The 56,994-nt window shown below is 70.0% G+C and carries 51 protein-coding genes and 1 pseudogene (1 of these 52 only partly in view); 27 read left to right on the top strand and 25 right to left on the bottom strand.

All coding sequences use genetic code 11. From position 1 onward, the window contains the following. Window positions 1-42 precede the first annotated feature (42 nt). Together ald and ABT061_RS22790 are read right to left on the bottom strand one after the other, a co-directional pair. Window positions 43-1,158, bottom strand: coding sequence for an alanine dehydrogenase (gene ald, locus ABT061_RS22795; RefSeq protein WP_350921106.1), 1,116 nt, complete (start codon window positions 1,156-1,158; stop codon window positions 43-45). A 70-nt stretch (window positions 1,159-1,228) separates the two neighbouring features. Continuing rightward, complete coding sequence (locus ABT061_RS22790) at window positions 1,229-2,623, bottom strand: aspartate aminotransferase family protein (protein ID WP_350921104.1); 1,395 nt, start codon at window positions 2,621-2,623, stop codon at window positions 1,229-1,231. Window positions 2,624-2,919: 296 nt separating this feature from the next. On the opposite strand from ABT061_RS22790, the gene ABT061_RS22785 reads away from it, so the two are divergent. From ABT061_RS22785 to ABT061_RS22750, 8 genes are all read left to right on the top strand, one after another. Then, entirely contained in the window at window positions 2,920-4,266 is a 1,347-nt protein-coding gene (locus ABT061_RS22785; protein WP_350921101.1) for a M20/M25/M40 family metallo-hydrolase, read from the top strand. A gap of 134 nt (window positions 4,267-4,400) precedes the next feature. Next, on the top strand, window positions 4,401-5,177 hold the full coding sequence (locus ABT061_RS22780) for an ATP-binding cassette domain-containing protein (RefSeq protein WP_350921099.1): 777 nt from the start codon (window positions 4,401-4,403) through the stop codon (window positions 5,175-5,177). Further along, window positions 5,174-7,450 carry a YhgE/Pip family protein gene (locus tag ABT061_RS22775; RefSeq protein ID WP_350921096.1) on the top strand — a complete coding sequence of 759 codons (2,277 nt, stop codon included), beginning with the start codon at window positions 5,174-5,176 and terminating at the stop codon, window positions 7,448-7,450. The genes ABT061_RS22780 and ABT061_RS22775 overlap by 4 nt, the downstream gene beginning before the upstream one ends. 13 nt (window positions 7,451-7,463) lie before the next feature. After that, window positions 7,464-8,093, top strand: a complete 630-nt coding sequence (locus ABT061_RS22770; RefSeq protein ID WP_350921094.1) for a TetR/AcrR family transcriptional regulator — start codon at window positions 7,464-7,466, stop codon at window positions 8,091-8,093. Between the two features lie 72 nt (window positions 8,094-8,165). Next, window positions 8,166-9,959, top strand: coding sequence for a substrate-binding and VWA domain-containing protein (locus ABT061_RS22765; protein WP_350921092.1), 1,794 nt, complete (start codon window positions 8,166-8,168; stop codon window positions 9,957-9,959). A 130-nt stretch (window positions 9,960-10,089) separates the two neighbouring features. After that, a complete protein-coding gene (locus ABT061_RS22760; RefSeq protein WP_350921089.1) occupies window positions 10,090-11,913 on the top strand; it encodes a substrate-binding and VWA domain-containing protein in 1,824 nt (607 codons plus the stop codon). Beyond that, the gene (locus ABT061_RS22755; RefSeq protein ID WP_350921087.1) at window positions 11,913-12,644 is read left to right on the top strand and encodes a hypothetical protein; all 732 of its coding nucleotides are present in this window, start codon (window positions 11,913-11,915) and stop codon (window positions 12,642-12,644) included. Before ABT061_RS22760 ends, ABT061_RS22755 begins: the two co-directional genes overlap by 1 nt. Before the next feature lie 10 nt (window positions 12,645-12,654). Continuing rightward, window positions 12,655-13,401, top strand: coding sequence for a PspA/IM30 family protein (locus tag ABT061_RS22750; RefSeq protein ID WP_350921084.1), 747 nt, complete (start codon window positions 12,655-12,657; stop codon window positions 13,399-13,401). A gap of 107 nt (window positions 13,402-13,508) precedes the next feature. On the opposite strand, the gene ABT061_RS22745 is transcribed toward ABT061_RS22750, so the two are convergent. Continuing rightward, on the bottom strand, window positions 13,509-14,033 hold the full coding sequence (locus tag ABT061_RS22745) for a cysteine dioxygenase family protein (RefSeq protein ID WP_350921082.1): 525 nt from the start codon (window positions 14,031-14,033) through the stop codon (window positions 13,509-13,511). 75 nt (window positions 14,034-14,108) lie between these two features. On the opposite strand from ABT061_RS22745, the gene ABT061_RS22740 reads away from it, so the two are divergent. After that, window positions 14,109-14,984: a LysR family transcriptional regulator gene (locus ABT061_RS22740; protein ID WP_350921080.1), complete on the top strand. Its 876-nt coding sequence runs from the start codon at window positions 14,109-14,111 to the stop codon at window positions 14,982-14,984. 93 nt (window positions 14,985-15,077) lie between these two features. Beyond that, window positions 15,078-15,722, top strand: coding sequence for a LysE family translocator (locus ABT061_RS22735; protein ID WP_350921071.1), 645 nt, complete (start codon window positions 15,078-15,080; stop codon window positions 15,720-15,722). A gap of 32 nt (window positions 15,723-15,754) precedes the next feature. On the opposite strand, the gene ABT061_RS22730 is transcribed toward ABT061_RS22735, so the two are convergent. Both ABT061_RS22730 and ABT061_RS22725 read right to left on the bottom strand, forming a co-directional pair. Beyond that, window positions 15,755-16,708 carry an aldose epimerase family protein gene (locus ABT061_RS22730; RefSeq protein WP_350921068.1) on the bottom strand — a complete coding sequence of 318 codons (954 nt, stop codon included), beginning with the start codon at window positions 16,706-16,708 and terminating at the stop codon, window positions 15,755-15,757. Window positions 16,709-16,737: 29 nt separating this feature from the next. Continuing rightward, window positions 16,738-17,721: a LacI family DNA-binding transcriptional regulator gene (locus ABT061_RS22725; RefSeq protein WP_350921066.1), complete on the bottom strand. Its 984-nt coding sequence runs from the start codon at window positions 17,719-17,721 to the stop codon at window positions 16,738-16,740. 257 nt (window positions 17,722-17,978) lie between these two features. Between ABT061_RS22725 and ABT061_RS22720 the strand changes: the two genes are divergently transcribed. The 9 genes from ABT061_RS22720 to ABT061_RS22680 all read left to right on the top strand — a co-directional run bounded on the left by ABT061_RS22720 (window position 17,979) and on the right by ABT061_RS22680 (window position 27,872). Then, window positions 17,979-18,893: a carbohydrate ABC transporter permease gene (locus tag ABT061_RS22720; protein WP_350921063.1), complete on the top strand. Its 915-nt coding sequence runs from the start codon at window positions 17,979-17,981 to the stop codon at window positions 18,891-18,893. Further along, window positions 18,890-19,771 (top strand): carbohydrate ABC transporter permease, encoded by an 882-nt coding sequence (locus tag ABT061_RS22715; protein ID WP_350921061.1) that lies wholly within the window; start codon window positions 18,890-18,892, stop codon window positions 19,769-19,771. The genes ABT061_RS22720 and ABT061_RS22715 overlap by 4 nt, the downstream gene beginning before the upstream one ends. A 48-nt stretch (window positions 19,772-19,819) precedes the next feature. Further along, entirely contained in the window at window positions 19,820-20,704 is an 885-nt protein-coding gene (locus ABT061_RS22710; RefSeq protein WP_350921059.1) for an NAD-dependent epimerase/dehydratase family protein, read from the top strand. After that, window positions 20,704-21,576, top strand: coding sequence for a 5-dehydro-4-deoxyglucarate dehydratase (locus tag ABT061_RS22705; RefSeq protein WP_350921056.1), 873 nt, complete (start codon window positions 20,704-20,706; stop codon window positions 21,574-21,576). The genes ABT061_RS22710 and ABT061_RS22705 overlap by 1 nt, the downstream gene beginning before the upstream one ends. Window positions 21,577-21,583: 7 nt before the next feature. After that, entirely contained in the window at window positions 21,584-22,648 is a 1,065-nt protein-coding gene (locus ABT061_RS22700; RefSeq protein ID WP_350921054.1) for a mandelate racemase/muconate lactonizing enzyme family protein, read from the top strand. Window positions 22,649-22,652: 4 nt separating this feature from the next. Continuing rightward, window positions 22,653-24,599: a DUF6807 family protein gene (locus ABT061_RS22695; protein ID WP_350921052.1), complete on the top strand. Its 1,947-nt coding sequence runs from the start codon at window positions 22,653-22,655 to the stop codon at window positions 24,597-24,599. Window positions 24,600-24,727: 128 nt separating this feature from the next. Continuing rightward, on the top strand, window positions 24,728-26,044 hold the full coding sequence (locus tag ABT061_RS22690) for an ABC transporter substrate-binding protein (RefSeq protein WP_350921050.1): 1,317 nt from the start codon (window positions 24,728-24,730) through the stop codon (window positions 26,042-26,044). Window positions 26,045-26,166: 122 nt separating this feature from the next. Continuing rightward, the gene (locus ABT061_RS22685) at window positions 26,167-27,474 is read left to right on the top strand and encodes a pectate lyase family protein (RefSeq protein WP_350921048.1); all 1,308 of its coding nucleotides are present in this window, start codon (window positions 26,167-26,169) and stop codon (window positions 27,472-27,474) included. Window positions 27,475-27,656: 182 nt separating this feature from the next. Beyond that, window positions 27,657-27,872 (top strand): RNA polymerase sigma factor, encoded by a 216-nt coding sequence (locus ABT061_RS22680; RefSeq protein ID WP_350921045.1) that lies wholly within the window; start codon window positions 27,657-27,659, stop codon window positions 27,870-27,872. A gap of 145 nt (window positions 27,873-28,017) precedes the next feature. On the opposite strand, the gene ABT061_RS22675 is transcribed toward ABT061_RS22680, so the two are convergent. The 3 genes from ABT061_RS22675 to ABT061_RS22665 form a co-directional block, all read right to left on the bottom strand. Beyond that, window positions 28,018-28,326 carry a 4a-hydroxytetrahydrobiopterin dehydratase gene (locus ABT061_RS22675; protein WP_350921042.1) on the bottom strand — a complete coding sequence of 103 codons (309 nt, stop codon included), beginning with the start codon at window positions 28,324-28,326 and terminating at the stop codon, window positions 28,018-28,020. A gap of 102 nt (window positions 28,327-28,428) precedes the next feature. Beyond that, on the bottom strand, window positions 28,429-29,541 hold the full coding sequence (locus ABT061_RS22670; RefSeq protein ID WP_350921040.1) for an RNA-guided endonuclease InsQ/TnpB family protein: 1,113 nt from the start codon (window positions 29,539-29,541) through the stop codon (window positions 28,429-28,431). Window positions 29,542-29,565: 24 nt separating this feature from the next. Continuing rightward, window positions 29,566-29,763 (bottom strand): hypothetical protein, encoded by a 198-nt coding sequence (locus ABT061_RS22665; protein ID WP_350921038.1) that lies wholly within the window; start codon window positions 29,761-29,763, stop codon window positions 29,566-29,568. A gap of 193 nt (window positions 29,764-29,956) precedes the next feature. Here ABT061_RS22665 and ABT061_RS22660 point away from each other — a divergent pair, with 193 nt between their 5' ends. Then, entirely contained in the window at window positions 29,957-31,489 is a 1,533-nt protein-coding gene (locus tag ABT061_RS22660) for an ISL3 family transposase (RefSeq protein ID WP_502991466.1), read from the top strand. 157 nt (window positions 31,490-31,646) lie between these two features. Here ABT061_RS22660 and ABT061_RS22655 read toward each other — a convergent pair whose 3' ends face one another. The 9 genes from ABT061_RS22655 to ABT061_RS22615 all read right to left on the bottom strand — a co-directional run bounded on the left by ABT061_RS22655 (window position 31,647) and on the right by ABT061_RS22615 (window position 41,138). Continuing rightward, on the bottom strand, window positions 31,647-31,898 hold the full coding sequence (locus ABT061_RS22655; protein ID WP_350921035.1) for a hypothetical protein: 252 nt from the start codon (window positions 31,896-31,898) through the stop codon (window positions 31,647-31,649). A 245-nt stretch (window positions 31,899-32,143) separates the two neighbouring features. After that, entirely contained in the window at window positions 32,144-32,314 is a 171-nt protein-coding gene (locus ABT061_RS22650; protein ID WP_350921033.1) for a hypothetical protein, read from the bottom strand. 152 nt (window positions 32,315-32,466) lie between these two features. Then, window positions 32,467-33,924, bottom strand: a complete 1,458-nt coding sequence (locus ABT061_RS22645; protein ID WP_350921031.1) for an aldehyde dehydrogenase (NADP(+)) — start codon at window positions 33,922-33,924, stop codon at window positions 32,467-32,469. A 93-nt stretch (window positions 33,925-34,017) separates the two neighbouring features. Further along, window positions 34,018-34,770 (bottom strand): hypothetical protein, encoded by a 753-nt coding sequence (locus tag ABT061_RS22640; RefSeq protein WP_350921029.1) that lies wholly within the window; start codon window positions 34,768-34,770, stop codon window positions 34,018-34,020. 59 nt (window positions 34,771-34,829) lie between these two features. Continuing rightward, window positions 34,830-36,416 (bottom strand): acyl-CoA synthetase, encoded by a 1,587-nt coding sequence (locus ABT061_RS22635; RefSeq protein ID WP_350921028.1) that lies wholly within the window; start codon window positions 36,414-36,416, stop codon window positions 34,830-34,832. A gap of 17 nt (window positions 36,417-36,433) precedes the next feature. Further along, window positions 36,434-37,585, bottom strand: a complete 1,152-nt coding sequence (locus ABT061_RS22630) for a thiolase family protein (RefSeq protein ID WP_350921026.1) — start codon at window positions 37,583-37,585, stop codon at window positions 36,434-36,436. Between the two features lie 87 nt (window positions 37,586-37,672). Further along, entirely contained in the window at window positions 37,673-38,692 is a 1,020-nt protein-coding gene (locus ABT061_RS22625; RefSeq protein WP_350921023.1) for a thiolase family protein, read from the bottom strand. Next, window positions 38,693-39,598 (bottom strand): Zn-ribbon domain-containing OB-fold protein, encoded by a 906-nt coding sequence (locus tag ABT061_RS22620; RefSeq protein WP_350921021.1) that lies wholly within the window; start codon window positions 39,596-39,598, stop codon window positions 38,693-38,695. After that, window positions 39,588-41,138 carry an acyl-CoA synthetase gene (locus tag ABT061_RS22615; RefSeq protein ID WP_350921019.1) on the bottom strand — a complete coding sequence of 517 codons (1,551 nt, stop codon included), beginning with the start codon at window positions 41,136-41,138 and terminating at the stop codon, window positions 39,588-39,590. The genes ABT061_RS22620 and ABT061_RS22615 overlap by 11 nt, the downstream gene beginning before the upstream one ends. Before the next feature lie 319 nt (window positions 41,139-41,457). On the opposite strand from ABT061_RS22615, the gene ABT061_RS22610 reads away from it, so the two are divergent. Next, window positions 41,458-42,273, top strand: a complete 816-nt coding sequence (locus ABT061_RS22610; protein ID WP_350921016.1) for a crotonase/enoyl-CoA hydratase family protein — start codon at window positions 41,458-41,460, stop codon at window positions 42,271-42,273. Window positions 42,274-42,402: 129 nt separating this feature from the next. Here ABT061_RS22610 and ABT061_RS22605 read toward each other — a convergent pair whose 3' ends face one another. Further along, entirely contained in the window at window positions 42,403-44,142 is a 1,740-nt protein-coding gene (locus tag ABT061_RS22605; protein WP_350921014.1) for an LVIVD repeat-containing protein, read from the bottom strand. A gap of 299 nt (window positions 44,143-44,441) precedes the next feature. On the opposite strand from ABT061_RS22605, the gene ABT061_RS22600 reads away from it, so the two are divergent. Next, on the top strand, window positions 44,442-45,077 hold the full coding sequence (locus ABT061_RS22600) for a DUF305 domain-containing protein (RefSeq protein ID WP_350921011.1): 636 nt from the start codon (window positions 44,442-44,444) through the stop codon (window positions 45,075-45,077). Window positions 45,078-45,141: 64 nt separating this feature from the next. Here the strand turns inward: ABT061_RS22600 and ABT061_RS22595 are convergent, their stop codons facing one another. The 3 genes from ABT061_RS22595 to ABT061_RS22585 all read right to left on the bottom strand — a co-directional run bounded on the left by ABT061_RS22595 (window position 45,142) and on the right by ABT061_RS22585 (window position 47,633). Then, entirely contained in the window at window positions 45,142-45,615 is a 474-nt protein-coding gene (locus tag ABT061_RS22595) for a winged helix-turn-helix transcriptional regulator (RefSeq protein WP_350921009.1), read from the bottom strand. Between the two features lie 102 nt (window positions 45,616-45,717). After that, window positions 45,718-46,512, bottom strand: a complete 795-nt coding sequence (locus ABT061_RS22590; protein ID WP_350921007.1) for a thioesterase family protein — start codon at window positions 46,510-46,512, stop codon at window positions 45,718-45,720. A 317-nt stretch (window positions 46,513-46,829) separates the two neighbouring features. Further along, complete coding sequence (locus tag ABT061_RS22585; protein ID WP_350921005.1) at window positions 46,830-47,633, bottom strand: class I SAM-dependent methyltransferase; 804 nt, start codon at window positions 47,631-47,633, stop codon at window positions 46,830-46,832. Between the two features lie 343 nt (window positions 47,634-47,976). Here ABT061_RS22585 and ABT061_RS22580 point away from each other — a divergent pair, with 343 nt between their 5' ends. The 5 genes and pseudogenes from ABT061_RS22580 to ABT061_RS22560 all read left to right on the top strand — a co-directional run bounded on the left by ABT061_RS22580 (window position 47,977) and on the right by ABT061_RS22560 (window position 53,062). Further along, on the top strand, window positions 47,977-49,185 hold the full coding sequence (locus ABT061_RS22580) for a cysteine desulfurase-like protein (RefSeq protein ID WP_350921003.1): 1,209 nt from the start codon (window positions 47,977-47,979) through the stop codon (window positions 49,183-49,185). 35 nt (window positions 49,186-49,220) lie between these two features. Continuing rightward, a pseudogene (locus ABT061_RS22575) lies at window positions 49,221-49,391 on the top strand (transposase); the annotation flags it as partial. A gap of 406 nt (window positions 49,392-49,797) precedes the next feature. Beyond that, window positions 49,798-50,364 (top strand): DUF1062 domain-containing protein, encoded by a 567-nt coding sequence (locus ABT061_RS22570; protein WP_350921000.1) that lies wholly within the window; start codon window positions 49,798-49,800, stop codon window positions 50,362-50,364. A gap of 430 nt (window positions 50,365-50,794) precedes the next feature. Next, complete coding sequence (locus ABT061_RS22565; RefSeq protein WP_350920998.1) at window positions 50,795-51,181, top strand: VOC family protein; 387 nt, start codon at window positions 50,795-50,797, stop codon at window positions 51,179-51,181. A gap of 741 nt (window positions 51,182-51,922) precedes the next feature. After that, on the top strand, window positions 51,923-53,062 hold the full coding sequence (locus ABT061_RS22560; RefSeq protein ID WP_350920996.1) for a PP2C family protein-serine/threonine phosphatase: 1,140 nt from the start codon (window positions 51,923-51,925) through the stop codon (window positions 53,060-53,062). Between the two features lie 45 nt (window positions 53,063-53,107). Here ABT061_RS22560 and ABT061_RS22555 read toward each other — a convergent pair whose 3' ends face one another. From ABT061_RS22555 to ABT061_RS22540, 4 genes are all read right to left on the bottom strand, one after another. Further along, window positions 53,108-54,220, bottom strand: a complete 1,113-nt coding sequence (locus tag ABT061_RS22555) for an NAD(P)H-dependent flavin oxidoreductase (RefSeq protein ID WP_350920993.1) — start codon at window positions 54,218-54,220, stop codon at window positions 53,108-53,110. A gap of 114 nt (window positions 54,221-54,334) precedes the next feature. Beyond that, window positions 54,335-55,081, bottom strand: coding sequence for a decaprenylphospho-beta-D-erythro-pentofuranosid-2-ulose 2-reductase (gene dprE2, locus ABT061_RS22550; RefSeq protein WP_350920991.1), 747 nt, complete (start codon window positions 55,079-55,081; stop codon window positions 54,335-54,337). Between the two features lie 142 nt (window positions 55,082-55,223). Beyond that, window positions 55,224-56,549 (bottom strand): FAD-binding oxidoreductase, encoded by a 1,326-nt coding sequence (gene dprE1, locus ABT061_RS22545; RefSeq protein WP_350920989.1) that lies wholly within the window; start codon window positions 56,547-56,549, stop codon window positions 55,224-55,226. A 49-nt stretch (window positions 56,550-56,598) separates the two neighbouring features. After that, window positions 56,599-56,994: the final stretch of a decaprenyl-phosphate phosphoribosyltransferase gene (locus ABT061_RS22540; protein WP_502991464.1), read on the bottom strand. The gene runs 555 nt beyond the window's last position; 396 of the gene's 951 nt are visible here — the last part of the coding sequence; its start codon lies beyond the right edge, outside the window; it ends in the stop codon at window positions 56,599-56,601.

The raw sequence follows: 56,994 nt of genomic DNA, 5'->3' as shown, positions 1-56,994 counted from the left end.
CGCCCCCCCCCGGGGGGGCCCGCGGGCCGCGCGGCATCCGGCTCAGGCGGCGATGACCTCGGAGACCGGCACGTAGGGCAGGCCGAGGGCGATGGCGACCTGCTCGTTGGTGAGCCGCCCCGCGTGGGTGTTGAGGCCCAGCGCGAGGGGGGCGTCCTGCTTGAGCGCGTCCTTCCAGCCGAGGCCGGCCAGCTTGACCGCGTAGGGCAACGTGGCGTTGGTCAGCGCGTAGGTGGAGGTGTTGGCGACCGAGCCCGGCATGTTGGCCACACAGTAGAAGACCGAGTCGTGGACCCGGTAGGTCGGCTCGGCGTGCGTGGTCGGCCGGGAGTCCTCGAAGCAGCCGCCCTGGTCGATGGCGATGTCGACGAGCACGGAGCCCGGCCTCATGGAGGAGACCAGCTCGTTGGAAACGAGGGTCGGGGCCTTGGCACCGGGGATCAGCACGGCCCCGATGACCAGGTCGGCCGCCAGGACCTCCTTCTCGATCGCGTACGAGGTCGAGACGAGGGTCTTGAGGCGGCCCTGGTAGATGGCGTCGACGAAGCGCAGGCGGTCGATGTTGAGGTCGAGGACCGTGACGTCCGCCCCCATGCCGACCGCGATCTGCGCGGCGTTGAGCCCGGCCACGCCGGCGCCGATGACGACGACCTTGGCGGGTGCCACGCCCGGCACACCACCGGGCAGCACGCCGCGCCCGCCGTTGAACCGCATCAGGTTGTAGGCGCCGACCTGCGGGGCCAGGCGGCCCGCGACCTCGGACATCGGGGCGAGCAGCGGCAGGGTGTTGCCGACCTGGACCGTCTCGTACGCGATGGCGGTGACCTGCCGCTCCAGCAGGGCGTCGGCGCACTCGCGGCCGGCCGCGAGGTGCAGGTAGGTGAAGAGCACCTGGCCGGGGCGCATGCGGTGGTACTCCTCCGCGATGGGCTCCTTCACCTTGAGGATCATCTCCGCCTGACCCCACACCTCGTCGGCGGTGTCCAGGATCTTGGCTCCGGCGGAGCGGTACTCCTCGTCACCGAGGTGCGAGCCGACACCCGCGCCACGCTGAACGTAGACGTCGTGACCGTGCCGGACAAGCTCGTACACACCTGCCGGGGTCGCGGCGACACGGTACTCATGGTTCTTGACCTCGGCAGGTACGCCGATCCTCATGGGAGCTCCTTTCGGGGTTTCAACGGGATGTCACGGTGAGCCTCGGTGAACCATGCGCGGCCGCTCGCGCTCAGAGCCGGCTCCACGCCTCCGTCAGCACCGAGCGGAGGATGGACTCGATCTCGTCGAACTCCTTGGGGCCGCAGATGAGCGGCGGGGCGAGCTGGATGACCGGGTCGCCCCGGTCGTCGGCGCGGCAATAAAGGCCCGCCTCGTACAGGGCGCCGGAGAGGAAGCCCCTGATGAGACGTTCCGACTCCTCGGTGTTGAAGGTCTCCTTGGTGGTCTTGTCCTTGACGAGCTCGACGCCCCAGAAGTAGCCGGAGCCGCGCACGTCGCCGACGATCGGCAGGTCGCGGAGGCGCTCCAGGGTGGAGCGGAAGACCGGCTCGTTGCGAGTGACATGACCGAGCAGGTCCTCCCGCTCGAACAGGTCGAGGTTGGCCAGCGCGACGGCCGAGGAGACCGGGTGGCCGCCGAAGGTGTAGCCGTGGGCGAACATCTCGGTGCCGTTCTTGAACGGCTCGAAGAGGCGATCGGAGGCGATCATGGCGCCGATCGGCGAGTAGCCGCTGGTCATGCCCTTGGCACAGGTGATGATGTCGGGGACGTAGTCGAACTTCTGCCCGCCGAACATGGTGCCGAGCCGGCCGAAGGCACAGATGACCTCGTCCGAGACAAGCAGGACGTCGTACTCGTCGCAGATCTCACGGAGGCGCTGGAAGTATCCGGGCGGCGGCGGGAAGCAGCCGCCGGCGTTCTGCACCGGCTCGACGAAGACGGCGGCCACGGTGTCGGGGCCCTCCATCTCGATGGCGCGGGCGACGCGCTCGGCGGCCCAGTAGCCGTACTGCTCCGGTGTCATGCCGGGCACGCCGGTGATCTCGTCGGCGCGGTAGTGGTTGGTGTTGGGCACCCGGACCGAGCCGGGGACCAGCGGCTCGAACATCTGCTTGAAGGCGGGGATGCCGGTGATCGACAGGGCGCCCTGCGGGGTGCCGTGATAGGCGATCTGGCGGCTGATGACCTTGTGCTTGAGCGGCTTGCCGGTCAGCTTGAAGTACTGCTTGGCGAGCTTCCACGCGCTCTCGACGGCCTCGCCGCCGCCGGTGGTGAAGAAGACCCGGTTGAGGTCACCGGGGGTCTCGGCGGCGAGGCGCTGGGCCAGCTCGACCGCCTTGGGGTGCGCGTACGACCAGAGCGGGAAGAACGCCAGCTCCTGGGCCTGCTTGGCGGCGGCCTCGGCCAGCTCGCTGCGGCCGTGTCCCGCCTGGACCACGAAGAGCCCGGCGAGGCCGTCGAGGTAGCGCTTGCCGTGCACGTCGTAGATGTAGGAGCCCTCACCCCTCACGATCATCGGCACCTCGGCGCCCTCATACGAGCTGTGCCGGGTGAAGTGCATCCACAGGTTGTCCTGCGCGGCCTTCATGAGTGAGGTCACGTCGGTGTTTTCAGGGTGCTTCATCACGATCTTCCCTCGTTTAGCTGAGCTCTCAACAGTCTGCCTGCCAGAACCGCTCTTGCCAAGTGAAAACGTGGTATTGAAGTGTTTGGAGCGTCGAAATCCGCAAAACATATATGCAACAACGACGAAATCCGTCATCGGGCGATGGTGGCTGACAACGGCGCCCGAATCTTACCCAACCCCCTGTTCCACTTGGCGGAACCCTGGCGCGCCGACGCCACGTGCGAGCGCCTCCGCGTCGGCGGCTGTGATCCAATAGGTAGGACGGACCAGATATTCAGATGCGAGGGAAAGTCGTGACTCCTGACGAGATCGAGAACGCCGTCACCGCCGGCCTGCCCCAGGCGATCGCGGACCTCAAGAGGCTCGTCGCCATCCCCTCCGTGGCCTTCCCCGGCCACCCGGAGGAGCCCGTGCACGCGGCCGCCGCGCTGACCGAGGAACTACTGCGGAGCACCGGCCTGCCCCGCGTCCAGCAGATCCCCGTCGAGGGGAGCTTCCCCGCCGTCTACGCCGAGGCCCCCGCTCCGCCCGGCGCGCCGACCGTCCTGTTGTACGCGCACTACGACGTGCAGCCCACGGGTGACCTCGCGCTCTGGCGCACCCCGCCCTTCGAGCCGACGGAGATCGATGGCGCGATCCACGGTCGCGGCGCGGCCGATGACAAGTCGGGGGTCATCTCCCATGTCGCGGCGCTCCGCACCTTCCAGGGCCGCTTCCCGGTCGGCGTCAAGGTCATCATCGAGGGCCAGGAGGAGTACGCCGGCGAGCGCCTGGAGTCCTTCGTCGAGCGCAACCCCGAACTGTTCCGCGCCGACGCGATCGTGGTCGCCGACACCGGTAACCCCCGGGTGGGCGATCCGTCGGTGACGACCTCGCTGCGCGGTATGGGCGCCTTCACCATCGAGGTGCGCACCCTCAAGGAGTCGTTGCACAGCGGCTCGTTCGGCGGCGCCGCCCCGGATGCCCTCGCGGCGCTGATCCGGATGCTCGCCGCCCTGCACGACGACCACGGCGACATCCGCGTCCCCGGCCTGCCACGCGGCAGCTTCCTCGGCTCCGGCCCGTCGGAGGAGGACTTCCGGTCCACCGCGGGCGTGCTCGACGGTGTCTCCACCATCGGCTCGGGCTCGCTGGCCGACCGCCTGTGGGCCTCGTACGCGATCACGGTCACCGGCCTGGACGTGCCGCCGGTCTCCGGCGCCGTCAACGCGGTCCAGGCTGTCGCCAGGGCCCGGGTGACGGTACGGGTGCCCCCAGCCGGCGACCCGAAGACGACGATCGAGGCGGTCGTCGACTTCCTGCGGCAGGTCGCGCCCTGGGGCGTTCAGGTGGACGTCGGCGACTACACCATGGGCTCCGGCTACCTCGCCGACACCGGTGGCGCGGCCCGCTCCGCACTGAACCGGGCCATGGAACGCGCCTTCGGCCGCCCGCCGCGCGACGTCGGCGCCGGTGGCTCGATCCCGCTCGTCTCCACCTTCGCCAGGCAGTTCCCCGCCGCCGCGATCCTGCTCTTCGGCGCCGAGGACGACGACGCGGCGATCCACGCCCCCAACGAGCGGGTGAACATCGAGGAACTCCGCCGCACCGCCACCGCCGAGGCGCTCTTCCTCCAGGAGTACGGCTCCGCGACGGCCTGATCGCCCGAAGACCCCGGCACGGCGCCCACGGGTGCGTGCCGGGGTGACACCCGGGCCCCTTCCCCGCCGGTCGGCGGCGGCGTTTCGCGTGATAGTTTTTGCACTGACCAGTCAGTTTAAAGAACGGCGGAACGGTGTTCGACGGTGTCGGGGTGCGCGCGGCGGGGCTCTCCCTGCGGGGCGAGCGCGGATGGGTCTATCGCGACGTCGGCATCGAGGCCGAGCCCGGCAGCCTCACCGCCGTCGCCGGGCAGGCCGGCAGCGGACGGACGAGCCTGCTGCTCACCCTCGCGGGCCGGATGAGACCCGGTTCGGGGACGCTCACCGTGGGCCGGTACACCACCCCGAGGGCGATCCGGAGCGTCGCCGCACTCGGCCTGTTCGACGGGGTGAACGACCTGGACGGGGCGCTGTCCGTGCGCGAGCACGTGCGGGAGCGGGTGCCCCGCCTCCCGCGGAGCCGCGGCCGGCGGGAGTGGGCCGCCGACGCGCTGGCCCTGGCCGGGCTGGAGCCGGATCCACGCGACCGGACCCTCATCCGCGACCTGGGCCGGGAGCGGCGGATCCGGCTCGGGATCGCGCTCGCGCTGCTCGACAGACCCGGGCTGCTGGTCCTCGACGACGTCGACGCCGGCCTCGCCCTCGATGGGCGCGAGAACCTCTGGGCCACCCTGCGCGACCTCGCCGAGCGGGGGCTGACCGTCGTCGCCTCGTGCACCGAGAGCGACCTGCCCCTGACGGTGCGCCTGCCCTGCCCCGGTGCGGCGACCGGCCCCGACACGACGACCGGCGTCGGCGCGACGGGCATCGCCGACACACGGGCCCTACCCGGCGGAGACCGGCGGGTCGAGAGGGAACAACCGCGGACCGTACCCGGTGGGGAGCGGAAGGACGGGGAGCAGGAGCGATGAGGTCGTTGCGGGCGGGACGGTTGGAACTGCGGCGGTTCACCCGATCGCGGCTGACCCGGGCAGCGCTGGCCGCGGTGGTGGTGCTGCCGCTGCTCTACGCCGGGCTGTACCTGTGGTCCTTCTGGGATCCGCAGAGCAATCTCGGGAACATCCCGGTGGCGCTGGTCGTGGAGGACCGGCCCGCGACCGTCGACGGCAGGACCGTCGACGCGGGCCGGGAGCTGGCGGAGGAACTGCGTGAGCGAAGGGTCCTCGGCTGGCGTACCGTCGACGCGCGTGCGGCGGCCGACGGCGTGAACGACGGCAGCTTCTACCTGTCCCTCACCATCCCGGCCGACTTCAGCGCCCGCCTCGCCTCACCCTCCGGGGAGGGCACCCCCGTGCCCGCCGAGCTGGGCGTGCGGGTGGACACCGGCCGCAGCTACCTCATGAAGACCATCTCCGACGCGGTGTTCACCGAGGTCAGGGCGGCGGCGGCCCGTACGGCGCTGAAGGACTACTGGGACAGCGTCTTCGTCTCCTTCGGCGAGCTGCACGACGCCACCAGGAAGGCGGCGGACGGCGCGGACGAGCTCCACGACGGTACGGCGAAGGCGCACGAGGGCGCGTCCGCGCTGCGCACCGGCCTCGGCCAGACCAGAGACGGCACTCGCCGGCTCGCCGCGGGCCTGAGCGGAGCCGACACCGCCGCGGGCAGGCTGGCGGCGGGGGCGGACAGGCTGGCCGGCGGCCTGAGCGAGGCCGAGAGCGGCTCGCGCGAGCTGGGCCGGGGGCTGAGCGAACTCACCGGCGGCGCCGAGCAGGTCGCGAAGGGCAACGCGCAGGCGTACCAGCAGATCCACGCCCAGGTACCGAGGATCAACAAGGTGGCCGACGAGGTCGTCCCGATGCTTGAGGAGAACGGCGAGCGGCTGCGGGCGCTGGCCCAGGCCGTCGAGCGGGGGGCCGACCTGGTCGCCGACGGCGCCGCGGCACCGTCCGGCGGGGCCGCGCAGGGCGCCGACCGGGCGCTGCGACAGGCGCGGGAGCTGCGGGAGGCGCTGGCGGGCAGCGCGGACGCCGACCCTCGGCTGCGCGCGATCGCCGACCGGCTCACCCAGTCCACCGAGGAGGTGGCCGCCGCGCTGCGGAGCCCCACCGGCGGTGGCGACGCGGTGGCCGGGCTACAGCGGGACGCCCGGAGGATCTCGGAGATCGCGAGCCGCACGGCGGAGGCCGCACCGGCCGCCGGGCAACGGCTCGACCAGGCCAGAGACAAGATCAACCAGCTGGACGAGGGGCTCGGCAAGCTCGCCGAGGGCTCGGCGAAGGTGAGCGCGGGCCTCGGTCGGGCGTCGGCGGCCAACAAGAAGATCACTTCTGGGATCTCGCAGCTCGGCGACGGCGCCACCCGCCTCGGCAGCGGGCTGTCCGAGCTCGGCGGCGGGATCGTCAAGCTGAGCGACGGCGCGGCCCGGGTGGACACCGGGATCGGCCGCCTGCGTGACGGCGCCGGAGAGCTGACCACCGGTATCGGCGAGCTCGCCGACGGGTCGGGGCAGCTGAGCGAGAAGCTCGGGGACGGCGCCGAGCAGATCCCCGACTACGGCGCGGACGAGCGCGCCGGCCGCGGTGACATGATGAGCGATCCGGTCAGGCTGGCCGGCCAGGTGGTCAACGAGGTGCCCGACTACGGCACCGGATTCGCCCCGTTCTTCGTCCCGCTCGCGCTCTGGGTCGGCGCGATGGTGACCTACATGGTGTTGCGCCCGCTCAACCCGCGTCTTCTCGCCGGTACGGCCCCCGCCTGGCGGATCGCGACGGCCGGATGGGTTCCGGCGCTGGTCCTGGGCTCGGCGCAGCTGGGCGTGCTACTGGCGGTGATCAGGTTCGGGCTCGGCATGGAGGCCGCGCACTGGGCGGGGGTCGCGGGATTCCTGCTGCTCACCGTGGCGGCGTTCACCGCGATCGTGCAGGCGGTCAACGCCCTGCTGGGCGCGCCCGGGCGGATCGCGGTGCTGGCGCTGCTGATGCTGCAGCTCACCTCGGCCGCGGGAACCTACCCGATCGAGACCTCGCCCGGCTTCTTCCAGACGATCTCCCCGTGGCTCCCGATGAGCTGGGTGGTCGGCGCGCTGCGGCGGCTGATCAGCGGCGGCGATCTCACCGTGGTCTGGCAGGGCTGCGGCGTGCTGACCGCGTTCACCGCGCTGGGCCTGGCCCTGAGCGTCCACGCGGCGCACCGGGGCCGCACCTGGTCGATACGCCGCCTCCACCCGGAGCTCGCGCTGTGACTACGGTTGCCCCATGACGGAGCAGCGGAGCCGGCCGGCGGCGAGAAGCGCGAGTCCGCGCGGAGGAGACGGGCGACGGGCCGAGACACGGCTCAAGCTCTTCGCCGCCGCGGTGGAGGTGATCGCCGAGCAGGGGTACACGGCGGCCACGGTCGACGCGATCGCCGAACGCGCCGGGGTGGCCAAGGGCACCGTCTTCTACAACTTCGGCAGCAAGGAGGCGCTCTTCGGCGCGCTGCTCGAACACGGGATCCAGCAGCTGGCGGACGCGCTGGCCGGAGCCGCCGGAGTGGCCCGGACCCCGCTGGAAGCGCTGGACGCGGTGGTCATGGCGCAACTGCGGTTCCTGGAGGAGTACGGCGCGTTCGCCAGGGTGCTGCTCGCCGAGATCTGGCGTACCGCCTGGCAGGAGGCGGTGGCGGTGCTGCGCGGGCGGGTGCTGGGCGTCTATGTGGACGTGCTGCGCCGGGCGGTGAGCGAGGGGGTGCTCCGCGAGGATCTGGACGTGGACACCGCGGCGACCGCCGTGTTCGGCATGGTGCTGACCGTCTCGATCGAACGCCGGGCGCTGCATCCGGACCGGCCGGTCGAGCAGGTCCACGCCACCCTCGTCGACCTCCTGCACGGCCGGCTGTCCGGCTGAATCCCGTCTTCTCCGGCTTTCCGAGGGCGCTACCGTCCGGCGAAAAATCGCCATTGGTCGTACGATCACCTCGTGGTCTACTCCCCCGCAAGGCCCCGCCGGCGTGTCCTGCCGTACCTGCTCGCCGTGGTGCTCGCCATCGCTCTGATCGCCGGGCTGCGCTGGTACTTCAGCGGTGGCCCGGGGGACGAGCCGAACGGGCCCAGCGCCTGTTCCGGCGAGTCGACGCAGATCAGAGTGGCGTCCTCACAGGACAAGATCTGGATCTTGCGCGAGGTCGCGAAGGACTACAGCGGCCGTACCGTGGCCGGGCGCTGCGCCGACGTGGTCATCGACGAGGCCAACTCCGGCACCGCGATGCGGGCGCTGGCCAAGGGGTGGGACGAGAAGACCGACGGCAGCCGACCGGACGTCTGGTCCCCCGCCGCGTCGGCGTGGGTGACGCTGCTGCGCCAGCAGGCCTCCAACACCGACGGCACCGTACCCGTCGCCGACGGCAAACCAAGCCCGATCGTCACCGCGCCCCTGGTCTTCGCGATGCCCAAGCCGATGGCCCAGGCGCTGGGCTGGCCCGGCAAGGCGATCGGCTGGTCGGAGCTGGCCGAGCTGGCGGCCGCCCCGCAGGGGTGGGCGAAGTACGGCCATCCCGAGTGGGGCCGGTTCAAGCTGGGCAAGACCAACCCCAACTTCTCCACCAGCGGCCTGAACGCCACCATCGGCGCCTACTTCGCCGCCACCGGCACCACCTCGGACCTGACGGCCCGTGACGTGGCCGACCCGAAGACCCGGCGCTTCGTCCAGGGGGTGGAGCAGTCGATCGTGCACTACGGCGACATCTCCATGACGTTCCTGGGCAACCTGCTGCGCGCGGACGACCGGGGCGAGTCGATGGCCTACATCTCCGCGATCACCGTCGAGGAGAACTCGGTCACCGACTACAACCGGGGCAACCCCTCGGGCAACCCGGCCACCCTGGGCCGGCACGCCCCGCCGCGCACCCCGCTGGTAGCGGTCAACCCCAAGGAGGGCACGCTCTACTCCGACCACCCCTACGTGCCGCTGACCTGGATGGACGCGGCCAAGAAGGCGGTCGCCGACGACTTTTTGACCTACCTGCACAGCCCCGAGGCGCAGGCGAGATTCCAGGCGTACGGCTACCGCTCCTTCGAGGGCAAGCCCGGCCCGCAGGCCACCGAGCAGAACGGCGTCATCCCCGACGCCAAGATCACCATGCTGAGCCCACCCACCCCTGTCGTCCTGGACAAGGTCCTGCAGAGCTGGTCGGAGCTGCGCAAGAGGGCCAACGTGCTGATCGTGGTGGACAAGTCCGGCTCGATGGAGGAGGAGGCGTCCGGCACCGGCGAGACCCGCCTGGAACTGGCCAAGAAGGCGGCGATCAACGCGCTGCCCCAGTTCCGGGGGGATGACAAGGTCGGCCTGTGGGCCTTCTCCACCGCGCAGGACGGCGAGAAGGACTATCTGGAACTGGTTCCGATCGACAGGGTGTCGAGGATCGGTGGCGCTCTCCGCGACCAGTTGAACGGGCTGACCGCCGGGGGTGGAACCGGGCTGTACGACACCACGCTGGCGGCCGTCGAACGGATGCGCGGCGCCAAGGACGAGGGGGCGATCAACGCGGTGGTCTTCCTCACCGACGGCAAGAACGAGAAGAACGGCGGCAGTGATCTGGACAACCTGCTCGGCAGGCTCAACCCGGAGGTGCGGCTGTTCACCATCGGATACGGCGAGGGCGCGGACCAGGGGGTGCTCAAGCGGATCGCCGAGGCCACCGACGGGGCCGCCTACGACTCGTCCCGGGCGGACACCATCGACCAGGTCTTCACCAGCGTGATCTCCAACTTCTGACCGCTACGACTTCTCGAAGACCTCTGAGCGTGGAGACCTCTGGGCGTGCAGAACAAAGACTTTTGACCGTGGAGAACTCCGAAGGCGGTTCATTCGTCGGACAAGTACCGACATCCCCCGGGAGGCAGGGTTGTACCAGCAGCCGCAGCGACGGCGTAGGAACTTCGCCCCGTTCATCGTCGCGATCATTCTCGCCGGGGCTCTGATCGTCGCCCTGCGGATCTTCGTCGGCGCTGACGAACCCGGAGGGTCGGGCGCGTCGGAGGCCGGCGAGCGGCCCAAGGCGTGCGACGACGGCGTCACCCTGACCGTCGCCGCCTCGTCGGAGAAGGCCGAGCTGCTCAGGAAGATCGCCTCCGGCTACAGCGGCAGGACCGTGGAAGGGCGCTGCGCCGACGTCGTCATCGAGACCAAGGCGAGCGGCGGCGCGCTGCAGGCCCTGGCCAGGGGCTGGGACGAGCGGACCGACGGCCCCCGCCCCGACGTGTGGTCACCCGCCAGCAGCGGCTGGGTCACCCTGCTCCAGCAGCGCGTCGCGGGTAAGGACGCCGGCTCCCTGGTCGCCGCCGAGAACCCGTCGATCGCCAAGACGCCCCTGGTCGTGGCGATGCCCATGCCGATGGCCCAGGCGCTGGGCTGGCCGGACAAGAAGCTCGGCTGGTCGGACCTGCTCGCCGTGTCGGCCGGGTCGTGGGCGAAGTACGGCCACCCCGAGTGGGGCCGGTTCAAGCTGGGCAAGACCAACCCCAACTTCTCCACCAGCGGCCTGAACGCCACGGTCGGTGCCTACTTCGCGGCGACCGGCCTGTCCGGCGACCTGTCGGAGAAGAACGTGGCCGACGCCAAGACCAGGGACTTCGTACGGGACGTGGAGCGTTCGATCGTGCACTACGGCGACACGACGCTGACGTTCCTGTCCAACCTCCAGCGGGCCGACGACGCGGGTGCGGGCCTGAGCTACATCTCCGCGGTGGCGGTGGAGGAGAAGTCGGTCTGGGACTACAACCAGGGCAACCCGACCGGTGACCCCGCGACGCTGGGCAAGCACGCCAAGCCCAAGGTGCCGCTGGTGGCGATCTATCCCAAGGAGGGCACGCTCTACTCCGACAACCCGTACGCGGTGCTGACCGCCTCGTGGGTCGACGACGCCAAGCGGGCGGTGGCGGCCGACTTCCTGGCGCACCTGCAGGCCCCCGAGCAGCAGGCGCGGTTCGCCGAGTTCGCCTTCCGCTCCTACGACGGCAAGGCGGGCAAGCTGATCACCCAGGCGAACGGGCTGCTGCCCGCCGAGCCGAAGACGACCCTCAGCCCGCCCGCGCCGAACGTGCTCGACAAGGTGCTCGCCAGCTGGGCCGACCTGCGCAAGCCCGCGAACGTCCTCATGGTCATCGACGTCTCCGGCTCGATGGGCGCCACCGTGCCCGGCACCGGCAAGAGCAAGCTCGACCTGGCCAAGCAGGCCGCGATCAACGCGCTGCCCCAGTTCGCCTCGCACGACAAGGTCGGGCTGTGGATGTTCTCCACCAAGCGTGACGGCGACAAGGACCACCTGGAGCTGGCCTCGCTCTCCGCCGTCGACGACGCCCAGCGCAAGAAGCTGCGCGCCAGGCTTGAGGGCCTGACCCCCGACGGCGGCACCGGCCTGTACGACACCGCCCTCGCCGCCCACGAGCAGGTACGGAAGCTGCGGAGCGGTGACGCGATCAACGCGGTGGTCTTCCTGACCGACGGCAAGAACGAGGACCCCGACAGCCTCTCCCTGGAGAACCTGCTGCCTGAACTGCGCACCGAACCCGGCCAGGAGACGGTACGGATGTTCACCATCGCCTACGGCCAGGACGCCGACCTCGACGTGCTGCGCAAGATCTCCGAGGCGACCAGCGCCGCCGCGTACGACTCTCGCAAACCTGGAAGTATCGACCAGGTGTTCACCGCAGTGGTATCCAACTTCTGATGGCACGCTTCGTCGACGAACTCAAGGACCCATGGGGCCTGCTGCTGGCCGCGACCGCCGGCGGCGCCGCGTGGGCCGTCAGCGTGCACCCGGTCGCCGCCGGGTTCGTCGGCGTCGTCGTCTGGCTGGCCAAGGCCGGGATCTCGGCGTTACCGGAGCGCGGGAGCCGCGACCGGCCCGCCGTCACCCCCGGCAGCCAGGAGGAGTACTGGCTGAGACGGGCGGGATCCGCCGCCTACGGCTTCGCCGAGCTGAGCGCCTCGATGGGGCAGGGCCCGCTGGCCGAGCGGATCGCGCTGATGCGCCCCCAGGTGGACGACTCGACGGCCACCCTGGAGCGGCTGGCCGAGCAGGCCTCGCTCACCGGCACCGCGCTGGCCAGGTTCGACCTCGACAAGCTCGGCCACGAGCAGGCCCGGCTGACCCGAGCCCGCGCGGAGGCCAGGAAGGACCTGGTCGCGGACCTCGACCGCGCCCTCGCCTCGCTGGCCTCCCAGCGGGCCGTGGTCGACCGGCTCGCCTCGGCCCGCGAGCAGGTACTCGCCCGGATGGAGTCGAGCGCCATCAGCATCGAGGAGCTCCTCGCCCGCGTGGTGGAGCTGTCGGCGGTGTCGGCGAACGGCCGGCTGGAGCCGACCCGGGTGCTGGACGAGCTCGCCGACGCCCTCGAAGGAGTCCGCCAGGGCCTCCACGAAACCGAGCAGATCACGCGCGACGCGCTGGATCGATAAGGAGCCCCCCATGTTCAAGGTCATCCGTAGGGCCTGGCGTTACCTGGTCTTCGCCCTCTCCGGACGGCTGGACGAGCTGTCCGACCCCCGCGTCCAGATCGAGCAGGCCATCGCGGAGGCCAAGGAGCAGCACCAGCGGCTGAGCCAGCAGGCCGCCGCGGTCATCGGCAACGAGCGCGAGATGGAGATGAAGCTCGCCCGCTCGATGGAGGAGACCGGGAAGCTCCAGGCCAACGCCCGCCAGGCCCTCCTGCTGGCCGAACAGGCGCGGGCCGCGGGCGACGAGCGCAAGGCCCTGTCATACGAGGACTCGGCCCGCGCCTTCGCCTCCCGCCTGGTGGCGGCCGAGGCCGCGCAGCAGGAGTCGCAGCTGACCTACGAGCGGGCCAGGCAGTTCTCCGCCCAGGCGCGCGCCGCGGTCGAGAACAACGCGATGGCCCTGCAGAAGAAGATCGCCGAGCGGATGCGGCTGCTCTCCCAGCTCGACCAGGCCAAGGTCCAGGAGGAGCTCAACAAGGCCATGGGCGATCTGTCCGGGCTCACCCCCGCCGGTGAGACGCCCACCCTGGACCAGGTCCGCGACAAGATCGAGAAGCGCTACGCCCGCGCACTCGGCGAGGCCGAGCTGACCTCAGGCTCCGTCGAGGCCCGCATGATCGAGGTCGAGCGCGCCGCCATCGACGTCGAGGGCGCGGCCCGCCTGGAGGCCATCAGGGAGAGCCTGAACACCGACAGGAAGCCCGAGATCGGGAAGTAGGCGACACTTTGACGGCTCTCGCCGGACCGGCCTCGCGACGAACGTACGATCAGGGCGGGGGCGCCCGCTCGACGGAGTCACGATCGCGGACCTGCTCCCGGCGTGGTTCAGCGAACGGGCAGGTCGTAGACGCGCCGCACGCTGGTGGGGGCGGCGCTGAGGTCGGCCCCGTAGATGTGCAGCGAGATGGCCGTCTCGTCCCCCGTGTTGTGCACGCGGTGGATGTCGCCGGGCGGGGCGAAGCCGCTGACCTCTCCGGTCCGGTTGGCGGTCCTGCCGATCTCGGTCAGGTGGTCGCCGTGGTCGCGGTAGAGGGTCTCGTACTCGACACCTCGCAGCACGCCGAACACGCACCAGGCGATGTGGTCGTGGATCGCGGTCTGCTGACCGGGCCGCCAGACCACGGCCACGATCGAGAAGCTCTCCTCGGCGTGGAGGGTGTGGCCGACGTAGCCGTCGGGGTCGCCGAGACGCTCCTCCTCGGTGAGGATCTCGGGCGACGGCAGCCGTTCACGCAGCAGGTCGGCCACCGCGAAGGCGGTCGCCCGGGGGTCGGCGGACGGATCGACGAGTGCCCTGACCCCCTCGACGATCTCGGCCAGGCCCGGACGGGTGCGCGTCAACGTCTTCATGGCCCCAGGATGCGCTCGGGGGATACATAACGTCTAATGCCCATTTTCCCGTTCATTCATCGATAAAGTTAATACATGCTCGATATCGTGCGGCTTCGTGTCCTCGCCGCGGTGGCCCGGCACGGCTCGGTGACCGCGGCGGCCAGGGAACTGCACTACTCCCAGCCCTCGGTCAGCCACCACCTCGCGAAGCTCGAAGCCGAGACCGGGGCCAAGCTGATCCAGCGGGTCGGCCGGGGCATCCGGCTGACCGAGGCGGGCCGTCTGCTGGCCGAACGGGCCACCGAGATCATCGGCCGCCTCGACTCCGCGGCCGCCGAGTTGTCGGCGCACGTGGGCCTGCGCGCCGGGCGGGTCAGGCTGGCCGCCTTCCCCTCCGCCCTGGGCACGTTCGTGCCGCAGGCCGCCGCCGCCCTCGCCAGGGAGCACCCCGGCCTGGAGCTGCGACTGACCGAGACCGAACCTCCTGACGCGCTGCGCATGCTCCGGGCGGGCTACGTGGACGTGGCGGTCATCTTCCGCTTCGAAGGCACCGACCCCGAGGAGGACGGGATCCGCCTGCTGCACCTGCTGGACGACACCAGCTACCTGGTCACCTCCGGCCAGAGCGACGGCAGTGGCGATCTGGCCTCGCACCGCGACTCCCGGTGGATCGGCGGCTGCGACCGGTGCCGCAGCCACCTGCTGGAACTGTGCGCCAGGGCGGGCTTCGAGCCGGAGATCGCCTTCACGACCGACGACGCCGTCGCGGTCCAGGCCCTGGTCGCCGCCGGGATCGGGGTGACCGCCCTGCCGAGGCTCGCCCTGCAGGCCCATCGGCACCCGGGGGTCACCGTGATCGAACTGCCCGGCTCGACCCGCCGCGTCTACGCCGCCACCTACGGCGAGCCCCCCGACCCGCCGGCCACCGCCGCCCTGCTGGCCACCCTGACCTCGGTGACCCGCCCGTAGGGAAAACGACCTGATGGGGGCCCGGCTCCGCAGCATCGGCACCCGGCGGAAACCCGTTGGCCACCGGGCATCGGGCGAGCCTAGGATCTCGACATGCCCGATCTGACAATGGTCTCCCTCTTTGTGGCGGCCACCCTCGCCCTGCTGCTCGTGCCGGGGCCCGCGGTGCTCTATATCGTGACCCGCAGCGTCGCCCAGGGCCGGAGCGCCGGGCTGGTGTCGGTGCTGGGGATCCACCTCGGTTCCCTGGTCCATGTGGCCGCCGCGGCCCTGGGCATCAGCGCCCTGCTGGCCGCCTCGGCGACCGCGTTCGCGGTGGTCAAGTATCTGGGCGCGGCCTACCTGGTCTGGCTGGGCGTCCGCAAGCTGATGACCCGTCCCGACCCGGACGGGGTGGCCGAGCCGCCGGTCGCGACGAGAAGCAGGATCTTCTGGGAGGGCTTCGTGATCAACGTGCTCAACCCGAAGACCGCGATCTTCTTCCTCGCCTTCCTCCCCCAGTTCACCGATCCGGCCGCCGGCCCGATCGCCCCGCAGATCGTGCTCCTCGGCCTGATCTGGATCGCCCTCGGCATGGCCAGTGACGGCGCCTACGCCCTGCTCTCCTCGGCCATGGCCGGTCGCCTGCGCCGCTCGGCCCGCGCCCGCCGCCGCCTCGACGTCACCAGCGGCCTGGTCTACCTCGGCCTGGGCGCCGTGGCCGCGTTCACCGGCGAGAGCGCCGCGGCAAAGGCCTGAGCCCTCGTCCCGCCCTCCAGGGGGTGGGAGACTCAGCGGAAGCGGTAGGTCGTGGTGGAGGTGAACTCCTCGCCGGGGCGCAGGACCGTGGAGGGGAAGTGGTCCTGGTTGGGCGAGTCGGGGAAGTGCTGGGTCTCCAGGCAGAGGCCGGCGTGCCTGCCGTACGCGGTGGCGATGCCGTCCAGCATGTTGCCGGAGTAGAACTGCACGCCGGGCTCGGTGGTGGAGACCTCCATGACGCGCCCGCTGACCGGTTCGCCGACCTCGATGCCGCCGCGCAGCACGTAGCAGTGGTCGTAGCCGCCCCCCAGCAGCGGATCGTCGATCCTGTCGCCGATCTCCCGCGGGGTCGTGAAGTCGAACGGGGTGCCCGCCACCGGGGCCAGCTCACCGGTCGGAATCTTGGTGGAGTCGACGGGGAGATAGCGGTCGGCGTCGATCCGGATCACGTGCTTGAGGATGTCGCCGCCCCCGGCGAGGTTGAAGTAGGAGTGGTTGGTCAGGTTCAGCACCGTCGGCGCGTCGGTGAACGCGCGGTAGTCCAGCCTTAGCGCGTCCTCGGTCAGCGTGTAGGTGAGCGAGACGGTCAGCATGCCCGGATAGCCCTCCTCGCCGTTGAGGCTGACATATTCCAGCGTGATGGCCGAGGTGGAGACCTCGGTCACCCGCCACACCCGGTTGGCGAAGCCGCCGGGGCCGCCGTGCAGGCTGTTGGGGTCGTTGTTGACCGGCAGTTCGTGGTCACGGCCGTCGAGGGTGAAGCGCCCGTTCGCGATGCGGTTTCCGTACCGGCCGACCACGGCGCCGAAGTAGCGGCTGCGCGTCAGGTAGTCGTCGAGACCGGTGTAGCCGAGGACCACGTCGACGCCGTGGACCTCCAGCGACTGCAGAATCGCCCCGTAGCTGAGGATCGAGGCGCGCATCGGCCCGTTCGACAGCACGTGCCGCTCGACGTGCTCCCCCGTCGGGGTGATTCCGAAGTTCATCAAAACCTCCAGCGTGGAGACCCGGGGCCTCAGCCCCGGGGGAAAAGCGCGGCACGGTCGGTGGATTCGCGGACGACCAGGTGGGTGTCGAGAGTCGCCAGGGTGGGGGTGGCGCCCTCGTCGAAGGACTGCAGCAGCAGGTCCACCGCCATCCGCCCGGCGGCGGCCGTGGGCATGGCCACGCTGGTCAGCTTGGGCCGGTTCAGCCGCCCGGCCACTATGTCGTCGACGCCGACCACGCTGATGTCATCGGGGACGCGCACGCCCCGTTCGTACAGCCCCTCGATGAGCCCGATGGCCACCAGGTCGTTGTAGGCGAGCACGCCGGTCACGCCCGAGGCGATCACCTCCTCGGCGACGGCGAGGCCGCCCTGCTCGGTGGGCGCGTTCGGGCCGAGGATCACCAGCTCGACGCCGTCCATCGCGGTCGCCGCGGCACGCATCTCACCGCTGGTCCACGAGCCGCTCGGCCCGGACAGCAGGGCGATCCTGCGGTGGCCGAGCCCGGTCAGGTGCTCGATGGCGAGACGGGCGCCCTGGCCCACGTCCATCAGTATCGTCGGCATGCCCTTCACCCTCCGGTTGACCACCACGAACGGCACCTCGGCGTGGAGACGCTCTATGACCCGGTTGGAGAGCCGCGGGCTGCAGAGCAGGACCCCGTCCACCTGCTTGGCGAGGGTCTGGATCAGCTCCTCCTCGACCTGCGGATCCTCATCGGTGTCGGCGACGAACACGTGGTAGTCGCGGGCTCTGGCCTGCGCCTGGGCGGCCTTGATCAGCGGCGGGAAGAACGGGTTGGAGATGTCTGCGACGATGAGGCCGATGTTGTGGGTCCTGCCGGTGGTGAGTGCCCGCGCGGCGCGGTTGGGCCGGTAGCCGAGGTCCTCGGCGACGGCGAGCACGCGGTTGCGGGTCTCGGCGTTCACCAGGTGCGGCGCCGAGAAAGTGCGGGACACCGTCGAGACGTGCACTCCCGACGCCCGCGCCACATCTCTGATCGTCGCTGCCACCGCACTCCTCCGTCATGGCCCTTCACCGCCCCTTGAGCACATTAGTGCAAGCGGTTGCGTAACTGTCAACGCCGGAACCGGACCGGGATCGAGCCCCGCAGCAGGGCACGCGGGGCCATGAAAGTTGCAAATAACGAAAAATCCGCAGATAAGCGGTGATTTACAAAATTGGGCCCTTGACGTTGCTGGGACATGTCCGCCATGTTTCATGCAACCGGTTGCAGCCCCTGACGCCGACTCGGAAGGAGTTGCCGGCGATGGCAATCACCACGGCGAATCCCCGGATACGCCGCCGCCTGGGCCGCGCGGCCAGGACCCCCTACCTGCTGATCGCCCCCGCGGTGATCGCGATGCTCGGCTTCCTCGTCTACCCGATGGCCAGCGTCGTCTACTACAGCCTGCAGACCTACAACGTCACCAAACCCTGGGACAACGGCTTCGCCGGCCTCGACAACTTCCGCAGGCTGCTGTTCGAGGACCCGCTGTTCTGGCAGAGCCTCGGCTTCAGCCTCAAGTGGGTCGGCGTCGAGGTGTTCCTGCAACTGGTGTTCGGGCTGGTCCTGGCGCTGATCGTGAACGAGACCTTCGTCGGCCGCGGCCTGGCCCGGGCGACCGTGTTCTCCCCGTGGGCGGTCTCCGGGGTGCTGACCACCGGCATCTGGATCCTGCTCTACAACCCGACGACCGGCGTCTCCCGCTACCTCGCCGACCTCGGCCTCATGCAGTACGGCGCCGCGCCGCTGGCCAACCCCGACACCGTCTTCTGGGCGGCCGTGCTCGCCGAGCTCTGGCGCGGGGTGCCGTTCTTCGCGATCCTGCTCCTGGCCGACCTGCAGAGCATCTCCAAAGAGCTCTACGAGGCGGCCTCGGTGGACGGCGCCTCGCGGGTGCGGCGGTTCGTCCACATCACGCTGCCGCACCTCAAGGACGCGATCATCCTGTCCACGCTGCTGCGCTGCGTGTGGGAGTTCAACAACGTCGACCTGCTCTACACGCTGACCGGCGGCGGCCCGGCGCACGCGACCACCACACTGCCGCTGTACGTGGCGGCCAAGGCCGTGCAGTCCCACGACTTCGGGTACGGCTCGGCGCTGACCACCGCCGCCTTCCTGATCCTGACCTTCTTCTCGATCGCCTACCTGCGGCTGAGCAGGTTCGGAGCGAAGTCATGACACTCCAGACGGCCGAACGGCCGCGCCTGGCCCCGTCCGCGCTCGCGCCGCGTACCGGCCGCAAGGAGAAGGGGAAGGCCGGCCGGTGGGAGATCTGGGTCCCCCTCGGGCTCTACCTGCTGTTCACACTGGTCCCCTTCTACTGGATGCTGGTCTTCGCGTTCCGGCCCAGGGGATCGACCTCGCTGCTGCCCTGGCCGATCACGTTCGACAACTTCGCGACGGTCTGGAACGACCTGAGCTTCGCGGTCTTCTTCAAGAACAGCCTGATGGTGGGCATCGCCTCCCTGGTCATGACGACCGTGGTCGCGCTGGCCGGCGGCTACGCCCTGGCCAGGTACGAGTTCCGCGGCCGGAAGCTGTTCATGGTCGGGATGCTCTGCACCCAGTTCATCCCCGGCGCGATGATGCTGATCCCGCTCTTCGAGATCTTCCGGGTCCTCGGCCTGGTCAACTCGCTCTGGAGCCTGGTGATCGCCGAGACGGTCTTCCAGCTGCCGCTCTCCCTCATCCTGATCAGCGGCTTCATCAGGAACGTCCCGGTGGAACTGGAGCAGGCCGCCTGGGTGGACGGCTGCGGCCGGCTGCGCGGCTTCTTCGCCGTGGTGCTGCCGCTGCTGCGTCCCGCCCTGGTCGCGGTCGGCTCGTTCGCCTTCATCCACAGCTGGAACAACTTCCTGTTCGCGCTGATGTTCGTCAGCGAGCAGGAGAAGTTCACGGTGCCCGTCGGCCTCGCGTACACCCTGGGCGAGTTCAGCGTGGACTTCGGCGCCCTGGCCGCGGGCGGCGTCGTCGCCGCCGTACCGGTGGTGCTGGTCTTCGCGGTGATCCAGCGCTACCTGGTACAGGGCATGTCCGCCGGGGCGGTGAAGGGATGAGTCCCCTGGCGGCGAATCCCCTGTCGACTAAGGAACGGTGAGCGACCAATGACACGAACCCTCGTCACCGGGAGCGCCGGGCGGCTGGGCCGGAGCGTGGTCACCGCGCTGGCCGACGCCGGGCACGAGGTGATCGGCGTGGACACCGCGCCGGGCACCCCCTCGGCGGCCGCCACGGTGCTCCCCGCCGACCTGACGGACCTGGGTGAGTCCTTCGAGGTGATGGCCAGGTTCCGGCCGGACGCCGTGGTGCACCTGGCCGCGATCGCCACCCCGTTCAGCAGGACCGACGCCTTCACCTACCGGGTCAACACCCAGCTGGCGTTCAACGTCTGCGAGGCGGCCGCCGGGGTCGGGGTCGAGCGGATCGTGGTCGCCAGCAGCCCCACGGTCATCGGGTACGGCACGGACCGCTGGGTGCCCTCCTACCTGCCGCTCGACGAGGACCATCCGGTCGCGCCGTGGAACGCCTACAGCCTGTCCAAGCTGGTCGCCGAGCAGGTGATGGCCACGTTCGCGCGCAGTTCGAGGGCGAGGTTCGCGGCCGTGCGGCCCTGCTTCGTCGTCGCCCCGGAGGAGTGGGCGGGCGCGCCCACCCAGTCGGGGCACACGATCGCCGAACGGCTGGACCGGCCGGAGATCGCGGGGACGTCGCTGTTCAACTACATCGACGCCCGTGACGCCTCCGACATGGTGCTGACCCTGCTGGACAAGCTGCCCGAACTGCCGAGCGGCGAGGTGTTCTTCGCGGGCGCGGCCGACGCGCTGGCCCGCGAGCCGCTGGCCGAACTCCTCCCCCGCGTCAACCCCGCGACCGCGGGACTCGCGGAGAAACTGACCGGCTCGACGCCTGCCTTCTCCTCGGCCAAGGCCGGGCGACTGCTCGGCTGGCAGGCGAAGCGGAGCTGGCGCACCGAGATTGGAGCCCTGTGATGAACCTCAGCGGAGTGCTGTTCTTTCCCGTCACCCCGTTCCGCGCCGACGGCTCGGTGGCCGGTGACGTACTGGCCGAGCATGTGGGGCGCGGGCTGGAGCACGGTCCCGGCGGGGTCTTCGTGGCCTGCGGAACCGGCGAGTTCTCCGCGCTCTCGGAGGCGGAGCACGCCGAGGCGGTGCGGGTCGCGGCCGAGACCGTGAACGGCCGGGTGCCGGTGCTGGCGGGAGCGGGAGGGCCGATCGGCACCGCGCTCGCCCAGGCCAGGGCGGCCAGGGACGCGGGCGCCGACGGGCTGCTGCTCATGCCGCCCTACCTGGTGAACGGTACGCGCGAGGGCTACTCGGCGTACGTCTCGGCGGTCGCCGGGGTGCTGCCCACGATCGTCTACCAGCGCGGCTCGGTGGTACTGGCCCCCGAGCAGGCGGTCGAGCTGTCCCGGATCCCCGGTGTGATCGGGATCAAGGACGGCGTCGGCGACATCGACCGCATGCAGCGGACGGTGCTGGCGGTGCGGGAGGAACGGCCCGGCTTCCTGTTCTTCAACGGCCTGCCGACGGCCGAGCTGACCATGCCGGCCTACCGCGGCATCGGGGTGGAGCTGTACTCCAGCGCGGTCTTCTGCTTCGCCCCCGAGATCGCCACCGCCTATCTGGGCGGCGACGAGCGGCTGATCAGTGAGTTCTACGCCCCCCTGGTCCGGCTCCGCGACCGGGTTCCCGGTTACGCGGTCTCGCTGGTCAAGGCCGGGGTACGGCACCGCGGCCTGGATGTCGGCGGGGTACGACCGCCGCTGGTCGATCCCTCCGCCGAGCACGTGGCGGAGCTCGCCGGGCTGATCAAGTCCGGCCTGGCCCTGATCGGGCGGTGAGCGGCCGATGACCGCGCGGCCAGTGATCACCTCCCTGGAGACGACACTGCGGACCGTGGCGCTGCCGCGGCCGTGGGGTGCCGACGTGCCCGCCAACCACGTGGTCGTCGTACGGCTGACGCTGGCCGACGGACGGAGCGGGACCGGGTTCTCCTGGACCCCGCAGATCGGGGCCCGGGCGGTACGGGCCCTGCTGGACGGCGAGATCGGTGAGGCCGTGGTCGGCCTGGAGCCGCACCCGGAGGTCGTCTGGGACCGGCTCTGGCGGCACCTGCGCGAGGCGGGCGGCGGCGGGCTCACCACGATCGCGATGGCCGGGGTCGACCTGGCACTGTGGGACCTGCGCTGCGGCGAGGCGGGGCTGGTCGACACGCTCGGGCGGCGCCGTGACAGCGTGCCGGTGTACGGCAGCGGCGTGAACCTGCACTACTCGATGGAGGAACTCGTCGCGCAGGCCGGGCGGTGGCGGGCCGCGGGCCACCCGGCGGTCAAGGTCAAGGTGGGCCGCGACTCGCTGGCCGAGGACGTGGCGCGGGTCGCCGCGGTCCGCGAGGTGATCGGGCCGGACACGCTGCTCATGGTGGACGCCAACCAGCGCTGGGACCTGCCTCGGGCCCGGCGGGCGATCGCCGCCCTGGCGGAGTACGGACTGCACTGGGTGGAGGAGCCGCTGCCCGCCGACGACGTGACCGGGCAGGCCCGGCTCCGCTCCTGCGTCGAGGTCCCGATCGCCGTGGGAGAGAGCGCCTACTCCGTCTACGACTTCCGGGACCTGCTCCTCGCCGGGGCCTGCGACGTCCTGCAGCCGAACGTGGTGCGGGTCGGCGGGATCACCCCGCTGCTCAGGATCGCCGAGCTGGCCAGGACGTTCGGGGTGCCCGTCTACCCGCACCTGCTGCCGGAGATCTCCGGGCAGCTCGCCCTGGCCCTGCCGCTGCCGTGCATGACCGAGGAGGTCGAGGACGCCTCCTTCGCCGCGCTCGGCCTGATCGAAGAGCCCTACCCGGTCTCGGTGGAGAAGGGCGAGTTGCGCGCCGGAGACCACCGGGGCCTTGGACTGCGATGGAGGTGACCTGATGGAACCGGTTCGCGTGGTGCTGGCCGGGGCGCACGGGCACGGCTGGTGGCACCTGTCGAACGTGCGGCGGCTGACCGAGGCCGGGCTGGTCGAGCTGGTCGGGGTGTGCGACGTGCGGCCGGCCGGCGAGCTGCCCGCCGGGGTGGAGTTCTCCGGCGACCTGGCCGGGCTGATCGGGCGTACCTCCGCCGAGGTGACGATCCTGTGCACGCCCATCCACACCCACGCGGAGCTGGCGGAGCGGGCACTGCGCGCCGGCTCGCACGTGCTGCTGGAGAAGCCACCCGCCGCGACCTACGCCGACTACGAGCGGATCGCCGCGGTGGTCGCCGAGACCGGGCTCGCCTGCCAGGTGGGGTTCCAGAGCCTGGGCTCGGAGGCGATCCCCGCGATCCGGCGGATGGTCGCCGAGGGAGCGATCGGCCGGGTCGTCGGGATCGGTGCCGCGGGCGCGTGGGAGCGCTCCTACACCTACTACAGCCGGGTGCCGTGGGCCGGCAGGCGCGAGGTCGGCGGCGTGCCCGTGGTGGACGGCGCCCTCACCAACCCGCTCGCGCACGCGACCGCGACCGCGCTGGCCATCTCCGGGGCGGAGGTGGGACAGGTCGAGGTCGAGCTCTACCGGGCCAACGCGATTGAGGCGGACGACACCTCATCCGTGCGGATGCGGATGGACGACGGGACCGTGGTGACCGTCGCGGTCTCGCTCTGCGCGGATCGGCGGCACGAGCCGTACCTGATCGTGCACGGCGAGCAGGGACGGATCAGGCTGACCTACACCGAGGACCGGGTCGAGTTCGACGGGACCTCGGCCGTACACCCGAGGACCGATCTGCTGGAGAACCTCGTCGCGCACATCCGCGACGGCGCGGAGCTGCTCGTACCGCTGGAGCGGACCCGGGGTTTCATGCGCGTCCTGGAGGCGGTCCGGCTGGCGCCCGAGCCCACCGCCATACCGGACGTGTTCCAGGAGGTCGGCGCGGAGCACCGGGTGCTGCCCAGGATCGCCGAGGTGACGGCGTCGAGCGCGGAGCGGCTGGCGCTCTACTCGGAACTGCGGGTGCCCTGGAGCGGGCGCCTCCGCCGTACGGAGGGAGTCACCGCGGGACGGACACCTCCGGGCCGGGGTGACGCCTTGCGGCCGGTGCTCGTGGCGCACGGGCGACAGGTCGCCGAGTACGTCGTGGCGCCGGAGCTGCCGCCGACGTCGTCGCCCCGGCCGTACCTGCACCCGGTGCGCACCCTCGGCGGTACGACCGTGACCGAGGTCGCGCCAGAAGACCACGTACACCACCTGGGAGTGAGCATCGCGATCTCCGACCTGGGCGGGGGCAACTTCTGGGGCGGGCGCACCTACGTCCGCGACGCCGGTCCCACCTGGCTCGGCGACCACGGCACGCAGCGGCATCTCGGATTCTCCTGGCGCGGCTCCTCCGGGTTCGGGGAGTCGCTGGCCTGGGAGGGGCCTGACGGCGTCGAGACGGCCCGCGAGGCGCGGAGCGTGCGGGTGGTGGAGCTGGGCGGTTGCTGGGCGCTCGACATGTCGTTCGCGCTGACGAACCTCACCGGCGAGCCGCTGCCCGTCAGGAGTTCGGCCACCAAGGGCCGCGCGGGAGCCGGGTACGGCGGTTTCTTCTGGCGGGCGCCGGGGACGGCCGCCGGCCGCCAGGTCTTCACGGCGGACGCCGAGGGCGAGGACGCGGTGCACGGGTCGACGGCCCCGTGGCTGGCCATGGCCTCGGCGGACTGGACCCTGGTCTTCGTCCAGCGGGACGACCCCTGGTTCGTCCGGGTCGTGGAGTACCCGGGCGCCGGGCCCGCCCTCGCCTGGGACACGCCGCTGCTCATCGAGGGCACCCTGCGGCGAAGGATCGTCACCGTCGTCGCGGACGGGCGGCTGGGCCCCGGCGACGCGGCGGCGCTCGCCGCGGAGGTCGCCCGGTGACGGGCCAGGGGCGAGGCGACACCTCACGCGATGTAACCGACCCGGGACGACAGAGTGTCTCGGGCGGAGTTCGGCACTCATACCGTCAAGCAATGTCGGGGGACACGACACAGAGAGGTAGAAGAGCAATGACTTCACGCTCAAAGCGCCTGGCGATCCTGGCCACGGCCTTGACGCTCGGCACCGGGCTTGCCGCGTGCGGCGCGGAGGAGCCGGAGTCCTCCGGCGGGAAGACCACGATCACCTTCTGGGACGACAACGGCGGCCCGGCACGTACCCCGGTGTGGCAGCACATCATCGCCGAGTTCCAGAAGGCGAACCCGTCCATCGAGGTGAAGTACGTCGGCATCCCGATCGCCCAGACGCAGCAGAAGTATGACACCGCGATCGCCGGAGGCGGCCTGCCCGACGTGGGCGGTGTCTCCACCGCGATGCTGTCGAGCCTGGTGGCGCAGAAGGCGCTGGAGCCGGTGGACGCCCGGATCTCCGGTGGCGCGCTGAACGGCAAGCTGAACGAGCAGGTCGTGAGCACGGTCAAGGGCACCGTGCCCGACGGCAAGACCTACCTGGTTCCGATGTCCACAAATATGGGTGTTTTCTGGTACAGGACCGACTGGTTCAAGGAGGCCGGTCTCAAGACGCCCACGACCTGGAACGACTTCTTCACCGCCACCACAAAGCTGACCGACATCGCCAGGAACCGCTACGGCTTCACCATCCGCGGCGGGGCGGGCTCGATCGCGCAGATGCTGGAGGTGGTGTACGGCCAGTCCGGCATCACCGAGGTCTTCGACGCCTCGGGGAGGTCCACGGTCAACGACCCGAGGAACGTGGCGGCCCTCACGAAGCTGGCCGGGCTGTACAAGAAGGTCACGCCCGAGGCCGACATCAGCAACGACTACACGAAGATGGTCGCCCAGTTCGACGGCGGCAACATCGCGATCATGCAGCACAACCTGGGGTCGTACCAGGACCACGTCAAGACGATCGGCGCGGGCAACGTGGCGGCCATGCCCGTGCCCAAGTCCGACAGCGGTGTCCAGGCGATCCTGTCCAACCCGGTCTCGGGCATCGGCGTGTTCGCCTCCGGCAAGAAGAAGGACGCCGCGTACAAGTTCGCGGAGTTCGCCGCCTCCAAGGAGATGAACAGCTACTGGTCGGAGCAGACCGGCGTGCTCCCGGCCAACACCGACGTCAACGACGAGCCGTGGATCGCGGGGCTGCAGCACATCGCCGCGGCGGTCAAGGTGCTCAACGACCCGGCGACGAAGATCGTGCAGATGCCCTACCACCTGCCGGAGTTCAACGCGATCACCAAGACCGACATGGAGCCGGAGTTCCAGAAGGTCCTGCAGGGTGCCCTGTCCCCCAAGGACTTCCTGGACGCGTTCGCGGCCAAGCTGACGGAGGCCCAGGCGTCGTACAAGCAGCGTAACGGCGGCTGAGCCTGACCATCGGGGGCGGGCGCTCCCACCCCTGACCTGGGCGCGCCCGCCTTCGCCATTCCGGAAGGCTCTCAGGGTTCTCACGGAGCCTCCCCTCCCACCTGACCTGTGGAGGAATCACCATGAAACGAGCCGTCGCGCTCACCGCCCTGCTCTCCCTGGCGGTTCTCACCGCCCCGGCCGCATCCGCCGCCGTCTCGGAGACCCCCACCGCCTCGCCCGCCGGACGGAAGGCGGACCTGGGCCGCCAGACCCTGCCCGCGAACGACGGCTGGGCCGCCGAGGGCACCGGAACCACCGGCGGCGCCGCCGCGCCGGCGTCGAACACGCACACCGTTTCCACCCGGGCCCAGCTGGCCGCCGCGCTCGCCGCGCCCTCACCGAAGATCATTTATGTGAAGGGCACCATCGACACCGACAGGACCTGCGCGGACTACGCGACCGGCGGCTACACGCTGGAGGCCTACCTCGCCGCGTACGACCCCGCGGTGTGGGGCAGGGACACCGAGCCCTCGGGCCTGCTGGAGAACGCGCGGGCCGCCTCGGCCGCCAGGCAGACCGCCGACATCAAGCTCAAGGTCGGTTCGAACACCACGATCGTCGGCCTCGGCAAGGACGCGCGCATCCGGGGCGTCAACCTGCACATCGACAAGGCGGACAACGTCATCGTCCGCAACATCGACTTCGAGGACACCGCCGACTGCTTCCCGCAGTGGGACCCGACCGACGGCGACGAGGGCAACTGGAACTCCCTCTACGACAACATCTCGGTGACCGGCTCGACGCACGTGTGGGTGGACCACAACACCTTCACCGACGGCGACAACCCGGACTCGAGCCAGCCGCTGTACTTCGGCAGGCCCTACCAGGTTCACGACGGGCAACTCGACATCACCAACGGCTCCAACTACGTGACGGCCTCCTGGAACCGGTTCGCCGACCATGACAAGACGATGCTGATCGGCTCGACCAACAACCCGGCGACCGACGCGGGCAAGCTGAAGGTCACCGTCCACCACAACCACTTCGACAACACGCTCCAGCGGCTGCCCCGCGTGCGCTTCGGCCAGGTGCACGTCTACAACAACTACTACGAGATCCCGGACGCCTCGACCTTCGTGTACGCCCTCGGCGTGGGCGTACAGTCGCAGATCTTCGCCGAGAACAACTTCTTCCGGCTGAGCCGGGCCGTGGCTCCGGCGAACCTCCTCTACAACTGGGGCGGCACCTCCCTCACCGCCAGGGGGAACGTGCTCCGCGTCGGCGGGCCCGTCACCCCCCTCGACCTCGTCGCCGCCTACAACGCCGCCCACGACCCCGACTTCGGCACGGACGCGGGCTGGACCCCCACCCTGCACACCGCGATCGAACCGGCCCCGGCGGTGCACAGGTCCGTCTCCCGGCACGCGGGCTCGGGCAAGATCGGCTAGGGCTCCGTACCTGAGCGGAGATCGCGAACGCGCGGTCGAAAACCTGAGCGCGGTGGACCGGTGAGGTGGCCCCCTCAGAAGCCGCCCACCGGACCGAACGGGCTGGCATAGTGCCCCGCAACACATCGAAAGGTGCCGGACACCTACCAAGGTGTCCGGCACCTTTTCGACTGGGGGACTCTGTGACACAGCGAGATCGCTTCGAGGCGATCTATGACGCGCACTACCCGGCGATACACCAGTACGCCGCCCGCCGTACCGGCTGCCCCGACGACGCCGCCGACGTCATCTCCGAGACGTTCCTCACCGCCTGGCGGCGCATCGGCGACGTATCCGAGGGCGAGCGGGCACTGTTGTGGCTCTACGGCGTGGCCCGCCGCGTGCCGGCCAACCAGTAACGCGGCACCTCACGCCGGTCCGTACTCGCTGAGCGGCTCCCCCTCTGCACGAAGCGCGCACCGGATCGGCGCTGGAGGGGCGTTGCACGAAGCGCGCACAGGACAGCGCGGGAGGGGATGCGAGGCCCTCGCTCCGATCGTGAGTTCAGACCGTTTCGGCGCCGTGGCCGGCGGCGATCACGTCAATGTGGCGGGCGAGTTCGAAGTCCTTGGCTGTGAGGCGGTTTCCGGCGTCGTGAGTAGTGATCACGAATCGGATCCGCTGCCAGGTGATGTGAACATCAGGGTGGTGGCCAACTTCGCGAGCCTTGGCCGCGACGTACATGGCCAGATGTACGCACTCGTGATAGGCATGCTTGAACGTCCGGGCTATGGCCTGCCCCTCACGCTCCCACCCTGGCAGCTCGGCCAGATGGGCGACGATCTGCTCTTCGGACAACGGCTGAGGGGTCATCGGTATCTCCGCGTCAGGCAGTCAGTTGAAGTCAGCTTCTCAGCCCTGAAGGGCTGAGCTTGCAGTTCCTCGCCGTCGGTGGCTTCGACGGTCTGGTCCGCGTCAGGCAGCGTGACTCACTGCCCAGCTTGTGACACCGCGTGAGGCGATGTTACGAGCCGCGTTGACGTCGGCGTGCTCAGCGAAGCCGCACGACGTACAGAAGAAGGTTTCCTGGTCCGGCCGGTTGCGTTTGTCGACGTGGCCGCATACCGAACACCCCTGGGATGTGTACGCGGGGTCGACGTGGACCACGGCGACACCCGCGCGGCGGGCCTTGTAGGCGACGAACTGGCCGAGTTGGTGAAACGACCACGAGTGCAACGTGACCCGCTGGGGCTTACGGAGCCGTACCCGCTCGCGGATGCCCTGGAGGTCTTCCAGGGCGATGCCGCGCCCGGTGCGTTGCGCCTCGGTCACGATGCTTTTGGAGATGCGGTGGTTGACGTCCCGGGCGAACCGGGACTCCTTGCGCCTGCGGGCCTTCAGCAGGCGCTTGGCGGACTTGGTCTGCTTGGCCTGCAGGCGGCGACGCAGCTCCCGGTTGCGGTGCCGGACCGCGTTCAGGTGCCTGCCGGAGTGCCGCTTGCCGTCGCCGGTGGTGGCGATGTTCGCGATGCCGAGGTCAACGCCGAGAAAGGCGTCGGGTTCGGTGACGTCGGCATCGGGGACGTCGCAGGTGGCAATCAGCAGCCACCTACCGTCTCGGTGGATCAGGTCGGATTCGCCCTTGCGGTAGGCGGCCAGCGCGCGGGCTTGGTCGTCGGAGCAGGCGAACCGGATGCCTTTCATCCGGCCGCCGGTGGCCCAGATCGACACGGTGCGGGCCTCGACCTGCCAGGACAGGCACCGATCGTCGAACGGCTGGGCGGCGTCCGGGCGGAAACCGATCGGCTTGGTGAGGGGCTTGCGGAGCCTCGCCTTCACCTGGGCTTTCACCGTCGTGTAGGCGTCGGAGACCTTCTTGATGACGTGCTGGGCGGGCTGGGCCGACAAGCCCATGGCCTTCAGTTCGCCGTAGGAGTGCGCCCGCAGGTCGTAGTTGCGGAACGTCTTCGTCTCCCACGCGAGGCGAGAGACGAGGTTGGCGGCTTCGTTGCACAGGCGCAGCGTGTCCGCCAGCGCCGCCTCCTGGGCGGGCGTGGGGAACAGCCGGACCTGCACAACGAATTTCACACTGTGAACTGTAGCGTTGATTCGTCAAACGCGCGGCACCATATGCGATTCCTCTCGAACCTGAAGGCCCGAGGTTCCTCGCAAGCACTGCTGAACCTCGCTGTATCCGCGGGTACGACGGCAGGCGTTGCCCCAGGGATGCTCGTCGTCGACCTGATCCACAAGCTCGGCCGCTCGATCAAGCAGCCGGTCGACCAGTTCTTTGTCCTTGGCTGGCAGCATCGACTGGCCATGCGCTTGGTGGACCAAAGCAAGTATCGGGACTGTCTCAAATCTGGATGACCGGCAGGAGGCTCGGCTACGTTCTCCCAGGTAAACGGAGTATTCAGCCGCCGACCCCCCGCCAATTCCACCGTTTCTAGGCTCTGTCGCAGATTCGGTGGTAACCAAACGTCCTGCTGCGTCACGGTGAGTTGTGCGTGATGTCAACGAGCTGGTGAGTACGGTGTTTTCGGGGTTATCGCCACTGGTCGTGCAGGATGTGGCGGACGAAGGCAAGCGGATCCGGGTGCGGGCGCGAACTCCGCACGGGCCGGCTACCTGCCCGGGGTACGGGGCCCAGACGGCGCGTGTGCACGGCTATCACGAGCGGAGCGTGGCCGATGTGCCCGTCGACGCACGCCACGTGCTGATAGTGGTACGCATCCGTCGCCTGGTCTGCCCGACACGCGGCTGCCGCCAGACCTTCCGCGAACAACTCCCCGGCGTGCTGGAACGCTACCAACGCCGCACACCCCACCTGGCCTGCCAGATCGGCGCGGTGGTCCGCGAACTGGCCGGACACGCCGGCGCGCGAGCCTTATCAGCCCTGGCCATGCGCCTGTCCCGGCATACCACTCTGCGCATCCTGCTGCGCCTGCCCTCGCCTCAGCCACCGGTGCCTCGGGTGCTGGGGGTGGACGACTTCGCTCTGCGCCGACGCCACCGCTATGCCACCGTGCTCATCAACGCCGAGACCCGCGAGCGCGTCGATGTCTTGGCCGACCGCACCGCCGACACCTTGGAAGCCTGGCTTCGCACCCATCCCGGAGTGCAGGTCGTGTGCCGGGACGGCTCGAGCGCCTACGCTGAGGCGATCCGCCGTGCCCTCCCGGAGGCCATCCAGGTCACCGACCGGTGGCACCTGTGGCAGGGCCTCGGCGAAGCCGCCGCCAAGGAGGTCGCCGCGCACAGCGCCTGCTGGGCCACGGCCGCAGTGCCCCTGCAGGACGGCAAGCGCGCACAGACCACTCGCGAGCGCTGGCACCAGGTCCACGACCTGGTCGGCAAGGGCGTAGGCCTGCTGGAATGCGCACGCCGGTTGAACCTTTCCCTCAATACCGTCAAGCGCTATGCGCGCGTGCCCGAACCGGAGCGTCTACAGCGTGCCCCGCAGTACCGGCCCACCTTGGTCGATCCCTACCGTGACCACCTCAAAAGCCGCCGCGCCGATGATCCAGCCGCCCCTGTCTTGCACTTGTTCACCGAGATCAAGGCCCTCGGCTACCGGGGCAGCTTCAACCTCCTGTACCGCTACATCACCCAAGGCCGGGCTGAGGGCGAGCGCCCGCCCATCTCGCCGCGCCGCCTGGCCCGGCTCTTGCTCACCCGGCCCGGCAACCTCACCGATAAGCAGCGACGCCTGTTGGACGGCCTCACCGTCGCCTGCTCGGAGATGATCGAGTTGGCCGGGCTCGTCCGTGGCTTCACTGGCCTGCTCCAGCCGCATGATGGCAACGCCGACTGCCTCGACGATTGGATCGCCACTGCCCGTGCCGCCGATCTCCCTCACCTGCACGCTTTCACCCGCGGTCTCGACCAGGACCGCGATGCCGTTCGCGCGGCCCTGACCTTGCCCTATCACAACGGCGGCACCGAAGGCGTGAACACCAAGACCAAGCGCATCATGCGCCAGATGCACGGCCGCGCCAGCTTCACGCTGCTCCGTCACCGCATACTTCTGGCCTAACGCTCCGTCACCACCGAAAGTGAGCCAGAGCCGTTAACAACTGGACATACCCAGAGGGAACAGTGTTAGTGATTGATCAAGAGCGGCCTTGGATCACTCGCGGAACTCCACGCCGCCCTTGTGTCGTAAAGCGCATATGGGATGGGCTGCGGGTTATTTAATATTTAACCCACAAGCGGTAGATGGCATCAAGGAGCGGGGTGCCCGAGTCCAGCCTGCATGTGTAGTCCTTGACGGCACCGCTGGTCTTGTATGTATTGCCGTGGGCCATGCACCACGCGTAGAGATGGTGGGTGTAGTTGGTGGGGTGATAGTCATCGGCTTGGGCGACCGTGGGGGTGAGGACGAGCAGGGTGCCTGCGGCGGCCGTGCTCAGAACGAGAGCGAGTGCTCGGCGGGTGGGACACATGTATGCCTCCAAGGAGAGTTGAACGATCCGAGACTCGACTACCCAGAGTTATGTATCTACTACCCTACGTAACGGCCTGCTTGCCTGGGAGGGAGAACAAGGCGTGCACGTGAAAGCCGGAGTACGCCCGCCGGCGACTGCCGTACAGGACCGCTAAGCTTCCCGCTGCCAGTAACCGGTCACAGTGTTGCGACGACTTCTGGAATGCGCCTGGAAGGAGCGGGGCGCTCTCCTGTGTGCGGCTGCTACCGCTGGTCGGCCGGGGGGGCCGGCCGCGGGGTGTGCCTGACCTTGCAGCCGGCCAGCGCCACCAGACCGGTCGGCAACAGCGGAACGAGAATCGCCTCCACCCAGTCGGGCAGGAACGAGGTCATCGACGGGTCGGCGGCGACCGCCCTAAGCCACGGACCTCGCATGCGGCTCCGCGGCCTGCTCGTCCAGCAGGTCGCGGAGCTGTGTCGGGCGAGGCGGGTCCTGCCGTTCGCCGGTGGCCCGCCCACGCAGAGGGCGCAGGCCACCGGGCAGGTCGGACGGGCCGGAGGAGCAGCGGCCGACAGACGACCCGCGCCTAGGAGACCACCCCGTCGACCCGGCGGGGAATGCCGAGGGGGTTGTCGTCGCGCAGTTCGGCTGGGAGCAGCTCGGCGGGCCAGTCCTGGTAGGCGGTGGGGACCAGCCACCTGCGGATCGCGGCGGCGCCGACCGAGGTGTGCGCGGCGGCCGTACTCGCGGGCCAGGGGCCGCCGTGGTGCATGGCCCAGCGGACCGCGACACCGGTCGGCCAGCCGTTCCAGATCAACCGGCCCGCCTTCCTGAGCAGCACCTCGGCGCTCTCCCGCGCCTCGCCGGGGTCGGTGGCGTGGATCGTGGCGGTCAGCGAGCCGTCCAGCCTCTCCAGTACGGCGGGCAGCTCCGCCGCGTCGCCGTAGACCACGACGACGGAGACCGGGCCGAAGCACTCCTCGGCGATGTCGGGCAGGGCGTCGGCGAACGACGCCAGATCGGTGACGAACACCTGCGGCGCCACCGCGAAGGCCCCCTCGCCCGGCTGCCCCTCGGCCAGCGTGGTGAGCTTGCCGAGCCTGGCCAGCCCGTGCAGGAAGCCGCCCCGGATCCGCTCGGTGAGCATCGGCCCGCCCGCGGTCGCGGAGACCGCCTCGGAGATGGAGGTCAGGAGCTCGGTGTCGTCAGGGACGAAGACCAGTCCGGGGTTGGTGCAGAACTGACCGGTGCCGAGGGTCAGCGAGGCGGCGAACCCCTGGGCGAGCCCTTCGCGGTCGGCCGAGGGCAGCACGACGACGGGGTTGACGCTGCCCAGCTCGCCGTAGAACGGGATGGGTTCCGGGCGCTCGGCGATGAGAGCCTGGACGGCCTTGCCCCCGGGGACGGAGCCGGTGAACCCCACGGCCACCACGGAAGGGTGCGTGGCCAGCCGCTTTCCCGCGTCGAGCCCGCGGACCAGGCCCAGGAGTGCCGGATCGGGCAGCGCGCTCTGGATGACCTTCTGCGACAGCTCCGAGGTGCATGGGTGCCCGTCGTGCGCCTTGACCACCACCGGGCATCCGGCGGCCAGCGCCGAGGCGGTGTCACCGCCCGCGACCGAGAAGGCGAACGGGAAGTTGCTCGCCGCGAAGACACCGGCCACGCCGGGCAGCGGGTGGTTCATCCGCCGCAGGTCGGGGACCGGCGGCTGGGCCGTCGCGTGGTCGATCACCGCCTCCACGTGCCCGCCGTCCCGCAGCACCTGGGCGAAGAGCCGGAACTGGCCCGCGGCCCGCCCCACCTCGCCGCGGAGCCGGGTCTCCCCGAGCGCGGTCTCGGCGTCGGCGGCCCGCCAGAGCTCCTCGACGTTCGCCTCCAGCGCCGCCGCGACCGCCTCAAGCACCGGCGCCCGGTCGGCGGAACGCCAGGCGGGTCCCGCCGCGCGGGCGGCTCCGACGACCGCGTCCACCTCGCCGTCCGAGGTCAGCGGGTAGGGGTCCCCGGCGGGCTCGCCGGTCCTGGGATCAATTGAGTGGATCAACACGGAGCCTTTCCTCAGTGGAGCCTGTCGCGGCTCGCTGGACCACCCTCCTACGGTAAGCGCTTTCCACAACAGCGGCCACCCCATGGACCGGCACTAGGGAAGCTCCGCCTCCCAGCGGGCGATCAGCGTCTGGCCCCCGACCACCACCGCCACGTGCTCCTCGGCCGCGCCCAGGGCGGTGCGCAGCGCCTTCGCCTCCTCTCCCCGGTACGTCTGGGAGGAGAGGTTCCCGGAAGCCGGGTCCAGCGCCGGCGCGAGGACGCCCTCGGGCCAGCTCGCCTGCCGGATGGGCCGGACACCGCGGCCCTCGTACAGCGTCACGGTGATCGGCGCGGTGCGGTCCGGCGTGCCGGTGGCCCGGATCCGGCCGGTCAGCGCCGTGAGCCGCTCACCGGCGGCGACGATCCGCTCGTCCTCCACCAGCGGCGCCCCCTCCAGCCGGTTCTCGTGGACCTTCCCGTCCTGGCCGGTCACGGTGATGACGGTGAAGGGCTGGTCGGTGGCTCCCCCGGTACGGTCGAGGGTGCCCTCCCGTCCCGCCAGGGCCGCGACCAGCCCGGTCCGCAGGTCCCCCAGCTCGGCCGCGGAGAGCGGGACGGCGACCAGCTCCCCGTCCCGCAGCGAGACGGCCCGCCCGTCACCGGTGACACTCAGGCTGTCACCGCCGACGCAGGTCATCGGGCCGCACCTGAGGAACCGGATCACGACATCGTCGGTCCGAGCTCCGGCCCGCGCGACGGGCGCGCTGGTTTCGGCGGTCGCGCTGGTCTTTACGGTCGCGGTGCTTTCGGCGGTCGCGGAACAGCCGGTCAGCAGAAGCACGACGGCCAGCAGAGAACGGATCACACCACTGTGACGGACCGAAAACCGACTTGGTTCACCCGCCCTTCCCCGCGAAAAGCGGATCAGGACCGGGCGGCCTGGGCGGTCTCCCTGGCCCAGCGGTAGTCGGCCTTGCCCGCCGGGGAGCGGACCATCTCGTCGACGAAGGCGAAGGTCCTGGGCACCTTGTAACCGGAGAGCTTCGCCCGGCAGTGCGCGTCGAGGTCCTCCACCGCAGGGGTCGCGCCGGGACGGAGTTCGACCACCGCGGCGACCTGGCTGCCCCAGCGCTCGTCGGGGATGCCGGTGACGACCGCGTCGAAGACCGCCGGGTGCCCCTTGAGCACCGCCTCGACCTCCTCGGGGAACACCTTCTCACCGCCGGTGTTGATGCAGACCGAACCTCGCCCGAAGATCGCGATGGTACCGTCCTCCTCGACCTGGCCCATGTCGCCGGTGAGCAGCCAGCGCACGCCGCCTGAGTCGGTCACGAAGGTCTTGCCGGTCTTGTCGTCGTCCTTGTAGTAGCCGGAGGCGATCCGGCCGCTCCTGGCGACCATGCCCAGCTCACCCCCGCCGGGCTTGACCGGCTCCAGCCTCTCGTTGAGCACGGCCAGGTCGACCGCGACGTTGGCCTGGAAGCGCTGGCCCGACTCGGGCGAGGAGCCGGGGATCGCCGAGGCGGTGTATCCGGACTCGCTGGACCCGAAGTTGTCCAGGATCATCCTGCCGGGCAGCAGTTCCGCCAGGCGGTCGCGGAGGGAGCCGGTCAGGATGGCGCCGGTGGAGCTGAGCACGAACAGCGACGACAGGTCGTAGCCGCCGCCCTCGAGCTCGTCGATCAGCGGACGGGCCATCGCGTCGCCGGTGATGTTGATCGTCAGGACCCCCTCCCGCTCGATCGCGCGCAGTACCTCGGCCGCGTCGAACTTGCGGACGTAGACCATGGTTCCGCCCATCCACCAGGTGATGAAGGTGGCCATCTGGGCCGCGCCGTGCATCAGCGGGGCCGCCGCCAGCATGGTGACAGGTCCGGAGGCCACGGCCGCCTCGATCACCTCCTCCGGCGTGGCCCGCGGCTCCCCGCCCGGATTGCCGCCGCCGAAGGCGAAGAACAGGTCCTCGACCCGCCACATCACGCCCTTGGGCATGCCGGTCGTGCCACCGGTGTAGATGATGTAGACGTCGTCGCCGGACCGCGCGGGGAACCCCCGCTCCGGTGACCCGGCCGCCAGCGCCTCCTGGTACGGCACCGCCGTCTCGACCTCGGACGGCCCGCCCACCGCGATCAGGTGCCGGAGCCGCGGGGCCTGTGGGGCGGTGGCCGCCACCCGGCCGTCGAACTCCACGTCGAACAGGAGCGCCACGATGTCGGAGTCCTGGTAGAGGTAGAGCAGTTCGGCCTCGACGTAACGGTAGTTCACGTTGATCGGCACGGCCCGGATCTTGAGCGCGGCCAGCATCCCCACCAGGTACTCGATGCCGTTGTAGAGGTGGATGCCCACGTGCTGCCCGGCCGAGACGCCCCGGTCGAGCAGATAGTGCGCGAGCCGATTGGCCTCCGCGTCCAGTTCCGCGTAGGTCCGGCGATCATCACCGCAGATGGCGGCGGTGCGGTCCCCAACCGCGTCCACGATCCCCTCGAACAGATCTGCGTGGTTGAACTCCATGGGCCCTCCTGGGGGGATCAGGGTCTGTCGCTGCCGACCATCCACATCGCGAAGAACTGGGCGCCTCCCCCGTACGCGTGCCCGAGGGCCCGCCTGGCGCCGTCCACCTGGTGCTCCCCCGCCATCCCCCTGACCTGGAGCGCCGCCTCGGCGAACCGGATCAGCCCGGAGGCGCCGATCGGGTTGCTCGACAGCACGCCGCCCGAGGCGTTCCACGGAATGTCGCCGTCCAGCGCGGTCGCCCCGGACTCGGTGAGCTTCCAGCCCTCCCCCTCGGCGGCGAAACCGAGGTTCTCCAGCCACATCGGCTCGTACCAGGAGAAGGGCACGTACACCTCCGCCACGTCGATCTCCCTGCGCGGGTCGGTGATCCCGGCCTGCCGGTAGACGTCCGCCGCGCAGTCCTTGCCACCCTGCGGGTTCACCGTGTCGCGGCCCGCGCGAAAGATCGGCTCGGAGCGCATCGCGGTGCCGAGGACCCAGGCCGGTGTGCTGTCGGTGAGCTTGTCGGCGGCGGACAGCACCATCGCGCAGGCACCGTCGGAGGACGGGCAGGTGTCGAGATAGCGGATCGGCTCCCAGAGCATCGGGGTCGACTCGACCATCTTCAGGTTGATCCCGGGGATCCTCAGATGGGCGTACGGGTTCTTCAGGGCGTTCTGCCGGTCCTTGACGGCCACCAGGTGGCCGATGTGCTCGGGGGCGCCGGAGCGGCGGATGTACTCGCGGATGTGCGGGGCGAAGTAGCCGCCCGCACCGACGACCAGCGAGGCGCTGAACGGCTGGTGGGTGGAGAGCGCCCAGGTCGCGTTGGACTCCGACTGCTTCTCGAAGGCCACCACCAGCACCCGGTCGTGCACGCCGCCCTGGATCAGCGAGGCACCGACCAGCGCGGTGGAGCCGCCGACCGAGCCCGCGGTGTGGACCCGCATCACCGGCTTGCCCGCGGCGCCCAGCGCGTCGGCCAGGTACGCCTCGGGCATCATCACGCCCTCGAACAGGTCGGGCGCCTTACCGATGACCACCGCGTCGATGTCCTTCCAGGTCAGGCCCGCGTCCTGGAGAGCGCGCAGGGCCGCCTCGCGGACCAGGCCGGCGATGGAGACGTCGTGCCGCTTGGTCGTGTAGCGAGTCTGACCGACACCGATGACCGCGCAGGGGTTACTCATGGTCGCTCACCGCTCCTCGCTCACTTCGCGGACCACTTGCTTCGCGGCGCGGCCCACTCCGCTCACTGCGTCGGGTTCGCTCCATTCTCAGGCCTCCATCACGGTGACGAGGTTGTGCTGGAGGCAGGGGCCGCTGGTGGCGTGTCCGAGGGTGCGGCTCGCGGTGCCGTCCAGGATGTGTCGGGCCGCCTCGCCGATCCTGATGAGGCCGGTGGCCATGACCGGGTTGGCCGCGAGGGGGCCGCCGCTCGGGTTGACCCGGGTGCCCTCGGGAAGCTCCAGCGCCCGGCGCAGGATGATCTCCTCGTGGCTGAACTGGGCGTGCAGCTCGGCCACCTCGACGTCACCCTTGCCGACCCCCGCCGCTCGTGCGGCGTCCGCGGCGGAGGCCGACCGGGCGAGATCCCGCATGCCCAGGTAGTGGGGTTCTATCCGGTGCGCGATCCCGGTGATCCACGCGGGGCGCTCGCACAGCTCCCTGGCCAGGTCTCCCGCCGCCAGCACCACCGCGGCGGCGCCGTCGGTGATCGGGGCGATGTCGTACGGCCGCAGCGGCTCGACCTCGGCCCCCTCCCCCGCCGGTTCCGGCAGGTCGAGGGCGTAGGGGTTGGCTCTCCCGTCGGCGCGGCTGCGCCGCACGATCTCGTCCAGCTCGGCCCGCTCCGCCCCGGTGGCCGACGCCTGGAGCGCGGCGAAGGAGACCTGGTCCAGGCCGAGGGGGGCCAGGTAGTACGGGTCCAGCTGGAGCGTCATGATCTCCCGCAGGTCCCCCTGGGAGGACTTGCCGAAGCCGTAGACCAGGGCCGAGTCGACGTCGCCGTGCTGCAGCCTGACCCAGGCCTCGTACAGCGCCCAGGCCGCGTCCATCTCGACGTGGCTCTCCGAGATCGGCGGCCAGGCACCGAGCGCGTCGAGCGCGGAGACGAAGGAGAACGGGGCGCCCGCCAGATAGTCACACGACCCCGAGCAGGTGAAACCGAACTTCCGCAGCCCCGTGGCGGCCCTGACCGTCTCCAGCGGGGGCAGGATGAGCTCGGACTCGCTCTGTCCCTCGTCGACGGCGCTGTGCCTGGTCTGCGCGAACGCGACGATCGCTATCTCACGCATCTACAGCTCCACGTCCGGCTCGCCGGTGGGGGCGAACCACTTGATGTTCGACATGGACATCGTCCGCTCCTCCTCGGGCACCCACACGGCCCGCACCCGCATGCCCTGGCGCACCTCGTGGGCCGCGATCCCGCCGACCAGGGCGATCATCGGGATGTCGGCGCCGTCGAGCTGGATGTAGGCCGAGACGAACGGCACCTCGGGGGCGCGCGGGTCGGGCAGGTTGTTGATGGCGAAGGTGGTGACCGTGCCGATGTCGGGGACGACCACCTCCTCGGTGATCGAGACTCCGCACTCGGGGCAGGACAGCCGGTAGGGCACGTAGACCTTGTGGCAGGTGCCGCACCGGCAGCCGATGAAGACGCCCTCGGCGACGCCCTGCAGGAATCGGGCCAGCGCCAGGCCTGGCCGGAGCGAGTACTCGACGCGGACCTCGGAGACGATCCTGGTGACCTCGGGAACGAAGCTCTCGATGTCGGTGATGTGCCCGGTGCGCTCGGCCCGCCAGCGGGGGCGTACCCGCAGCCCGGGGCGCATGGCCTTGACGTCTCCCGCGTCCACCGCGTGCACCAGCGCGGTGTCGGCTCCGTCCAGCCGGATCAGCGCCCAGGCGAACGGCCGGTCCAGCGGGTGGCCCTTCCTCGGGGTGTTCACCCACGCCCAGCTCTCGACGGTCCCGGCCGGCCCGACCTCGACGAACTCCTCGGTGACGGCATCGCCGGTGTCGGGGTCGTACTCCAGCGGCGGCACCAGTGTCCGCCCGGCCGCCGTACGGACCCCGACGACGCGCCCGTCCCGCAACTCGGTGAGGAAGCGTCCGATCACCGGTCCCGTCGTACGCGTGTATCCGCCGGGGAACTCCAGCGTGTGCCGAGCCCGCAGGGTCGTTGGATCGCTAGATGGCACGTTCGTGTCCCTCCCAGTACGGGTCACGTAGCTTGCGTTTGAGGAGCTTGCCGTTGGGCTCGCGGGGCATCTCGCCGATGAAGTCGACGGACTTGGGCCACTTCATCTTCGACAGGCGGCCTCTCAGCGACTCGATGAGCTCGGCGGCCAGCTCGGGCGAGGGCACCACTCCCGGGGCCGGCTCGACCACCGCCTTGATCTGCTCGCCCCACTCCTCGTCGGGGATGCCGAACACGGCCACGTCGCCGACCTTGGGGTGGACCATCAGCTCGTTCTCGATCTCGGCCGGGTAGATGTTGGCCCCACCGGAGATGATCATGTCGGCCTTGCGGTCACAGAGGAAGAGGAAGCCCTCCTCGTTCAGGTAACCGATGTCACCGACGGTGAAGTGGTCCTGCAGCCGGCCGGCCTCGGTCTTCTCCTGGTCGCCCTTGTACTCGAACCTGACGCCCATCATCTTCATGTAGATGGTGCCGGGGGTCCCGGTCGGGACGGGCTCCATGTCCTCGTCCACGATGAGCAGCTCGCTGATCGGCCAGGCGGTGCCGACGGTGCCGGGATGTTTCTTCCAACCCTCCGGGGTGGCGATGGTGCCGCCGCCCTCGGTCGCCGCGTAGTACTCGTAGATGCAGTCGCCCCACCACTCGAACATGGCCCACTTGACCGGGACCGGGCAGGGGGCCGCGGCGTGGATCATCCATTTGAGGGAGGAGAGGTCGTATCGGGACTTCACCTCGTCGGGGAGCGCGAGCAGGCGCTTGAAGTGGGTGGGGACCATGTGCGAGTTGGTGACGCGGTACCGCTCGCAGAGCCGGAGCGTCTGCTCGGCATCCCACTTGTCCATGTAGACGAGCGTGTGCCCCATCTGCAGGGCCGTCCCGCCGAACTGGGTGACGGCCGTGTGGTAGTTCGGCGAGGTGACCAGGTGGACGTTCTCCTTGCCCGGTGTGATGCCGAACAGGGCGAGCAGGAAGGTCATCAGCTCGGCGGCGTCGTCGGGGTCCATGCCGTTGAGCGGGCGGCGCACGCCCTTGGGCTTGCCCGTGGTGCCGGAGGTGTAGTGCATGGTGGCACCCGCCGTACGGTCGGCGGGTGCGGTGTCCGGCTGCCCGTCTGTCAGCTCCGAGGCGGGCCGCACCCCGTCCACCTGGCCGAACGAGAAGACGCGGTCCCCGGCGATGCCCGAGGAGGTCACGCCGCGCAGGCCCTCGGTGGCGTGGCGCTCGTCTATGAAGAAGGCCCGCGCCTCGCTGTCCGCCACGATGTAGCCGATCTCGGGACCGGTGAGGTGCCAGTTGATCGGGGTGTAGTACCACCCGGCCTGCAGGGCTGCCAGGTAGAGGACCAGCCCGTCGGAGCCGTTGGGCACGAGCCCGCAGATGCCGTCGCCCGTCTTCAGCCCGAGCTCTCTCAGTCCGTGGACGAGGCGGTTGGCACGGGCGAGGAGGTCACCGGCGCGATGTTCCGTGCCGTCGGGATCAACGGCGGCCACCCACTCGGGATCCGCCTGCGCCAGTCTCCAGAAACCGAGCGTACCCATCGGAAATCCTCTCTGTCGAAAGGCCCCGGCTCGCCGGAGTGAATCATGTTCTCTTTATGGCGACAAGCCCTGGCAGAACGGGGTAAATAGAACAGGAATCTGTTCTTGTACGCATGGGCAGACTAACCCCAGGAGGCACACCTAGCAAGCGCTTGATACGCACCCTGACTCCTGGATGGACCTTGACCATTTCACGATGACCCGGCCCCCTGGAAGGCGTCCGGGGAAGACTTCTCACGGCCGGGCGACCTGGCGGCGCGGACCGCGCCGGATCTAGGATTGCCTACCAAGCGCTTGGTAAAGTAACGGAGGTCTTCCCGTGGAACTTCTGCCGATCAGCACGCCACACTGCCGGATCGAGCGCGACGGTCATGTCGTCGTCGTCACCCTGGACCGGCCCGAGGCGAAGAACGCGCTCTCGTCGGACATGCTGGTCGGCCTGGCCGACGCCTGGGCATACGTCTCCGACGAGCCCGAGGTCCGCGTCGCCGTCCTGACCGGCGCGGACGGGACGTTCTGCGCGGGCGCCGACCTCAAGGCCATGGGCGCTCCTTCGCAGGACCCCCGGGTCAGGGAGCGGGCCGCGGCCATCCCCGACTTCCACTGGAAGGGCCTGCTCCGCGATTCGGACGCGCTGCCGACCAAGCCGATCGTCTGCGCGGTCGAGGGGTACGCGGTGGCCGGCGGCACCGAACTGCTGGTCGGCACCGACCTGCGGGTGATCGCCGAGTCCGCCACCCTCGGCCTCTTCGAGGCCCGCCGCGCGCTGTTCCCGATGGGCGGCTCGGCGATCCGGCTCCCGCGCCAGATCCCGTACGCCTTCGCCATGGACATCCTGCTGACCGGTCGTGCCGTCACCGCGCAGGAGGCACTGAGCATGGGCCTGGTCAACCGCGTCGTCCCCGACGGGCAGGCGCTGGCCGTCGCACTGGAGATCGCCGCCCAGGTCGCCGAGTGCGGCCCGCTCGCCGTCCAGGCCATCCTGCGCACCTACCGCGAGACCCTGGGCATGCCCGAGGCCGAGGCACTCAAGGTCTCCGACGGCATCGGCTGGCCGGTCATCGGCTCGGCGGACGCCAAGGAGGGCTCCCGCGCCTTCCGCGAGAAGCGCCCGGCCGTCTACCAGGGAAAATGAACCACCCACGGTGCTCGCGGTCCGCCTGAACGGTGAGATCACCGAGGCGCCGAAAGCCCTCATGCGGAAGAGGGGACGCCCGGCGGGCGCCCCCTCTCATCGGTTCATCGCGGATCGCCGCGGCTCGGTTCAGCTGAGCGCGTCGGCCAGGTCGCGAAGAGCCTTGATCAGCGCGGCCTGCGCGCTGTCGGCGGCGTTGAGCTGGTTGGAGACAGCCCTCAGCTGCGCCACGGCGGCGTTCTTCTGCGGACCGTCCTTGAACTTCTCAGCCCGGTCGACGAACTTCCGCACGTTGTCGGCGGTGTCCTGCTGCATGGTGCCGGTACGCAGCGCCTGCGCGTAGTACGCCCGGACGACCTCGAAGCTCGGCACCCACGCCGTCTGCGGCTGGGTCTGCGGGTTGAACCTGTCGTAGCGCACCAGGGCCGCGGCGTCGACCTCGGCCTTGTCCAGGTGCTCGCTCGGCGTCAGCGCGAGCGTGTCGAAGCCACGGGCGATCTCGCTGCCGTAGACGTGACCGTTGTAGTAGTACGCGGACCAGAACCCGCCGGTGAGCAGCGAGGTCGCGTTGACCGGACCGCGGTCGAAGAAGGCGATCTCCTTCGGGTTGGCCGAGTCGGTGAAGTCGAAGGCCGAGATGCCGCCCTGGTACCAGGCCTGGACCATGATGTCGCGTCCGGGCACGGGGACGAGCGACCCGTTGTGGGCCACACAGTTCTCCTGGTTGACCTGAGGCACCGGGAGCTTGTAGTAGCTACGGAACTGCATCTTGCCGTCGACGATGTCGAAGATGGCGTTCGCGCCCCACGAGGGCTCGTCGGTCGTCCGGCAGCGCGCACCGGTGCCGCCACCCCACTCGTCGGTGAAGACGATCTTCGTCCCGTCGTTGTTCAGGGTCGCCGAGTGCCAGTAGGCGAAGTTCGGGTCGGTGACCTCGTCCAGCCTGACCGGGTTGGCCGGGTCGGAGATGTCGAGCAGGAGACCGTTACCGGCGCAGGCCGCCGCGGCCAGGCCGATCGCCGGGTAGGCGGTGATGTCGTGGCAGTGGGTCGTGACCGGCTGCGGCGACCAGGTCGAGCCGGACGGGTGCCGGGGCGCGGGCGGGGTGTTCTGCAGGCCGTTGATCGCACCGGTCTCCCGGTTGGCGAACAGGCGGGGCTGGCTCACGATCGCCGCGTTCTGCGGCGCGGCCAGCGGCACCTTGATGATGTCGATCCGCCACTGCGCCGTGTTCGGGTCCGTCGCGGCCCCGTTGACACAGCCGGCCAGCTCGCTGCCGGACCGGATGCTGGACGTGCCCGAGACGTAGACGTAGACGTTGTCCGGGTCGTCCTTGCTGGTCACCAGCGACTGGGTGTGCGATCCACGGCAGGTCTGGACCGCCGCCACCTGCACCGGGTGCTGGACGTCGCTGACGTCGAAGATCCGGACGCCCCGGAACCTGTCGGGGTTGACGGTGCCGCTGGCACCCTGGGTGCCGCAGTCGAGCCGTCCGCGCGTCTCCTCGACCGCCATGAACAGCAGGTTGCCGTGGATCGACAGGTCACCCTGTCCACCCGGGCAGACCACCGAGGTGGTCAGGGCCGGATTCGCGGGGGTGGAGATGTCATAGATGTTGAAACCGTGGAAGTTACCCACGAAGGCATGGTTGCCACTGAACGCCATGTCCGAGTTGGCGTACGAAAGATTGCCGACGTTCGTCGGCTGGAAGAACCCCTCCGGCTTGTCCCGGTGTGCCAGGAGCTGCAGGCCGGCACTGGCCTCCTGCGCGTCCAGCCATCCAGCACCGAGACCGATCCGCGGATCGACGTCGGCCGCTACGGCCGTGGCGGGCAACATCCCGACCACGACCGCCCCCGTAGCGATCATCACCCCTAGCTTGCTCAACCCGGCACGTCCCCAACGTGCCGCACGGCCCTTACCCATGGGTCGTAGCTCCTTCTCTAATGTCTCCATTGACATGACCCAATGCAGTGCGATACGGGACACAAAGGACCCATACCGCACAAGCACCCAAGATCTATGCATCGGCACAAAAACTGTAGGGGAACATCAGGGGATGTGCTATACCCTGCGATATCTATTGATTACGGACTTTCAGCCCAATGAGTCGAAAGCGGATATATATCATGCTCTCGCCATCCCCGCTACGGCGCGTCTTCCCTCTTATGCTTATCGTTACAATTCTCGCGGCGTGCACGTCCGAGGGCTCCGAGCAGGCCGCCGAACGCGCCCCCGCGGTCGTACAGCCGGGCGCCCCCGGGCAGTCAGGCCAGGTGCTCACCGGCGACAAGCTGCCCCAACCCGAGGAGCAGCAGTACACCGAGGCCGACGTACGCTTCATGCAGGGGATGATTCCGCACCACGCGCAGGCCCTGGTGATGGCCGAACTCGTCTCCACCCGCAGCACGCGCAGGGACCTGTCGCTGCTCGCCGAACGGATCAAGGCGTCACAGCAGGACGAGATCCGGCTGATGCAGAACTGGCTCCGGGCACGCCTCAAGCAGGTGCCGAACGGATCCTCCGGCCACGCGCACGGCGGGATCATGCCCGGGATGCTCACCGAGGCGCAGCTCACCGAACTGGAGAAGGCGAGCGGCGCCGAGTTCGACAAGCTCTTCGTCCAGTTCATGATCCGCCACCACACGGGCGCGCTGAGCATGGTGGAGAAACTCTTCGCCGACGGCGGCGGCCAGGAACCCGAGACCTATCGCTTCGCCACCGACGTCGACGCGGACCAGCGCATCGAGATCGACCGCATGCAACAACTCCTCGCCCAAATGGGCGGCACCCCGCTCGAGTAACCGTTCACCGACCGTCCCGAGGATCGCCGAATGCGGGTGGCTCACTGCACAGCGGAAATAACGGCTACTGAGCGGTTGCTGTATGCGTGGTATTTCCGGATTTCACACCACGGCCGGTGGGTGAGTGAGCACCGACGCGAGCCTCGCCGCCGCAGTGGCGGCAGATGACCATCGCGTCGAGGGTCTCGCCGCAGGAGTGCTGCCAGCGGACCGGGGGGTCGTCGGGATGCAGGTGGCGGTCGCCCCACCTCATGAGCGTGATCAGGACGTCGCACAGTTCGACGCCCGCGGGCGTGAGGTGGTACTCGAAGCGTACGGGGTGGTCGCTGTAGCGCTCCCGCCGGATGATGCCGACCGCCTCCAGCTTGCGCAGCCGGGCGGTGAGGATGTCGCGGGAGACGCCGGTGTTGAGCACGATACCGTCGAACCGCCGCACGCCGTGGCTGAGCTCGCGGATCACCAGCAGGCTCCACCGCTCGCCGACCAGGTCCAGGGTGTCGGCGATGGAGCACTCGCGCGGCTGAGCCTCCTTTGGCATGCCGTGCAGTTTAGCCGCCTCGGCCGCCGTTCCCACCGGCCCCGGTCGGCTCATCGCTCGGCACCTTTTTCGGGTCCGGTGCCGCCGGCCTGCGGGGCGAGGTCACACATCCCGCGGCCGGCCCGCCACCAGGCGGAGCTGCCGGGCGGAGCCAAGATGATCCCCGTCGGGCCCCCAGGCGTCGATCCGCTCGTCGATCCAGCCGTCGGCGCCCGCCTGATGCGTACGGGCGTGCAGGAGTACCCACGGTGACTCCGCCCGCGCGAGCCCGGCCCCCGGCCGTACGGTGAACTCGACGGTGGGAATGGGCAGCATCTCCCGCAGGACCGCGGAGTAGGACGGCGCCAGCCCGTCCATCAGCAGGATCAGGCGATGCGCGTCCGGCGGCTCGGAGTCCTCCACCAGGCGGATCCAGGCGGTCAGCTCGGCCTCGGTCCCGCCCGCGTAGGGACGATCCGGCCCCACGGCACGGATCTCCATGGACGTGGAGATGGCCACGAACTCGGGCGGGATCGTGAAGACCTCGCAGTCCTCCGGTCGCGGCACGGCCGGCGCGGTGGGTGAGACGGCCGGCCAGCAGTCGCGACCGGGAGACCCGAACGTCGCCGAGGCGTCGACATGGACGCCCTGCTCCGTCGTCGCCCGGCCCGCGAGCGAGGAGAGCGTACGGCCGGAACGCACCGGCGAGACCTCGACGCGGAACCCTCCGTGAAGGGGGCGGTGATAGCGCGCCGTACTACTCTGCAGCAGCGCGCCCGGCGCCTGCTCCCCCATCGCCGCCGTCAGCAGCGCGAGGGTCAGGCCACCGTGAACACCGCCGAAGCCCCACAGGTGCTTTCCCGGATCGACGAGGTCGCCCACCGGTTTCCCGAGCAGGGCGCCGACTTCCGCGATCACGAGTTCTCCCCTCCCGGACGACGTACCCGCAGCGAGGCGACGGCGGCCAGGCCCACCAGGCGATACCGCCGGCGAAGAGCAGGCACCCGGCCGCCTGCGCCACCGCGCACAGCAAGGGTTGGATATTCCAACTAACCCAACGCGAGGACCGTAACAGCAGTCAGTTTGAAAAAACAACCCTCAGGTCATGAAAACACGCCGTGAGCTCACGAATCGGCCGCCGACGCGGATCACGGGGTCCGTCAGCCGGCGGGTTGTACTTGATCACGCAGATGGAGGCGCCGTCCGGGCGAGTGACCCGATCGGAAGCCGATGCCTCACCGTGCGGATTCGTCCGTGACCTGGCCGATCAGCATCGCCACGCGGACGTGTTCGGTGAACGGCCGGTGCCGCTCCAGGGCGTGGCGGATCCGCTCGGCGAAGAGTGGTCGCCGGTCCGGAGCCGGCAGTCGGTCGACGGGAAGCGCCGAGTAGACACCGCCGACGATCTGGTCGAGGTCGAGTTCGTCGCCGTAGTCGACGCCGATCTCGCTCACGGCGAATCCCGCGCCGGTCAGACTGTCGCGGTATCGCCGCCGGCTCGCCTCGTCGGTGCCGCAGGCATGGCTGACTTCGAACCCGAACCACTGTTCCAGACAGCCGCGCAGCGCCCGCGACCAGGCGGTGTCCTGCAGCCACAGCGGAGTCCCGTTGGCCACCACGGCCACACCGCCGCCGGAGCGCGCCAGCGGAGCCAGCGCGCGGAACAGCTCGTCATGGTTCATCCAGTGCAGGGCCTGGCCGATGGTCACCGCGCCCACGGTCCGGTCGCCGAACAGGGCGCCCAGCGCCGGTATGTCGGTGTCCGCCCCCAGCATCCAGCTCAGGTTCGTCATGCCCCGCTCGCCTGCGGCCTGCCGGGCCCGGAGCAGCATGTCGGGCTCCGGATCCACGCCGAGGACCGCACGCACCCGCTCGGCGATCGGCAGGGTCAGCTGGCCGGTTCCGCAGCCGAGGTCGATCACGAGGTCGTCCCCGGTCAGCTCGAACGCCTCCACCAGCGCGTCGATGACGGCCCGGGGGTAACCGCGCCGATACCGGTGGTAGAAGTCAACCACTTCACCGCGAAATCCCAGATCCATGGCCACAGCCTGCCCGCCGAGGTCCCTGCCGCGACAGCGATTCAGCTCGCGGCGTCAGTCCGGCGGGAACCGGCGCCGCGTTCGCGGGCCGCGGGCAAGGAGGCCGACAGGGCGCCGGCACGGAGCAAGGCCACCCCGGCCTGCTCCCGCAGCCGGATCAGCCCGCCTCGCGCTGTCGCGCGGGTGGGCCGGCCGCCCTTGCGGAACCTGCCCGGCGGACGGATTCCCCGCTGGACGAAGGGTCCCCGCGCGGATTCCTCCGGGACCCGGCTGGATAGGCTTCGGCCAAGCCGTTCGCGAGCGGATCGGCCGCGGTCGGGTCGACAGCGATCCGGGAGGTCTCATGGCATACGACGTGGCAGCCGTACGGGCGCATTTCCCCGCCCTCGACGAGGGCGCGGCGCACTTCGACGGGCCGGGAGGCTCGCAGGTTCCCGAGCAGGTGGCGGACGCCGTGGCCGGCACCCTGCGGGCCGCCGTCGCCAACCGCGGCGCCGGAACCGCCGCCGAGCGCCGGGCCGACCGCATCGTGGTCGAGGCACGCCAGGCGATGGCCGACCTGCTCGGCGGTACACCGACCGGCATCGTGTTCGGCCGGAGCATGACGCAGCTCACCTACGACATGGCCCGCACGCTCGCCAAGGGGTGGCGTCCCGGTGACGAGGTCGTGGTCACCAGGCTGGACCACGACGCGAACATCCGGCCCTGGACGCAGACCGCCGAGGCACACGGGGTCACCGTCCGCTGGGCCGACTTCGATCCGGAGCGCGGCGAGCTGGACGTCGCCGCGATCGCCGGCCTGCTCACCGAGCGCACCCGGCTGGTGGCCGTCACCGCCGCGTCGAACCTGCTGGGCAGCCGGCCGGACATCCCGGCGATCGCCGAGCGGGTACACGCGGCCGGAGCGCTGCTCTACGTCGACGGCGTGCACCTGACGCCGCACAGCCCGGTCGACCTTCAAGGGCTCGGCGCCGACTTCTACGCCTGCTCGCCGTACAAGTTCCTCGGCCCGCACCTGGGCGTGCTCGCCGCCGCCCCCGCGCTGCTGGAGACCCTCCGCCCGGACAAGCTGCTCCCCTCCAGCGACGTGGTGCCGGAACGCTTCGAGCTGGGCACCCTCCCCTACGAGCTGCTCGCCGGCACGACGGCGGCGGTCGACTTCCTCGCCGGCCTCGTACCGGGTGCGGGCACCCGGCGCGAACGCCTGACCGCCTCGATGGCCGCGCTGGAGCGGCACGAGGAGGCCATGCTCGGGCGGCTCGACGCGGGTCTGGCCGAGATCGGCGGAGTGACCTCGTACGGCGCGGCCGCACGCAGGCGCACCCCCACGACACTGTTCACCATCGACCGCGTCAGGCCGGCCGACGCCTACCTGTCCCTGGCCGAACGCGGCGTCAACGCGCCCGCCGGCAACTTCTACGCGCTGGAGTGCTCCCGCCGCCTGGGCCTCGGCGACACCGGCGCGCTCCGCGCCGGAATCGCGCCGTACACCGACGAGTCCGACGTGAACCGGCTACTGAAGGGCATCCACGAGCTGGCCCGACAGGTCTAGCACTTCGCGATCTTGAGGGGTCGGGCTCACATACGGTACGTGATGACGTGCGACCCTTCGTCGTCGATCGGCTGGGTCCCGAGGTCGTGCTGATCGTGGATGAGGCCGGCTTCGTCAAGAAAGGCACCCGGTCGGCGGGGGTTCAACGGCAACACAACGGCACCGCGGGCCGGATCGGCGTGTTTCCGGCCTATGCCCACGCCGCGCCGGGCCGCACGTGATGACAAGGGCACAGCCTTTCGCGCGAGAGCACGGCGGCGGTCTCCGCCTGGCCGCTCCGCGGTTCCCGCTGCCCGGCTGTTGACAGTCACCGGCCTGCCATCGGGTGAACAAATCGGTTGCGGCTCGACAAGTGATCACATAGCTTGCGATCGGCATCGTCGAATCCGTCGTGAGGACACCCGCGTGACCCCGCCTGCTCTCTCCGCCTGACACCTTTCCAAAGCGCTTCGTCACCGACTCCGTCGGTACTACCGGGCTGTCCCGTTCCTGCGTGCCGCAACTGACGGCTCTGCCGGGACCCCCGGCTCTTCAGCGTTTCAGGCCGTGTGACCACGGCCTTCGTCAGGTCCGAGAGAGATCATGTCCTCACAACCCCATAGAGATCATTCCGTGCTGTCCTGGACCGTACGGCGGACTCGCCTGCCCCTACTGCACTTCCACTGCCTGGAGTGCCGCTCGGCGGTGGCCACCGTCGCGGAGGGCAAGTTCCGGGTGAACGCCAACGGCAAGCTTCTCGACGTGTGGCTTCTCGTCCGCTGCGTCTCCTGCGATCAGACCTCGAAGATCACCGTACGCGAGCGAGTCCCGGTTCGCTCCATTGATCCCGTCCAGCTCCACGCGTTCGAAACCAACGATCCGGCGCTCGTCATCCAGACGCTCCTGGACCCGTTGATCGCCCGGCGCAACCGGTTCAGCCTCGACTGGAAGGACGCATGGCGTCTGTATACGTCACCACCGCATCCGCCGGCGGACCCGAGCTGGCCGATCCGGGTGGAGGTCGAGTTCCTTGACCCCGTGCCCATCCGCCCGGAGCGGCTGATCGCCCACGGCCTCGGCATCAGCCGGAGCGAAACCGAACGCCGGATCAAGTCCGATGTCCGCCTCAACCGCACCACGACCACGAACTTCACTTTTGTCGTCCTTCCCGCCGCTCAGGGCGGGAGCAGGACGGTGTAGCCGCCCGGATCTCGTACCGAATCCCTGTCCGCCGGTCGTGGCCGACCCGTCCGTCATCGCCCGCGATCTGTTTCCCCCAAGTCGGCGAAGCAGATCGCGGGCGATGACCTCCTCTGCCTCGTGTTCGGGAAACTGCCTTTCTCCGCTGACAGCGGAAACGGCTGATCTCCCGAACACATGCTTGTGGCGCATCCGGTGAGAGGCTCCCGCCGCTGCGATGGAGACTGCCGCGAAATCGCTTCACCCGCAGGTCCGGGTCCGATGTCCACAAGCAACGACCCGCACCGCAAATGACCTGGTCACGCCCCAAGCGGCAGGCGGGTTCGGCCCGGTGGTGAGGGACGGGCCATGAAGGTGACTCGCCACACCATCTGCCGGGTAGGAGCCTCAGAGGCCGACCATCTCGTCCGTTTCGGGGAAGGATTTCACCATGCCAGTTGAGTTGAACCACACCATCGTGGCGGCCCGTGACAAGAAGGCGTCCGCCGAGTTCCTGGCAGGCGTCCTGGGCCTTGAGGTCGGGGCCCCCTACGGGCCCTTCATCCCGGTGGCGACCGGTAACGGCGTCACCCTGGACTTCGCCGACAGCCACGAGGAACAGATCACCACCCAGCACTACGCCTTCCTGGTCTCCGAGAAGGAGTTCGACGCCATCTTCGGACGGATCCAGCAGGCCGGCATCACCTACTACGCCGACCCCTTCCACCGGCAGGTCGGGCAGATCAACCACCACGACGGCGGCCGCGGCCTCTACTTCGAGGACCCGAACCACCACAACCTGGAGATCATCACCCGCCCCTACGGCAGCGGCGGATGACGCGGCCCCCTGACCCCTGGCAAGGGTCGTCCATCGGGCTGTTCCCACTCCTCCACGGCGCGTGATCCTGCCCTGCCCCCTTCCGGATCCGGCCCTGAACCCCTCAGAAAAGGGGAGCGGCCCCTCCCCCACCTCTCCATAGCGAGCGACCCTGCGCTTCTACGGCGGGTGCCCCTGTGCTCCTTTCGAAAGAGAGGCTTCAGCTACGGCGGCCGCCCCGGCACCGGCCTCCAGCGGATTGCTTCAGCCGTGCGGAGAGCACCGGGCGGCCCGGAAGAAAGCGGCTACGGTCCGCTCCCCGTACGGCGAGACGACATGGCGCGGAGGTGGGTGGGTGTTCCGGGCGGCGTATAAAGTCCCGAAACCACCGCGCCCGCCAGGCCGGAGGCCTGAAATCGCAGGACAGCGACTGAGACGGCCGCCCGGAACGCCCACCCACCGGAGCGCGCACACCCGACCGGCCAACTCATCGCCCCCCGCGCCCGGGGCACGCACGATGGTCGACTGAACGCGGGTGACACCGAGGGATCGACCAGGCCCCTCGAACGAGCCGGTTACAGCGGAACCGCGCCGAGGAGCGCACGTGAACGCGAGAGTCACCGGAGTCCGTTCTACGATGCGAGAAGAGAGGTGGAACGCCGCCCCCCGCGCACCACGAGATGGCGCGTGCCGTTCCGCCAAGGCCGGGCAAGTGTCGAGGTCCCTCCGGCCGAACCTCGACAACGGAGAGCAGGAGCAACGGTGCGCACTTCTGACGGCCCGCCGGAGAGCGGCGGGAAACGGAGCGGGATCACCTCCTCCGCGCTCAGTTCCACCGTTCTGCTGTACTGGCTCCTTGGCCTCACCGTGCTTGTCCTGGTGTCCGGCTACCTGAGCGACAGAGAGAGCCGGCTGGCCCCCTTCCTCATCATCCTGCCCGCCTTCGTCGCCGGGGTGGGGACGGTGCGGCAGACCTTCCTCACCGCCGGATGGGTCGTCCTCGTCGTTACCGGCTCGGTGCTCTACCACCCGTTGCAGCCGGCCGCCAATCTGTCATTGATCGCCTTCTCCGTCGTGCTCGGGGGGTTGAGCGTCGCGGGAGGCCGGTGGCGGATCCGCAAGAACGAGGAGATCGCCCGGCTGCGCTCGGCGTCGGCGGCCCTGCAACGGCAGATCCTGCGCCCGCTGCCGTTGCTCACCGACCAGCTCCTGGTCGACGGGCTGTACGAGCCCGCGGAGGAGGACAGCATGGTCGGGGGCGACATCTACGAGATCGTGGCCTCGTCGTACGGCAGCCGGGTGCTCATCGCCGATGTCCAGGGCAAGGGCCTGCCCGCCATCGGCACCGCCTTCGCGGTGCTGGGCGCCTTCCGGGAGGCGGCCTTCCGGGAACCGGCTCTCCCGGCGGTGGTGGACGCACTGGAAAATGCCGTGCTGCGGCACAACGCCTTCGCGAAGCAGGCCGGCGAACCCGAACGCTTCGTCACCGCCCTCATACTGAGCGTAGACAGCGGGTACAAGGCCCAGGCCGTCAACTGCGGCCATGTTCCGCTGTACATCCTGTACGGCGAGCGGGTCGGCCCGGTTCTCTTCCGTGATCCGGGCGTCCCCCTGGGGCTGGGCTCCCTCACCTCGCAACCACGTGCCGTCGAATGGTTCGACTTCCCTCCCGGTGCGACCCTGCTGCTCTGCACGGACGGCGTCACCGAGGCCCGTGACCCGTCCGGCGTCTTCTACCCCCTGGAGGACCGTCTGGCCCACTGGCATGACGCCTCCCCCGATCAGGTGGTCGGCACCCTCCAGACCGAACTGCTCCGACACACCCGGGGCAACCTCCGCGACGACGTCGCCGTACTGGCCATCCGCCGGAACTCCCCCGGCACGCCCATGACCACCCATTGATCATGTGCACCCGGAACGGAGAGCGCGGCGGGCCACGAACCCGCGCTACTCCCCGGTCAGCCGTCCCAGCCGCTCGGTGGCCTCGATGTACTCCTCCACCAGCCCGAACACCACGTCCTTGGTCAACCGTACCTGGTTCATGGTCCCGATGATCTGACCCGCCGGGAAGGTGGCCAGCTCGGCGGCGTCGGAGCGGGCGATGCGGCGGAGCGCGTCGGAGATCAGCATGAACTGCAGCGGCATCGGCAGGGTGCCGGGCGAGTCGGGCGCCTCCCAGGCGTCGGTCCACTCGTTCCTGAGCAACCGGGCGGGCTTGCCCGTCCACGAGCGGGAGCGCACGGTGTCGCGTGAGGTGGCCTCCAGGATGCGCTGCTTGGCCATCGCGGGGGTGTCGGCCTCCTCGACGGCGAGCCAGATGGAACCGGTCCACACCCCCTCGGCTCCGAGCGCCATGCCCGCCGCCATCTGGCGGCCGTTGCCGATTCCTCCCGCGGCCAGTACGGGCACGTCCACCGCGTCCACCACCTGCGGGATGAGCACCATCGTGGAGATCTCCCCGGTGTGCCCGCCCGCCTCGGTGCCCTGCGCGACGACGATGTCCACGCCGACCTCGACCTGCTTGACGGCGTGCCGGGGGGTGGACGCCAGCGCCGCCACCTTCACGCCCTTGGCGTGCGCCAGCTCGACCACGTCGGCGGGCGGCGGGCCGAGGGCGTTGGCCAGCAGCGCGATCGGGTGCCGCAGCGCCACCTCGACCTGCGGCCGGGCGGTGGCGTCGGTCCAGCCGAGCAGAGCCCGGCCGGCCTCCTCGCCGGACAGCGGACCGACGCCGTGCGAGGTCAGCAGGTCGTCGACGAACGCGCGGTGCCCCTCGGGGATCATCCCCTGGAGCCGTCCCAGCAGATCCTCGGGCGAGTCGACGCCCAGGTCGGCTCCCGCGTAGGAGGCGGGCATGACCACGTCGACGCCGTACGGCTTACCGTCGACGTGGTCGTCGATCCACTTGAGCTCCATCTCGAGCTCTTCCGGGGTGAAGTAGAGCGCGCCGAGCACGCCCATCCCGCCGGCGCGACTGACCTCGACGACGACGTCCCGGCAGTGGCTGAAAGCGAATATCGGAAGTTCGATCCCGAGCATGTCCGTGACACGTGTCCGCATGCGCCCACGGTACGACCCGCCTCCGGCGAACTGCAACGTGTTCTAGTCTAGAATATTTCGTCGGTATTGTCGGGAAATCAAAACATTGCCGGGAAACTACAACAAGAACCTGTTTCACCGAGGCATTCGGCGCCAGATCGCGCGCGGCAGCACGCGCATCACCGCGAAGAACACCCGCAGCCCGCCGGGAACCCAGACGACCTCGGCGTCCGAGCGCAACCCGGCGATCACCGCGTCGGCGACCTGGCCAGGAGTGGACGACATCGGCGCGGGAGACATCCCCTCGGTCATCCTGCCGATCACGAAACCAGGCCGGACCACCATCACCCGGGCACCCGATCCGTGCAGGGCGTCACCCAGCCCCTGCGCGAACCCGTCCAGGCCCGCCTTGGCCGAGCCGTACACGAAGTTGGCCCGGCGCACCCGCACCCCGGCCACCGAGGAGAGCACCACCAGCGTGCCGTGGCCCTGCTCGCGCAGCCGCCGCGCGGCGAAGAGCCCGGCGGACACGTGCCCGCCGTAGTTGACCGCGACCGCCTCGGCGGCGGCCACCGGATCGGCGTCGTAGGTCTGCTGGCTGCCCAGCACGCCGAAGGCGGGGATGACCACGTCCAGGTCACCGACCAGCTTCGCGGCGGCCTCGATCACCTCGCCGTGCGTCTCGGGCCGGGAGGCGTCGAAGTCCAGCAGGTGCACCTCGGCGGCCCCGATCACCGGGGGCGGCCCGGCGGTGGCGTCACGGGCGGCGAGCACGACCCGGCGGGCACCGTCGCGGACCAGCCGCTCGACGATCGCCAGCCCGATCTCACTGCGCCCACCCAGCAGCAGCACGGTGTCCACCGCGCCCAGGGCGTTCCTCATCGAATACCTCCAGCGTGGAGCCCCCGGGCCGCAGCCTTGGGGAGGAAGTCGACGGGCGGTCCTCCTCGGCGTCCCGGGACTGGGACCTGTCCGCTCGCCCGCCACGGGGGCCGAGCCGCACGGCACGCCACGCGACCGCGGCTCACAGGGAGAGTCTTCTCGACAGGTCCGAGCGGAACACCCCGGCCGGATCCACCTCGTCACGGATCCCTCGCCACTCTGCCAGCCGGGGGTACATCGCGGCCATCGTCTCGGCCGACATCCGCGAGTCCTTGGCCAGGTAGATCCGCCCGCCCGCCCCCGCCACCCAGCCGTCGAACTCGCGCAGCAGCCCGGCCAGCCCTCGCCGACCGGCGGGGATGTCCAGGGCGAGCGTCCAGCCGGGGGCCGGGAACGACAGCATCCCCGGCGTGCCGGGGCCGAACCGCTTGAGCACCGTGAGGAAGGAGACCACCCCGTCGGCCGACAGCCGCGAGACGATCCGCCGCAGCGTCGCCTCCTCGCCGAACGGCACCAGGAACTGGTACTGGACGAAGCCGTGCGAGCCGTAGACCCGGTTCCAGCCGTCCACCGAGTCCAGCGGGTGGAAGAACGGCGCGAGTCCCTGGATGAGACCGGTGCCGGGGCGTGACTTCCGGTACCAGGCCTCGTTGAAGGCCCGTACGGTCACCTGGTTGAGCAGCCCGTTCGGCGCCCAGGCGGGGGCCTTCACCGCGAAACCGGGAGCGAACGCCAGCGGGTCGGCGCCGCGCGGCAGCTCGTCGCGGGTCGCGTGGTCTCCCCTGGTGAGCACGCTGCGGCCCATCCGGGCGCCCGCGGCGAGCAGGTCGATCCAGGCGACCGTGTAGCGGTAACGGTGATCGGTGGCCGCCATCGTCTCCAGCGTGTGGTCCAGGTCCCGGGTGCGCTCGACGTCCACCCGTACCCGGGAGGTCTCGATCGGCAGGCACTGGAACACCGCCTCGGTGATCACACCGGTGAGCCCCATCCCACCGACCGTGGCCCAGAACAGCTCGTCGCCCAGCGCCAGCGTACGGCCGGCGCCGTCGGCCGTGACCAGGGTGAGGGAGCGCAGGTGAGCGCCGAAGGAGGAGTCGGCGTGGTGGTTCTTGCCGTGCACGTCGGCCGCCACGGCCCCGCCGACCGTCACGTACCTGGTGCCCGGGGTGACCGGGACGAACCAGCCCAGGGGCACCAGAGCGGCCATCAGATCGTGCAGGCTCAGCCCACCGGCGGCGGTGACCAGGCCGGTTGTCCCGTCCAGGGACCACGAGGTCAGCGCGGTGCAGTCGAGGACCAGGCCGCCGGAGTTCTGCGCGGCGTCGCCGTAGGATCGGCCGAGTCCCCGGACCGCGACGCCCCGGCCCGGTGCCCGCCGTACCAGCTCGGCGACCTCCTCGGCGGAACGGGGCCTGGCCAGACGCGCGGGGGTCGGCGCGGTACGGCCCCAGCCGGTCAGGAAGGTCATCGAACCTCCTTGAGCGTGGAGAACTCGGGCCTCGGCCCTGGAGAGGAGGTCAAGGCAGGTAGATCCCGAAGGCGAGCGAGACGAGCAGGAGCGCGACGAACACCTGCGTGGGCCGGTCGCGCAGGGCGAGTTCCTCGGGCTCCTCCCCCACACCCCTGTCCACCAGCAGATTGTGCCGCAGCACGATGAGCAGGAAGGGCACGATGCTGATCCCGTAGAACGGGCCGGGGTGGTCGTTGAGCGCCCACAGGCAGTAGGTCACGATCATGGCGCCTGACGACATCATCCGGACACCGGCCAGGTAGCCGGGAGTGTAGGCGGCCAGGATGGCCCGGGTGGAGTTGCCGCCGGCGGCGGCGCGCAGCTCGGCCTCCCGCTTGCCCGCCACGAGCTGGAGCGAGCCGAGCGAGATCACCACAAGGAACCAGCTCGTCACCGGCACGTC

It is taken from the genome of Streptosporangium sp. NPDC002544, from assembly GCF_040295965.1.
In the GTDB taxonomy this organism is placed as follows: Bacteria; Actinomycetota; Actinomycetes; order Streptosporangiales; family Streptosporangiaceae; genus Streptosporangium.
Note: the sequence above shows the minus strand (reverse complement) of the source record. Positions and strands in the feature narration are given on the sequence as shown.

Excerpts from the sequence above, each read along its gene's own strand:
- ald (WP_350921106.1), bottom strand. The coding sequence starts at position 1,158 with ATGAGGATCGGCGTACCTGCCGAGGTCAAGAACCATGAGTACCGTGTC.
- ABT061_RS22790 (WP_350921104.1), bottom strand. The coding sequence starts at position 2,623 with ATGAAGCACCCTGAAAACACCGACGTGACCTCACTCATGAAGGCCGCG.
- ABT061_RS22775 (WP_350921096.1), top strand. The coding sequence starts at position 5,174 with ATGAGGTCGTTGCGGGCGGGACGGTTGGAACTGCGGCGGTTCACCCGA.
- ABT061_RS22770 (WP_350921094.1), top strand. The coding sequence starts at position 7,464 with ATGACGGAGCAGCGGAGCCGGCCGGCGGCGAGAAGCGCGAGTCCGCGC.
- ABT061_RS22755 (WP_350921087.1), top strand. The coding sequence starts at position 11,913 with ATGGCACGCTTCGTCGACGAACTCAAGGACCCATGGGGCCTGCTGCTG.
- ABT061_RS22750 (WP_350921084.1), top strand. The coding sequence starts at position 12,655 with ATGTTCAAGGTCATCCGTAGGGCCTGGCGTTACCTGGTCTTCGCCCTC.
- ABT061_RS22745 (WP_350921082.1), bottom strand. The coding sequence starts at position 14,033 with ATGAAGACGTTGACGCGCACCCGTCCGGGCCTGGCCGAGATCGTCGAG.
- ABT061_RS22740 (WP_350921080.1), top strand. The coding sequence starts at position 14,109 with ATGCTCGATATCGTGCGGCTTCGTGTCCTCGCCGCGGTGGCCCGGCAC.
- ABT061_RS22735 (WP_350921071.1), top strand. The coding sequence starts at position 15,078 with ATGCCCGATCTGACAATGGTCTCCCTCTTTGTGGCGGCCACCCTCGCC.
- ABT061_RS22730 (WP_350921068.1), bottom strand. The coding sequence starts at position 16,708 with ATGAACTTCGGAATCACCCCGACGGGGGAGCACGTCGAGCGGCACGTG.
- ABT061_RS22720 (WP_350921063.1), top strand. The coding sequence starts at position 17,979 with ATGGCAATCACCACGGCGAATCCCCGGATACGCCGCCGCCTGGGCCGC.
- ABT061_RS22715 (WP_350921061.1), top strand. The coding sequence starts at position 18,890 with ATGACACTCCAGACGGCCGAACGGCCGCGCCTGGCCCCGTCCGCGCTC.
- ABT061_RS22710 (WP_350921059.1), top strand. The coding sequence starts at position 19,820 with ATGACACGAACCCTCGTCACCGGGAGCGCCGGGCGGCTGGGCCGGAGC.
- ABT061_RS22705 (WP_350921056.1), top strand. The coding sequence starts at position 20,704 with ATGAACCTCAGCGGAGTGCTGTTCTTTCCCGTCACCCCGTTCCGCGCC.
- ABT061_RS22700 (WP_350921054.1), top strand. The coding sequence starts at position 21,584 with ATGACCGCGCGGCCAGTGATCACCTCCCTGGAGACGACACTGCGGACC.
- ABT061_RS22695 (WP_350921052.1), top strand. The coding sequence starts at position 22,653 with ATGGAACCGGTTCGCGTGGTGCTGGCCGGGGCGCACGGGCACGGCTGG.
- ABT061_RS22690 (WP_350921050.1), top strand. The coding sequence starts at position 24,728 with ATGACTTCACGCTCAAAGCGCCTGGCGATCCTGGCCACGGCCTTGACG.
- ABT061_RS22685 (WP_350921048.1), top strand. The coding sequence starts at position 26,167 with ATGAAACGAGCCGTCGCGCTCACCGCCCTGCTCTCCCTGGCGGTTCTC.
- ABT061_RS22675 (WP_350921042.1), bottom strand. The coding sequence starts at position 28,326 with ATGACCCCTCAGCCGTTGTCCGAAGAGCAGATCGTCGCCCATCTGGCC.
- ABT061_RS22665 (WP_350921038.1), bottom strand. The coding sequence starts at position 29,763 with ATGCTGCCAGCCAAGGACAAAGAACTGGTCGACCGGCTGCTTGATCGA.
- ABT061_RS22655 (WP_350921035.1), bottom strand. The coding sequence starts at position 31,898 with ATGTGTCCCACCCGCCGAGCACTCGCTCTCGTTCTGAGCACGGCCGCC.
- ABT061_RS22650 (WP_350921033.1), bottom strand. The coding sequence starts at position 32,314 with ATGCGAGGTCCGTGGCTTAGGGCGGTCGCCGCCGACCCGTCGATGACC.
- ABT061_RS22635 (WP_350921028.1), bottom strand. The coding sequence starts at position 36,416 with ATGGAGTTCAACCACGCAGATCTGTTCGAGGGGATCGTGGACGCGGTT.
- ABT061_RS22630 (WP_350921026.1), bottom strand. The coding sequence starts at position 37,585 with ATGAGTAACCCCTGCGCGGTCATCGGTGTCGGTCAGACTCGCTACACG.
- ABT061_RS22625 (WP_350921023.1), bottom strand. The coding sequence starts at position 38,692 with ATGCGTGAGATAGCGATCGTCGCGTTCGCGCAGACCAGGCACAGCGCC.
- ABT061_RS22615 (WP_350921019.1), bottom strand. The coding sequence starts at position 41,138 with ATGGGTACGCTCGGTTTCTGGAGACTGGCGCAGGCGGATCCCGAGTGG.
- ABT061_RS22605 (WP_350921014.1), bottom strand. The coding sequence starts at position 44,142 with ATGATCGCTACGGGGGCGGTCGTGGTCGGGATGTTGCCCGCCACGGCC.
- ABT061_RS22600 (WP_350921011.1), top strand. The coding sequence starts at position 44,442 with ATGCTTATCGTTACAATTCTCGCGGCGTGCACGTCCGAGGGCTCCGAG.
- ABT061_RS22595 (WP_350921009.1), bottom strand. The coding sequence starts at position 45,615 with ATGCCAAAGGAGGCTCAGCCGCGCGAGTGCTCCATCGCCGACACCCTG.
- ABT061_RS22585 (WP_350921005.1), bottom strand. The coding sequence starts at position 47,633 with ATGGATCTGGGATTTCGCGGTGAAGTGGTTGACTTCTACCACCGGTAT.
- ABT061_RS22580 (WP_350921003.1), top strand. The coding sequence starts at position 47,977 with ATGGCATACGACGTGGCAGCCGTACGGGCGCATTTCCCCGCCCTCGAC.
- ABT061_RS22565 (WP_350920998.1), top strand. The coding sequence starts at position 50,795 with ATGCCAGTTGAGTTGAACCACACCATCGTGGCGGCCCGTGACAAGAAG.
- ABT061_RS22555 (WP_350920993.1), bottom strand. The coding sequence starts at position 54,220 with ATGCGGACACGTGTCACGGACATGCTCGGGATCGAACTTCCGATATTC.
- dprE2 (WP_350920991.1), bottom strand. The coding sequence starts at position 55,081 with ATGAGGAACGCCCTGGGCGCGGTGGACACCGTGCTGCTGCTGGGTGGG.
- dprE1 (WP_350920989.1), bottom strand. The coding sequence starts at position 56,549 with ATGACCTTCCTGACCGGCTGGGGCCGTACCGCGCCGACCCCCGCGCGT.